This window comes from Pseudomonas marvdashtae (genome assembly GCF_014268655.2).
Lineage (GTDB): Bacteria > Pseudomonadota > Gammaproteobacteria > Pseudomonadales > Pseudomonadaceae > Aquipseudomonas > Aquipseudomonas marvdashtae.
Genome location: NZ_JABWQX020000002.1, coordinates 560906 through 618576, shown reverse-complemented (window position 1 = coordinate 618576; position 57671 = coordinate 560906). Strand labels below are relative to the sequence as shown.

51 protein-coding genes and 2 pseudogenes (2 of these 53 running past the window's edge) are annotated in these 57671 nt (G+C 61.0%); 20 read left to right on the top strand and 33 right to left on the bottom strand.

Translation table 11 applies throughout. From position 1 onward, the window contains the following. The 19 genes and pseudogenes from pyrG to rpsB all read right to left on the bottom strand — a co-directional run. Positions 1–515 carry the 5' end (the start) of a CTP synthase gene (gene pyrG / locus HU742_RS22610; RefSeq protein ID WP_186611207.1) on the bottom strand. Its footprint begins 1117 nt before the window's first position, so 515 of the gene's 1632 nt are visible here — the first part of the coding sequence; it begins with the start codon at positions 513–515; its stop codon lies off the left edge, out of view. Positions 516–789: 274 nt separating this feature from the next. Further along, positions 790–2116: pseudogene (gene tilS / locus HU742_RS22605) on the bottom strand (tRNA lysidine(34) synthetase TilS). A 69-nt stretch (positions 2117–2185) separates the two neighbouring features. Next, positions 2186–3133: an acetyl-CoA carboxylase carboxyltransferase subunit alpha gene (locus HU742_RS22600; protein WP_186635044.1), complete on the bottom strand. Its 948-nt coding sequence runs from the start codon at positions 3131–3133 to the stop codon at positions 2186–2188. Between the two features lie 150 nt (positions 3134–3283). Next, positions 3284–6805: a DNA polymerase III subunit alpha gene (gene dnaE, locus HU742_RS22595; RefSeq protein ID WP_186644178.1), complete on the bottom strand. Its 3522-nt coding sequence runs from the start codon at positions 6803–6805 to the stop codon at positions 3284–3286. Between the two features lie 103 nt (positions 6806–6908). After that, positions 6909–7547, bottom strand: coding sequence for a ribonuclease HII (rnhB, locus tag HU742_RS22590; RefSeq protein WP_186644177.1), 639 nt, complete (start codon positions 7545–7547; stop codon positions 6909–6911). Next, on the bottom strand, positions 7544–8674 hold the full coding sequence (gene lpxB, locus HU742_RS22585; protein WP_186635033.1) for a lipid-A-disaccharide synthase: 1131 nt from the start codon (positions 8672–8674) through the stop codon (positions 7544–7546). Before lpxB ends, rnhB begins: the two co-directional genes overlap by 4 nt. A gap of 2 nt (positions 8675–8676) precedes the next feature. Continuing rightward, positions 8677–9453, bottom strand: coding sequence for an acyl-ACP--UDP-N-acetylglucosamine O-acyltransferase (gene lpxA / locus HU742_RS22580; protein WP_186635030.1), 777 nt, complete (start codon positions 9451–9453; stop codon positions 8677–8679). Further along, positions 9450–9890 (bottom strand): 3-hydroxyacyl-ACP dehydratase FabZ, encoded by a 441-nt coding sequence (gene fabZ / locus HU742_RS22575; protein ID WP_003184897.1) that lies wholly within the window; start codon positions 9888–9890, stop codon positions 9450–9452. Before fabZ ends, lpxA begins: the two co-directional genes overlap by 4 nt. A gap of 105 nt (positions 9891–9995) precedes the next feature. Continuing rightward, the gene (gene lpxD / locus HU742_RS22570; RefSeq protein ID WP_186635027.1) at positions 9996–11051 is read right to left on the bottom strand and encodes a UDP-3-O-(3-hydroxymyristoyl)glucosamine N-acyltransferase; all 1056 of its coding nucleotides are present in this window, start codon (positions 11049–11051) and stop codon (positions 9996–9998) included. Between the two features lie 3 nt (positions 11052–11054). Beyond that, positions 11055–11558 carry an OmpH/Skp family outer membrane protein gene (locus HU742_RS22565; protein ID WP_003184901.1) on the bottom strand — a complete coding sequence of 168 codons (504 nt, stop codon included), beginning with the start codon at positions 11556–11558 and terminating at the stop codon, positions 11055–11057. Positions 11559–11603: 45 nt separating this feature from the next. Further along, a complete protein-coding gene (bamA, locus tag HU742_RS22560) occupies positions 11604–13979 on the bottom strand; it encodes an outer membrane protein assembly factor BamA (RefSeq protein WP_186635024.1) in 2376 nt (791 codons plus the stop codon). A 74-nt stretch (positions 13980–14053) separates the two neighbouring features. Beyond that, entirely contained in the window at positions 14054–15406 is a 1353-nt protein-coding gene (rseP, locus tag HU742_RS22555) for a sigma E protease regulator RseP (RefSeq protein WP_186644176.1), read from the bottom strand. 52 nt (positions 15407–15458) lie between these two features. After that, a complete protein-coding gene (gene ispC / locus HU742_RS22550; protein ID WP_186635018.1) occupies positions 15459–16649 on the bottom strand; it encodes a 1-deoxy-D-xylulose-5-phosphate reductoisomerase in 1191 nt (396 codons plus the stop codon). Beyond that, positions 16646–17452 carry a phosphatidate cytidylyltransferase gene (locus HU742_RS22545; protein ID WP_186644175.1) on the bottom strand — a complete coding sequence of 269 codons (807 nt, stop codon included), beginning with the start codon at positions 17450–17452 and terminating at the stop codon, positions 16646–16648. Before HU742_RS22545 ends, ispC begins: the two co-directional genes overlap by 4 nt. Beyond that, a complete protein-coding gene (uppS, locus tag HU742_RS22540) occupies positions 17452–18207 on the bottom strand; it encodes a polyprenyl diphosphate synthase (protein ID WP_186635011.1) in 756 nt (251 codons plus the stop codon). Before uppS ends, HU742_RS22545 begins: the two co-directional genes overlap by 1 nt. 13 nt (positions 18208–18220) lie before the next feature. Beyond that, positions 18221–18778: a ribosome recycling factor gene (gene frr, locus HU742_RS22535; protein WP_186635008.1), complete on the bottom strand. Its 558-nt coding sequence runs from the start codon at positions 18776–18778 to the stop codon at positions 18221–18223. Then, positions 18775–19518, bottom strand: a complete 744-nt coding sequence (gene pyrH, locus HU742_RS22530; protein ID WP_039591983.1) for a UMP kinase — start codon at positions 19516–19518, stop codon at positions 18775–18777. Before pyrH ends, frr begins: the two co-directional genes overlap by 4 nt. 210 nt (positions 19519–19728) lie before the next feature. Continuing rightward, on the bottom strand, positions 19729–20592 hold the full coding sequence (gene tsf / locus HU742_RS22525; RefSeq protein WP_024619613.1) for a translation elongation factor Ts: 864 nt from the start codon (positions 20590–20592) through the stop codon (positions 19729–19731). Between the two features lie 192 nt (positions 20593–20784). Next, positions 20785–21522, bottom strand: a complete 738-nt coding sequence (gene rpsB / locus HU742_RS22520) for a 30S ribosomal protein S2 (protein WP_186635005.1) — start codon at positions 21520–21522, stop codon at positions 20785–20787. Between the two features lie 375 nt (positions 21523–21897). Here rpsB and map point away from each other — a divergent pair, with 375 nt between their 5' ends. From map to dapC, 3 genes are read left to right on the top strand one after another with little or no spacing between them, the layout of a single operon-like run. Continuing rightward, positions 21898–22680, top strand: a complete 783-nt coding sequence (gene map, locus HU742_RS22515; protein ID WP_053118843.1) for a type I methionyl aminopeptidase — start codon at positions 21898–21900, stop codon at positions 22678–22680. Positions 22681–22728: 48 nt separating this feature from the next. Beyond that, positions 22729–25431 carry a [protein-PII] uridylyltransferase gene (locus tag HU742_RS22510; protein WP_186635002.1) on the top strand — a complete coding sequence of 901 codons (2703 nt, stop codon included), beginning with the start codon at positions 22729–22731 and terminating at the stop codon, positions 25429–25431. 39 nt (positions 25432–25470) lie between these two features. Continuing rightward, positions 25471–26670 carry a succinyldiaminopimelate transaminase gene (dapC, locus tag HU742_RS22505; protein ID WP_186644174.1) on the top strand — a complete coding sequence of 400 codons (1200 nt, stop codon included), beginning with the start codon at positions 25471–25473 and terminating at the stop codon, positions 26668–26670. 183 nt (positions 26671–26853) lie between these two features. Here dapC and HU742_RS22500 read toward each other — a convergent pair. Both HU742_RS22500 and HU742_RS22495 read right to left on the bottom strand, forming a co-directional pair. Next, positions 26854–27218: pseudogene (locus HU742_RS22500) on the bottom strand (DUF6124 family protein). A gap of 695 nt (positions 27219–27913) precedes the next feature. After that, on the bottom strand, positions 27914–29560 hold the full coding sequence (locus HU742_RS22495; RefSeq protein ID WP_186644172.1) for a Na+/H+ antiporter: 1647 nt from the start codon (positions 29558–29560) through the stop codon (positions 27914–27916). Between the two features lie 216 nt (positions 29561–29776). Between HU742_RS22495 and HU742_RS22490 the strand changes: the two genes are divergently transcribed. The 4 genes from HU742_RS22490 to HU742_RS22475 all read left to right on the top strand — a co-directional run bounded on the left by HU742_RS22490 (position 29777) and on the right by HU742_RS22475 (position 32883). Next, a complete protein-coding gene (locus HU742_RS22490; RefSeq protein WP_225923642.1) occupies positions 29777–30139 on the top strand; it encodes an ArsC family reductase in 363 nt (120 codons plus the stop codon). 32 nt (positions 30140–30171) lie between these two features. Beyond that, positions 30172–31206, top strand: coding sequence for a 2,3,4,5-tetrahydropyridine-2,6-dicarboxylate N-succinyltransferase (gene dapD, locus HU742_RS22485; protein ID WP_186634991.1), 1035 nt, complete (start codon positions 30172–30174; stop codon positions 31204–31206). A 70-nt stretch (positions 31207–31276) separates the two neighbouring features. Beyond that, positions 31277–32482 carry an aminotransferase class V-fold PLP-dependent enzyme gene (locus HU742_RS22480; protein WP_186634989.1) on the top strand — a complete coding sequence of 402 codons (1206 nt, stop codon included), beginning with the start codon at positions 31277–31279 and terminating at the stop codon, positions 32480–32482. After that, positions 32479–32883 carry a SufE family protein gene (locus HU742_RS22475; protein ID WP_186644170.1) on the top strand — a complete coding sequence of 135 codons (405 nt, stop codon included), beginning with the start codon at positions 32479–32481 and terminating at the stop codon, positions 32881–32883. The genes HU742_RS22480 and HU742_RS22475 overlap by 4 nt, the downstream gene beginning before the upstream one ends. Positions 32884–33009: 126 nt before the next feature. Here HU742_RS22475 and tcdA read toward each other — a convergent pair whose 3' ends face one another. Beyond that, complete coding sequence (tcdA, locus tag HU742_RS22470; protein ID WP_186634983.1) at positions 33010–33828, bottom strand: tRNA cyclic N6-threonylcarbamoyladenosine(37) synthase TcdA; 819 nt, start codon at positions 33826–33828, stop codon at positions 33010–33012. A gap of 190 nt (positions 33829–34018) precedes the next feature. Between tcdA and dapE the strand changes: the two genes are divergently transcribed. The 3 genes from dapE to HU742_RS22455 all read left to right on the top strand — a co-directional run bounded on the left by dapE (position 34019) and on the right by HU742_RS22455 (position 36441). Then, positions 34019–35170 (top strand): succinyl-diaminopimelate desuccinylase, encoded by a 1152-nt coding sequence (gene dapE / locus HU742_RS22465; RefSeq protein ID WP_186644168.1) that lies wholly within the window; start codon positions 34019–34021, stop codon positions 35168–35170. Next, positions 35170–35979 carry a putative RNA methyltransferase gene (locus tag HU742_RS22460; RefSeq protein WP_186634977.1) on the top strand — a complete coding sequence of 270 codons (810 nt, stop codon included), beginning with the start codon at positions 35170–35172 and terminating at the stop codon, positions 35977–35979. The genes dapE and HU742_RS22460 overlap by 1 nt, the downstream gene beginning before the upstream one ends. An 84-nt stretch (positions 35980–36063) precedes the next feature. Beyond that, positions 36064–36441, top strand: a complete 378-nt coding sequence (locus HU742_RS22455) for a hypothetical protein (RefSeq protein ID WP_186611179.1) — start codon at positions 36064–36066, stop codon at positions 36439–36441. Positions 36442–36546: 105 nt separating this feature from the next. On the opposite strand, the gene HU742_RS22450 is transcribed toward HU742_RS22455, so the two are convergent. Then, a complete protein-coding gene (locus HU742_RS22450) occupies positions 36547–36756 on the bottom strand; it encodes a cold shock domain-containing protein (protein WP_186644166.1) in 210 nt (69 codons plus the stop codon). Positions 36757–36993: 237 nt separating this feature from the next. On the opposite strand from HU742_RS22450, the gene plsB reads away from it, so the two are divergent. The 5 genes from plsB to HU742_RS22425 all read left to right on the top strand — a co-directional run bounded on the left by plsB (position 36994) and on the right by HU742_RS22425 (position 41813). Next, positions 36994–39492, top strand: coding sequence for a glycerol-3-phosphate 1-O-acyltransferase PlsB (plsB, locus tag HU742_RS22445; protein WP_186644164.1), 2499 nt, complete (start codon positions 36994–36996; stop codon positions 39490–39492). Between the two features lie 223 nt (positions 39493–39715). Further along, positions 39716–40051, top strand: coding sequence for a YbaY family lipoprotein (locus HU742_RS22440; RefSeq protein ID WP_186634958.1), 336 nt, complete (start codon positions 39716–39718; stop codon positions 40049–40051). Positions 40052–40244: 193 nt separating this feature from the next. After that, a complete protein-coding gene (locus HU742_RS22435; protein WP_186644159.1) occupies positions 40245–40595 on the top strand; it encodes a hypothetical protein in 351 nt (116 codons plus the stop codon). Positions 40596–40687: 92 nt separating this feature from the next. After that, positions 40688–41092 carry a YbaY family lipoprotein gene (locus HU742_RS22430; RefSeq protein ID WP_186634952.1) on the top strand — a complete coding sequence of 135 codons (405 nt, stop codon included), beginning with the start codon at positions 40688–40690 and terminating at the stop codon, positions 41090–41092. A 31-nt stretch (positions 41093–41123) separates the two neighbouring features. Beyond that, on the top strand, positions 41124–41813 hold the full coding sequence (locus HU742_RS22425; RefSeq protein WP_186634949.1) for a DUF4197 domain-containing protein: 690 nt from the start codon (positions 41124–41126) through the stop codon (positions 41811–41813). A gap of 67 nt (positions 41814–41880) precedes the next feature. Here HU742_RS22425 and HU742_RS22420 read toward each other — a convergent pair whose 3' ends face one another. Next, complete coding sequence (locus tag HU742_RS22420; protein WP_186634946.1) at positions 41881–44946, bottom strand: efflux RND transporter permease subunit; 3066 nt, start codon at positions 44944–44946, stop codon at positions 41881–41883. 6 nt (positions 44947–44952) lie between these two features. Continuing rightward, the gene (locus tag HU742_RS22415) at positions 44953–46053 is read right to left on the bottom strand and encodes an efflux RND transporter periplasmic adaptor subunit (protein WP_186644158.1); all 1101 of its coding nucleotides are present in this window, start codon (positions 46051–46053) and stop codon (positions 44953–44955) included. A gap of 94 nt (positions 46054–46147) precedes the next feature. Here HU742_RS22415 and HU742_RS22410 point away from each other — a divergent pair, with 94 nt between their 5' ends. Further along, the gene (locus tag HU742_RS22410) at positions 46148–46783 is read left to right on the top strand and encodes a TetR/AcrR family transcriptional regulator (RefSeq protein ID WP_186634940.1); all 636 of its coding nucleotides are present in this window, start codon (positions 46148–46150) and stop codon (positions 46781–46783) included. Between the two features lie 13 nt (positions 46784–46796). On the opposite strand, the gene HU742_RS22405 is transcribed toward HU742_RS22410, so the two are convergent. Further along, positions 46797–47579 (bottom strand): class I SAM-dependent methyltransferase, encoded by a 783-nt coding sequence (locus tag HU742_RS22405; RefSeq protein WP_189664418.1) that lies wholly within the window; start codon positions 47577–47579, stop codon positions 46797–46799. Between the two features lie 91 nt (positions 47580–47670). On the opposite strand from HU742_RS22405, the gene HU742_RS22400 reads away from it, so the two are divergent. Continuing rightward, a complete protein-coding gene (locus HU742_RS22400) occupies positions 47671–48291 on the top strand; it encodes an energy transducer TonB (protein ID WP_186644157.1) in 621 nt (206 codons plus the stop codon). A 3-nt stretch (positions 48292–48294) separates the two neighbouring features. Here HU742_RS22400 and HU742_RS22395 read toward each other — a convergent pair whose 3' ends face one another. The 7 genes from HU742_RS22395 to ppc all read right to left on the bottom strand — a co-directional run bounded on the left by HU742_RS22395 (position 48295) and on the right by ppc (position 55704). Next, a complete protein-coding gene (locus HU742_RS22395) occupies positions 48295–48972 on the bottom strand; it encodes an extensin-like domain-containing protein (protein WP_189664427.1) in 678 nt (225 codons plus the stop codon). 37 nt (positions 48973–49009) lie between these two features. Beyond that, positions 49010–49831 (bottom strand): isocitrate lyase/PEP mutase family protein, encoded by an 822-nt coding sequence (locus HU742_RS22390; RefSeq protein ID WP_186644156.1) that lies wholly within the window; start codon positions 49829–49831, stop codon positions 49010–49012. Positions 49832–49864: 33 nt separating this feature from the next. Next, complete coding sequence (locus HU742_RS22385) at positions 49865–50725, bottom strand: DUF72 domain-containing protein (protein WP_186634929.1); 861 nt, start codon at positions 50723–50725, stop codon at positions 49865–49867. Beyond that, positions 50725–51033 carry a hypothetical protein gene (locus tag HU742_RS22380; RefSeq protein WP_186634926.1) on the bottom strand — a complete coding sequence of 103 codons (309 nt, stop codon included), beginning with the start codon at positions 51031–51033 and terminating at the stop codon, positions 50725–50727. Before HU742_RS22380 ends, HU742_RS22385 begins: the two co-directional genes overlap by 1 nt. Positions 51034–51361: 328 nt before the next feature. Next, positions 51362–52039 (bottom strand): tRNA (adenosine(37)-N6)-threonylcarbamoyltransferase complex dimerization subunit type 1 TsaB, encoded by a 678-nt coding sequence (tsaB, locus tag HU742_RS22375; protein WP_186644154.1) that lies wholly within the window; start codon positions 52037–52039, stop codon positions 51362–51364. Between the two features lie 93 nt (positions 52040–52132). Next, positions 52133–52783: an adenylate kinase gene (adk, locus tag HU742_RS22370; RefSeq protein ID WP_186634920.1), complete on the bottom strand. Its 651-nt coding sequence runs from the start codon at positions 52781–52783 to the stop codon at positions 52133–52135. Between the two features lie 290 nt (positions 52784–53073). Then, on the bottom strand, positions 53074–55704 hold the full coding sequence (gene ppc, locus HU742_RS22365; RefSeq protein ID WP_186634917.1) for a phosphoenolpyruvate carboxylase: 2631 nt from the start codon (positions 55702–55704) through the stop codon (positions 53074–53076). A 193-nt stretch (positions 55705–55897) separates the two neighbouring features. Here ppc and HU742_RS22360 point away from each other — a divergent pair, with 193 nt between their 5' ends. From HU742_RS22360 to lptF, 3 genes are all read left to right on the top strand, one after another. After that, positions 55898–56242 (top strand): pilin assembly protein, encoded by a 345-nt coding sequence (locus tag HU742_RS22360; protein WP_186611161.1) that lies wholly within the window; start codon positions 55898–55900, stop codon positions 56240–56242. A 287-nt stretch (positions 56243–56529) separates the two neighbouring features. Continuing rightward, positions 56530–56943 carry a DUF4398 domain-containing protein gene (locus HU742_RS22355; protein ID WP_014336761.1) on the top strand — a complete coding sequence of 138 codons (414 nt, stop codon included), beginning with the start codon at positions 56530–56532 and terminating at the stop codon, positions 56941–56943. A gap of 49 nt (positions 56944–56992) precedes the next feature. Then, positions 56993–57671, top strand: the 5' portion of a protein-coding gene (gene lptF, locus HU742_RS22350) for a lipotoxin F family OmpA-related lipoprotein LptF (RefSeq protein WP_186644152.1). 113 nt of this gene lie beyond the right edge of the window; only the first 679 of its 792 coding nucleotides appear in the window; its start codon is at positions 56993–56995; its stop codon lies off the right edge, out of view.

The following is a 57671-nucleotide window of genomic DNA, read 5'->3' as shown; positions in this document are numbered from 1 at the left end:
TGCATCAGCATCGCGCGCTTGGCGCCGATTTCGAAACGCAGTTGGCGGATAGCCTCGAGGAACGGCTGGGACTCGATATCGCCCACGGTACCGCCGATCTCGACCATCGCCACGTCGGCGTCGCCGGCACCCTTGATGATGCGGCGCTTGATCTCGTCGGTGATGTGCGGGATGACCTGGATGGTCGCGCCCAGGTAATCACCACGGCGCTCTTTGCGCAGCACGTGCTCGTAGACACGGCCGGTGGTGAAGTTGTTGTTCTGGGTCATGGTCGTGCGGATGAACCGCTCGTAGTGGCCCAGGTCCAGGTCGGTCTCGGCGCCGTCGTGGGTGACGAACACTTCACCGTGCTGGAACGGGCTCATGGTGCCCGGGTCGACGTTGATGTACGGGTCCAGCTTGAGCATGGTGACCTTAAGTCCCCGCGCCTCCAGGATGGCCGCCAATGAAGCCGAGGCAATGCCTTTCCCCAATGAAGAAACAACACCGCCCGTGACGAATATGTAGCGCGTCATGAAAAACCCTAGAAGTCTGCGTTAAAGCGGTCCGAGCCGCCGGGGAAAGCGAAGGAAGGCCGAAGCCCCCGATCACCTGCATTAATCACAGTGCACCTTTCAAAAAAACCGCCGCGTCGGGACAGACCGGAGGTGAAATCACCGGTACGTTGCTCGCTACACATTTTTTGGAATCGCCCAGCAAAGACTGCTTGGTAATCGGCAACTCCTGCAATTCAGGCGAATCCACAGAAGTTGTATCAAGAAGGGAGCGTAGTCTACCGGAAAGCCCCTTTCAGCTCAAACCCAGATCTTGGCTTTCATGGCTGCCAGATCAACTGCCAACCGCGATCAGCACTGCCGTCGAGCCCCGCAAGGCTCGCCACCGCCAGCAATTGCTCGCCACGGTACAGCAGCGGCCATCGACCACGAGCGAACGCCGGCACGCCGCTTTCGTTGAACAAACGCTTGAGGTCACGGTGGCCGCGCCCCGGCAATTGCATGACTTCGCCGCCCTGGCGATAACGGATGCAGAGCGGACCGGCGGGAATCGCGCCGCGCAGCATCACCCGGCCATTGCCCGGCAGCGACAATGGCGAGTCGATCCGAGGCCATTGAATAGGACCCGCGACCGCTCGCAACCAGCGGTCGGATAACCAAAAGATTCGTCCGCCTGAACGGTGCAACTCGCCATCCGCCAATCGCCAGACCGGATGGGCATCTTCCTTTGCATCACGCAACGAATCCCAGCCGGCCCAATGATCGCTGTCGGGAAGCCTCGTCACCGAGGCCAACCAATGGCTCAAGACATTGCGCTGGCGGGCTGGTGACAATGCTTGCAATGGCGCCAGCTCAAGCGATCGCAATCCAAGCCAGTCGAACGCGCCAGGCGTCAGGACTCGCCCCAGATCGATCTGCGCCAGATCGTCCAGCAAACCTTGGGCCTCGCTCAGGTGCGCGGCACTGCGGGCCAGGGTCATCGAAGCCTGGGGCCATTGCTCGGTCAATGCCGGAAAAACTCGCTGGCGCAGGTAGTTGCGCGCGTAGCGATGATCATCGTTGGAAGGGTCTTCGACCCATTTCAGGCCCTGTTGCGCCGCATAGGTTTGCAGCTCGGCGCGGGACACATCGAGCAACGGCCGCAGCAAATGGCCCTGCCCCAAGGGACGTTGCCTCGGCATTGCCGACAAACCCCTCACCCCCGCTCCGCGCAGCAAGCGAAACAGCAGGGTTTCGGCCTGGTCGTCCCGGTGCTGGGCGGTGAGCAGCGCGTCGTTGTCATGCGTCGCCGCGATGAACGCTCCATAACGCGCATCCCGGGCAGCGCGCTCGACGCTGGCGCCGGGACGAACCCGGACACTGACCACCTGCAGCGGCACTCCCAGCGCCTCGCAAACCCGCTGACAATGGTCCGGCCAGGCATCAGCCACAGCCTGGAGGCCGTGATGCACATGGATAGCGCTTAGCGCAGGCAAGGTTTGGTTTTTTGCCAGGGAGACGAGCAGATGCAGCAGGACGGTGGAATCGAGACCACCGGAGAAGGCGATGCGCCAGTTGGCGGCGTCGCGCCAAGGGGCTAGCTCTGCGAGGAGACGGGTTGGCAGATCCACGCCGGGGTTCATAGGATTCAGCCTTGGGACGAGCCCATGTGGGAGCGAGACAGCTCGCCCCACATGGATGCAGCGCTCAGATCAGAGACCGTAGCTCATCAACCGCTCATAGCGACGGGTCAACAGTTCATCGTTGTCGAACTTCTTCAACATCGACAACTGCGAACTCAGCTCGGCGCGGACCAGTGCCGCGGCCGCCGCTGGGTCACGATGGGCGCCGCCCACCGGCTCGCCGATCACTTTGTCGACGATGCCCAGGCCTTTGAGACGCTCGGCGGTGATGCCCATGGCCTCAGCGGCATCCGGCGCTTTCTCGGCGGTTTTCCACAGGATCGAGGCGCAGCCTTCCGGCGAGATCACCGCGTAGGTGGAATATTGCAGCATGTTCAACTGGTCGCAGACGCCAATGGCCAACGCACCGCCGGAACCGCCTTCGCCAATCACGGTGGCGATGATCGGGGTTTTCAGGCGTGCCATGACACGCAGGTTCCAGGCGATCGCTTCGCTCTGGTTGCGCTCTTCGGCGTCGATACCCGGATAGGCGCCCGGCGTGTCGATGAAGGTCAGGATCGGCATCTTGAAGCGCTCGGCCATTTCCATCAGGCGGCAGGCCTTGCGGTAGCCTTCCGGACGCGGCATGCCAAAATTGCGGCGCACTTTCTCGCGTACTTCGCGGCCCTTCTGGTGACCGATGATCATGACCGGCTGGTCGTCCAGGCGAGCGACACCGCCGACAATCGCGGCGTCGTCGGAGAAATGACGGTCACCGTGGAGCTCATCGAACTCGGTGAAGATGTGTTCAATGTAGTCCAGGGTGTAGGGGCGACGCGGATGACGCGCCAGACGCGCGATCTGCCAGCTGGTCAGCTTGCCGAAGATGTCTTCGGTGAGCGTGCGGCTTTTGTCCTGCAGCCGAGAGATTTCATCGCCGATATTCAGCGAATTGTCGTTACCGACCAAGCGCAACTCTTCAATCTTGGCTTGAAGGTCGGCGATCGGCTGTTCGAAATCTAGAAAATTCGGGTTCATAGGCGTCCGTCTTGGGTCGACGTCCAAGAGAGCTTGGGCCGGCCGGTTGTCTATTCGCGCCCTACCTTAAGGGAGAGGCGCGTTCAGGTCGAGATTAAAAATTCGAGTCGAGGTCAGGGGCGCTCTGGGTTCAAGAGTGGCACCTGGCCGTCAACGGTATTGGAGGAAGACGTTGTCTTTGCCGAACTGGTCACGCAAGGCTTGAATCAACGCATCCGCCGGATCGATCCGCCAGCCCTCGCCGAACTGCAACACGGCCTTGGCGTCGGGGCGCACGTACTCCATGGTGATCGGGCACGCACCGCGATGGCGCTTGAACAACTCGCCCAACCAGCGTAGCTGATCGCCCTTCAAGTCCTGGGTCTGCAACTTCAGGCGCAGGCTTTCGGCGAGGTTGGTACGGGCATCTTCCATGCTCATCACCCGCTTGACCCGCAGCCGCAGGCCACCGGAAAAGTCGTCGTTGCTGACTTCGCCTTCCACCACCACCATCGCGTCGGTCTGCAACAGCGACTGCGCCGAATGAAACGCATCGGCGAACAACGAAGCCTCGATGCGCCCGGAGCGGTCGTCGAGGGTGATGAAGCCCATCTTGTCGCCCTTTTTGTTTTTCATCACCCGCAGGGCAATGATCATACCGGCGACGGTTTGTGTATCGCGAGCGGGCTTGAGGTCGATGATGCGCTGGCGGGCGAAGCGGCGGATCTCGCCTTCGTACTCGTCGATCGGGTGACCGGTCAGGTACAGGCCCAAGGTGTCTTTCTCACCCTTGAGGCGTTCCTTGAGGGTCAGTTCCTTGGCCTTGCGATGGTTGGCGTAGACATCGGCGTCTTCTTCGACGAACAGCCCGCCAAACAGGTCGGCGTGACCGCTGTCGTGGGTGCGCGCCGTTTGCTCGGCGGCCTTGATCGCCTCTTCCATCGCCGCAAGCAACACCGCGCGGTTGCGATCGATATTGGCCTGATAGGCCTTGGGCTCATCCTGGAAGTAAGGGCCCAGGCGGTCCAGCGCGCCACTGCGGATCAAACCGTCAAGGGTGCGCTTGTTGATACGCTTGAGGTCGACCCGCGCGCAGAAATCAAACAGGTCCTTGAACGGCCCGTCCTGGCGCGCCTCGGTGATTGCCTCCACCGGCCCCTCGCCCACGCCCTTGATCGCGCCGAGGCCGTAGATGATCCGGCCCTCGTCGTTCACCGTGAACTTGAACTCCGAAGCGTTCACGTCCGGCGCATCGAGGCGCAGCTTCATGGTCCGCACTTCTTCGATCAAGGTCACGACCTTGTCGGTGTTGTGCATATCCGCCGAGAGTACCGCCGCCATGAACGGCGCCGGGTAATGCGCCTTCAGCCAGGCGGTCTGGTACGACACCAGGCCGTAGGCGGCGGAGTGGGATTTGTTGAAGCCGTAGCCGGCGAATTTTTCCACCAGGTCGAAGATGTTGCCGGCCAGGTCAGGGTCAATGCCGTTGGTCGCGCAACCTTCGATGAAGCCGCCGCGCTGCTTGGCCATCTCCTCGGGTTTTTTCTTACCCATGGCCCGACGCAGCATGTCCGCGCCGCCGAGGGTGTAGCCGGCCATCACCTGGGCAATTTGCATCACCTGTTCCTGGTACAGGATGATGCCATAGGTCGGCGCCAGTACTGGCTTCAAGCCTTCGTACTGATAATCGATGTGCGGGTACGCCAGCTCGGCGCGACCGTGCTTACGGTTGATGAAGTCATCCACCATGCCCGATTGCAGGGGGCCCGGGCGGAACAGGGCCACGAGTGCAATGAGGTCTTCCAGGCAGTCGGGCTTGAGCTTCTTGATCAGCTCCTTCATGCCTCGGGATTCAAGCTGGAACACCGCGGTGGTTTCGGCTTTTTGCAGCAGGCTGTAGGTCGGCTTGTCATCCAGCGGGATGAAGGCAATGTCCAGCGGCGCTTCGCCAACCTTGGCGCGGTCGCGGTTGATGGTCTTGAGCGCCCAGTCGATGATGGTCAGGGTACGCAGGCCGAGGAAGTCGAACTTCACCAGGCCGGCCGCCTCGACGTCATCCTTGTCGAACTGGGTCACCAGGCCATCGCCTTCTTCATCGCAATAAATTGGCGAGAAGTCAGTCAGCTTGGTCGGCGCGATCACCACGCCACCGGCGTGCTTGCCGACGTTACGCACCACGCCTTCAAGCTTGCGGGCCATTTCCCAGATTTCCGCGGCCTCTTCATCGACCTTGATGAAGTCCCGCAGGATTTCTTCCTGCTCGTAGGCCTTTTCCAGGGTCATGCCGACTTCAAACGGGATCATTTTCGACAGGCGATCCGCCAGGCCGTAGGACTTGCCTTGCACCCGCGCCACGTCGCGCACCACAGCCTTGGCGGCCATGGAACCGAAGGTGATGATCTGGCTTACGGCGTTGCGGCCGTATTTCTCGGCCACGTAGTCGATTACCCGGTCACGACCATCCATGCAGAAGTCGACGTCGAAGTCGGGCATGGAAACCCGTTCCGGGTTGAGGAAACGTTCGAACAGCAGGTCGTATTCCAGCGGGTCGAGGTCGGTGATCTTCTGCACATAGGCCACCAGCGACCCGGCACCCGAACCCCGGCCTGGACCGACCGGCACACCGTTGCTCTTGGCCCACTGGATAAAGTCCATCACGATCAGGAAGTAACCGGGGAACCCCATCTGGATGATGATATCCAGCTCGAAATTCAACCGGTCGACGTAGACCTGGCGCTTGGCTTCGTAATCTTCGGTGGTGTCCTTGGGCAGCAGGACGCTCAGGCGTTCCTCAAGGCCGTCGAAGGACACTTTGCGAAAATATTCGTCGATGGTCATGCCATCGGGAATCGGGAAGTTGGGCAGGAAGTGCTTGCCCAGCTTCACTTCGATGTTGCAGCGCTTGGCGATCTCGACGGTGTTTTCCAACGCCTCGGGCAAGTCGCTGAACAGCTCGGCCATTTCCTCGGCGCTCTTGAGGTATTGCTGGTCGCTGTAATTCTTCGACCGACGCGGGTCGTCGAGGGCCCGGCCTTCACCGATGCAAACACGGGTTTCGTGGGCTTCGAAATCTTCCTGCTTGATGAACCGCACGTCGTTGGTCGCCACCACCGGCGCGCCGATCCTGTCGGCCAGGGCCACGGCGGCGTGCAGGTGTTCTTCGTCATTGGGGCGATTGGTGCGCTGAACCTCGATGTAGAAGCGGTCGGGAAACACCGCCATCCAGTCACGGGCCAGGGTCTCGGCTTCCTCGGGGTTGCCACTGAGCAGGGCCAGGCCGATTTCACCCTCCTTGGCCGCCGACAGCATGATCAGCCCTTCACTGGCCTCGGCCACCCACTCGCGCTCGATGATGATCGAGCCGTTGCGCTGGCCATCGATAAAGCCACGGGAGATCAGTTCGGTGAGGTTGCGATAACCCTGGGCGTTCATCACCAACAGGCTGATACGGCTCAGCGGCGCGTCCGGGTCCTTGTTCGACAGCCACAGGTCGGCGCCACAGATCGGCTTGATCCCGGCGCCCATGGCGGCCTTGTAGAACTTGACCAGCGAACACATGTTGTTCTGGTCGGTGACCGCCACGGCAGGCATGTTCATGCCCACCAGGGTCTTGACCAGTGGCTTGATCCGCACCAGACCGTCGACCAGGGAGTATTCAGTGTGCAGGCGTAGATGAACGAATGAAGCCGGCATAGTGATCCTGCGTTAAGTCATGAAAACAACCAGGCCCGGATTGTACCGGGCCTTGGGTAAAACATCAGCCAGCAACTCATGCTGTCCACCTGGGGAATGAACCTCAGATTTCGATCAAGCCATCACGGGCTTCATAAGCCAGCCGCACCGGGGCGAAGGAGCGTCGATGAATGGGTGTCGGTCCGAGGCGTGCCAGGGCTTCCAGATGAACCGGTGTCGCATAGCCCTTGTGGCTGCCAATCCCGTATCCCGGGTAGATCAATTCGAAAGCGGTCATTTCCCGGTCACGGCTGACTTTCGCCAGGATCGAAGCCGCGGCGATGGCCGGCACCTTGCCGTCGCCCTGGATGACCGCTTCGGCGCGCATCGACAGTTTCGGGCAGCGGTTGCCGTCGATCATCGCCAGCCTCGGGGTGATGTGCAGGCCTTGTACCGCACGCTGCATGGCAAGCATGGTGGCGTGCAGGATGTTCAGCTCGTCGATCTCTTCGACCTCGGCCCGGGCGATGCACCAGCTCAGCGCTTTTTCGCAGATTTCGTCGTAGAGCCTTTCACGACGGGCCTCGGTGAGTTTTTTCGAATCATCGAGGCCAATGATCGGCCGGTTCGGGTCGAGAATCACCGCAGCCGTCACCACGGCTCCGCACAACGGACCACGACCTACCTCGTCGACACCGGCCACCAGCTCTTCGACTTCGGCTACCAGGTTGAAGTCCAGGCCCATCTGCTTCACATGATTCATTGTTTTGCGCCAATCAAGGTCAATACCGCGTCCGCCGCCTGGTTGGAGGCGTCGCGGCGCAAGGTACGGTGAATTTCATCAAAGCCCCGCGTCTGCTCTTCACCACCATCAATCAACGGCAAAAGCGTATTGGCCAGCGCGTCGGCCGTTGCGTCGTCCTGAAGCAATTCAGGCACCAACAGGCGCTGGGCCAGCAGGTTCGGTAACGAGACGTAAGGGCTCTTGACCATGCGCTTGAGAATCCAGAATGTCAGCGGCGCCAGGCGATAGGCGACCACCATCGGGCGCTTGAATAACAATGCCTCAAGGGTAGCAGTGCCGGAAGCAATCAACACGGCATCGCAGGCCGCTAGCGCCTGATGGGATTGACCGTCGAGTAGCGTCACCGACAAATCGCGCCCGGCCAGCAGTGCTTCAAGCTGGACCCGCCGCTGAGGGCTGGCGCACGGCAAGACGAACCGGACGCCAGGACGCATCGCTTGCAGACGTTCGGCCGCATCGAAGAACAAGCCCCCCAGGCGACTCACCTCGCCGCCCCGGCTGCCGGGCATCAACGCCACCAACGGACCGTCGGGCAGGCCCAACGCCTGGCGCGCCGCCACGCGGTCGGCTTCCAGGGGAATGGTGTCGGCCAGGGTGTGACCGACAAACCGCACGGGCACGCCCTTTTCTTCGTAGAACCTGGCTTCGAACGGCAACAGCGTCAGCATCAGGTCGCAGCCTTCGCGTATCTTCAGCACCCGCTTCTGCCGCCAGGCCCAGACCGACGGGCTGACGTAATGCACAGTCTTGATGCCGGCCTGGCGCAGTTTGAGTTCGATGTTAAGCGTGAAATCCGGCGCGTCGATGCCGATGAACACATCCGGTTTTTCTTCGATCAGGGCCTGGATCAACTTCTTGCGCCGGGCCAGCAACTCACGCAGGCGACCGAGCACCTCCACCAGGCCCATCACCGACAGGCGCTCCATCGGGAAATAGGAGGTCAAGCCCTCGGCCTGCATCAACGGTCCGCCGACCCCGATGAACTCCACCGCGGGATGCTGCGCCTTGAGCGCGCGCATCAGACCGGCGCCCAGAATGTCACCGGAAGCCTCTCCCGCCACCAGTGCAACGCGCACGTTAGCCATGGTCAGCGAGTGATGCCGCGGGTCGAAGACTGGATGGAATCGCGGAAGATCGCGACTTCCGGGTACTGCGCCGAAGCCTCGGCCAGCTCGGCGAGCGCCTGCTCGACGGTAAGGCCCTGGCGATACACGACCTTGTAGGCCCGACGCAGCGCGGTAATTGCCTCTTCGCTGAAACCACGGCGGCGCATGCCTTCGAAGTTCATGCTGCGGGCTTCGGCCGGGTTACCGAACACGGTGACGTAGGCTGGAACGTCCTTGCCGATGGCCGTGCCCATGCCGGAAAAACTGTGGGCGCCGATATGGCAATACTGATGGACCAGGGTAAACCCGGACAGGATCGCCCAATCGTCCACATGCACGTGGCCGGCCAGCGCGGTGTTGTTGACCAGGATGCAATGGTTGCCGATAACGCTGTCATGACCGATGTGGGCATACGCCATGATCAGGTTGTGGTCGCCCAGGGTCGTTTCGGAACGGTCCTGAACGGTGCCACGGTGAATCGTCACGCCTTCGCGGATCACATTGTGATCGCCGATGACCAGACGCGTTTCTTCACCTTTGTACTTGAGATCGGGCGTGTCCTCGCCTACCGACGAAAACTGGTAGATGCGATTGTGCCGGCCGATCCGGGTCGGCCCCTTGAGAATTACGTGGGGGCCGATCACCGTGCCCTCGCCGATTTCCACACCTGCGCCGATGATCGACCAAGGGCCAACCTCGACATCGGCGGCCAGCACGGCCGTCGGATCGATGATTGCGCGAGGGTCAATCAAACTCATAGCTTGCGTTCCGCGCAGATGATTTCAGCGGAGCAGACCGGCTTGCCGTCGACCGAAGCCTGGCACTCGAATTTCCAGATCTGGCGCTTGCAGCTGATGAATTTGGCCTCGAGGATCAACTGATCGCCCGGGGTGACAGGCTGGCGGAAGCGCAGCTTGTCGGAGCCGACAAAATAATAAAGCGTGCCGTCGGCAGGCTTTACGTCGAGCATTTTGAAACCAAGGATCCCGGCAGCCTGGGCCATCGCCTCGATGATCAATACGCCCGGCATGATTGGGTGCGCGGGGAAGTGACCATTGAAGAACGGCTCGTTGATGCTGACATTCTTGTAGGCGCGAATGCGCTTGCCTTCAACATCCAGGTCCACGACCCGATCCACCAGCAGGAACGGGTAACGGTGAGGCAGGTATTCGCGAATCTCGTTGATGTCCATCATTTCGGGGGGAAGCCTATGTAAAGATTGGGAGCGCACGAGTGACGCGCACTCCGCTAGCAAATCAAGATGCCCTAACGGCTGTGCACACTTGATATGGAAATGGTATCAGCCATCTGATGAAGCATTGCCGCCAGGGGTCACGTCCCCTACACGCTTTTCCATCTGTTTCAGGCGCCGCGCGATGTCGTCGAGCTGGCGGATACGCGCCGCGCTCTTGCGCCATTCGGCTGCCGGCTGCATGGCCGTACCGGAAGAATAGGCACCCGGCTCGGTAATCGAGTGGGTAACCATGGTCATGCCGGTCAGGAAAACGTTGTCACAGATATCGATGTGTCCCACCAGCCCTACGCCACCGGCCAACATGCAATGCTTGCCGATCTTGGTGCTGCCGGAGATGCCCACGCAGGCAGCCATGGCGGTGTGGTCACCGACCTGGACGTTGTGGGCGATCTGGATCTGGTTGTCGAGCTTGACGCCATTGCCTATTACGGTATCGGCCAGGGCACCACGGTCAATCGCGGTATTGACGCCGATTTCCACGTCATCGCCAACGGTGACACCGCCGACTTGGGCGATCTTCTGCCAAATGCCTTTTTCGTTGGCGAAACCGAACCCTTCACCGCCCAGCACAGCGCCGGACTGGATCACCACCCGCTTGCCGATGCGCACATCGTGGTACAGGGTCACGCGTGGCGCCAGCCAGCCGCCTTCGCCTATCTCGCTGCGTGCGCCAATGACGCAATGGGCGCCCAGCGTGACGCCGGCACCGATTCGGGCCGCGCTTTCGATGACGACAAAAGGACCGATGCTGGCCGAGGGGTCAACCAGGGCATCCGCCGCGATCACCGCGCTGGGATGAATGCCAGCGGCCGACTTCGGCTTGGGATCGAACAGATGGGAAATGCGCGCATACGCCAGGTACGGATCGGGCACTATCAGCGCATCGCCGGCAAACCCTTCGGCATCGCCAGCCTTGAGCAACAGCGCGGCAGCCCGGCTGTCAGCCAGGTATTTGCGGTATTGAGGATTTGCCAGGAAGCTCAACTGAGCTGGGCCAGCCTCTTGCAAAGTGGCTAGCCCAGTAATTGCCTTCTCCGGGTCGCCACGCAGGGTGGCGCCGAGGAACTCGGCCAATTGGCCGAGCTTGATAGTCGCTGTCATGGATTACTTCAGCTGATTCATGCGCTCGATAACCTGGCGCGTGATGTCGTATTGAGGTTTGACATCGATCACTGCACCACGCTCGAACACCAGGTCAAAACCACCTTTCTTGATGACTTCTTCCACAGCGCTGTCGAGTTTCGGCTTGAGCTGCTTGAGCATTTCACGGTCAGCAACAGCTTTTGCTTCGTTCAGCTCCTTGGACTGGAACTGGAAGTCCCGGGCCTTCTGCTTGAATTCAAGCTCCAGGCGCTCGCGCTCGCCTTGGGCCATCTTGTCACCACCGGCGACCAGACGATCCTGGATACCCTTGGCACTGCTTTCCAGGCCCTTGAGCTTGGTCAGTTGCGGGCCAAATTTTTTCTCCGCATCCACGGCGTATTTCTTCGCCGCGTCGGATTCCAGCAGGGCCATCTGATAATTCAGTACGGCGATCTTCATGTCGGCAAAAGCCGGACCCGCGACCAGTACGGTCGCCAGGAGAACCAATTGAGTCAACTTACGCACGATGTACTCCTACAAAATCCATTGTCGTTATCTTGGGTCAGACGCTTAGAACGTCTGGCCGAGGGAGAATTGGAACACTTGAGTTTCAGCGTCATCCGGTTTCTTGATCGGCATTGCCAACGCGAAGCTCAATGGACCCAGCGCGGTGACCCAGGTCACGCCCACGCCGACTGAGCTGGCCAGGTTGCTCAGGCTGATGTCATTGCACTTGGTATTGGAGCTCGTACCGTTAGCGTTGGTGGTGTCGTCGCAACTGGAGTCGAACACGTTACCCACATCCCAGAATACCGAGGTACGCAGGGAGCGCTGATCCTTGACGAACGGCATCGGGAACAGGATTTCGGCGCCGCCCTGGATGAGCACGTTGCCACCGAACGGCAGTGGATCCTGGTCCGGGTCGGCAATGGTGCCTGGGTTGTTGCCTCGGCTCGGCGTACTGCGCGGGCCCAGGGTGCTGTCCTTGAAGCCACGTACCGAGTTGAAACCACCGGCATAGTAGTTCTCGTAGAACGGCAGGCCGTCAGTCGAACCGTAACCGTCGCCATAACCCAGCTCGGTGTGCAGGCGCATGGTGTAGTTGTCGGTCAACGGCTGGAACAGCTGGCCTCGATAGTCGATCTTGAAGAACGACAGGTCGCTGCCAGGCGTAGTCGTTTCCAGGACCAGGCTCTGGGAACGGCCGCGGGTCGCCAGTACACCTTTGTTCAGGGTCGATTCGGACCAGCCGACAGACGCCTTGAAGTTCAGGTACTTGTCGCCTTCCTTGTTGACGAAATCGAAGATCTCGTCAACGGTATAGCGGCCAGTGCTGATCTCGTCCTGCTGGGCGGTGAGGCCGAATGTAAGGCGCGAAGTCTCGCTGATTGGATAGCCCACGTTGACGCCGGCACCCAAGCTGTCTACTGCATAGCTGGATACATCGGAATCGAGTTCGTCATAGTCGGTGGTGCGATAAAAGGCGTTGTAGCCCAGGCTTACGCCGTCGGCAGTCCAGTAGGGGTCCACGAAGCCGAAGTTGTAGCGGGTCTGGTATTCGCTGCGGGTCAAGCCGATGCTGACCTTGTTACCGGTACCCAGGAAGTTGTTCTGGGTGATCGAACCACCGAGGATCAGGCCCGCACTCTGGGCGAAACCGACGCTGGCGGTGATCGAGCCGGAAGCCTGCTCTTCGACACTGTAGTTCACATCGACCTGGTCATCGACGCCCGGTACAGCCGGGGTCTCGACGTTGACTTCCTTGAAGAAGCCCAGGCGCTCCAGGCGGGTCTTGGACTGGTCGATCAGGTAGGTCGACGCCCAGCCACCTTCCATCTGGCGCATTTCACGGCGCAGCACTTCGTCCTCGGACTTGGTGTTGCCACGGAAGTTGATGCGGTTGACGTAGGCACGCTTGCCCGGATCCACGGCGAAGGTGATGTCGACGGTATGGTCTTCATCGTGCGGCTGCGGCACGCCGTTGACGTTGGCGAAGGTGTAGCCCTCGTTACCCAGGCGACGGGTGATCAGTTCAGAGGTGGTGGTCATCAGCTTGCGCGAGAACACCTGGCCCTTCTGCACCAGCAACAGCGACTTGACCTGGTCCTCGGGAACCTTCAGGTCACCACTGAGCTTGACGTCACGAACGGTGTATTTCTCGCCTTCGTTGACGTTGACGGTGATGTAGACGTGTTTCTTGTCCGGAGTGATGGACACCTGGGTCGAGGCGATGTCCATGTTGATGTAGCCACGGTCCAGGTAGTAGGAACGCAGGCGCTCCAGGTCACCGGAGAGTTTTTCACGGGCGTACTTGTCATCGTTCTTGAAGAACGACAACCAGTTGGTGGTCTTGAGTTCGAACAGGTCGATCAGGTCTTCATCGGGGAAGACAGTGTTGCCCACCACGTTGATGTGCTGGATGGCCGCAACGGTGCCTTCGTTGATGTTGACCTTCAGGCCGACGCGGTTGCGCGGCTGCGGCACCACTTCGGTGTCGACCGTGGCCGAATAGCGGCCCTGGGCAACGTACTGGCGTTGCAGCTCGTTGCGCACACCTTCGAGGGTGGCGCGCTGGAATATCTCGCCTTCGGCCAGGCCGGATTGCTTGAGGCCTTTCATCAGGTCTTCAGTGGAGATCGCCTTGTTGCCTTCGATCTCGATACTGGCGACCGACGGGCGCTCGACGACCGTGATGACCAGGACATTGCCGTCACGGCCCAGCTGGATATCTTGAAAGAAGCCGGTCTTGAACAGAGCGCGAGTGGATTCCACCAGGCGCCGATCATCCGCTTGCTCGCCGACGTTGAGCGGCAAGGCACCAAAGACGCTACCCGCGGAAACCCGCTGGAGGCCGTTGACGCGAATATCAGAGATAGTGAAGGACTCGGCGTGAACTTCGGCGATCATCAATACGGTGAGAACCGCAGTTAGCAGCAGACGTTTCATGAAGTCCTTTCTTATTCCAACTGGCAATAAACAAACTGCCGCAAAATGCGGCAGATTCGCAATTCAGCGAAGCGTTACAGACGACCCAGATCGTTGACCAAGGCAAGCAACATCACCCCGACCACCAAGCTGATACCGATCTGTATCCCCCAACCTTGCACCCGATCCGACAAGGGACGACCACGCGCCCACTCGATCAGATAAAACAGCAGATGCCCCCCATCCAGTACCGGAATGGGCAGCAAATTCAGAACCCCCAGGCTAATGCTCAGATAAGCAAGGAAATTCAGGAAATCAGCGACGCCCGACTGGGCAGAAGCGCCCGCCACTTTAGCAATGGTTATCGGTCCACTCAAGTTTTTTACCGAGAGCTCGCCGAACAACATTTTCTTGAGCGAGTCTAGGGTCAGGACACTCATGGTCCAAGTACGCCGCGCACCCTCTCCAATGGCCGCGACAGGACCGAAGCTGACCTCGCGGATCATTTCCGCTGGCCACTCGACAGCCTTGACGCCAGCCCCCAGATAACCGGTCGGCGCCTTGCTTTCGCCGCGGGCGGCCAAGTTCACCGGGACGTCGATTGAAGCACCGTCGCGTTCGACACGCAGCACAATCTTGGTATCAGGACGTACACGAACCGAGTCGACTACCTGCTGCCAGTCACTGACCGGCTGGCCATCGAAAGCCAGCAAGCGGTCACCGGCCTTCAAGCCAGCGGCCTGAGCCGGGCCTTTCGGATCAAGTTCAGCCACCACTGGTGGCAACGCCGGCCGCCATGGGCGAATCCCCAGGGAACGGATCGGGTCTGGTTCGTCGGCACCCTTGAGCCAATTATCGAGCATCAGCTCCCGGGGCAAATCCGCCGTCGATCCCTGCTCACGCACCAGCAGTTGCAACGAACCGCTTTCACCCAGGCGACGTACCAGTTGCAGGTTGACGGCAGCCCAGCCCGAGGTCGGTTCACCATCTATGGCAACGATTTCCTGGCCAGCGCTCAATCCGGCGCGAGCCGCCACGCTGCCCGCCTCGACCGCACCGATAACCGGCCGTACCTGCTCGCTGCCCAACATCGCCAGCGCCCAGAAAAACACCATGGCCAGCAGGAAGTTGGCGATCGGCCCGGCCGCAACGATGGCGATACGCTGACGAACGGTCTTGCGATTGAAGGACTGATCGAGCTGCTCGGCGGGCACTTCGCCCTCACGCTCATCGAGCATCTTGACGTAGCCGCCCAGCGGGATGGCCGCCACGACAAATTCGGTCCCCTGCTTGTCGTGCCAGCGCAGCAACGGCATGCCGAAACCGACGGAAAAACGCAGGACCTTGACGCCACAGCGACGCGCGACCCAGAAATGGCCGAATTCGTGAAAAGTGACCAGCACCCCCAGCGCAACCAGGGTGCCGACAATCATATAGAGCGCGCTCATCTGTTTTCTCCACAATCCTGTCCAGGACAACCCTGGCTAACGTACCGCCGCCTCAACGCCCGTGGCGCCTCAACCACTGACCCGCCAGCTCTCGAGCCCTGGCATCCACGGTGAATACCGCGTCGAGGTCATCGAGTGAAACCACGGCCTGAAGATTCAGGACCTCCTCGATGATACTCGCGATCTCGAGGTAACGGACACGCCCGTCGAGAAACGCCGCGACCGCCACTTCGTTGGCGGCGTTAAGCATGGCCGGTGCACTGTCGCCCGCCTCGGCTGCCTGTCGCGCCAAGCGAAGACACGGGAAGCGCTGCTCATCGGGCGCCTGGAAATCCAGGCGCGCAATGGCGAACAAGTCCAACGGCGCCACGCCCGAATCAATCCGCTCCGGCCAGGCCAGGGCATTGGCGATTGGCGTGCGCATGTCCGGGTTGCCCAACTGTGCCAGCACGGACCCATCGACGTAATCCACGAGGGAGTGAATCACGCTTTGCGGGTGAATCACCACCTCGACCTGGGACGGCCGGGCATCGAACAGCCAGCAGGCCTCGATCAGCTCCAGCCCCTTGTTCATCATGCTGGCCGAATCCACGGAAATCTTGCGCCCCATGGACCAGTTCGGGTGGGCACAGGCCTGCTCGGGCGTAACATGCACCAATTCTTCCAGCGGCGTCTGCCGGAACGGACCGCCAGAGGCTGTCAGAAGAATCCTGCGTACACCCACCACGCCCAGGCCGCGAGAGAAATCTCGCGGCATGCATTGAAAAATCGCATTGTGCTCGCTGTCGATGGGCAACAGCACGGAGCCACTTTTGCGCACCGCCTGCATGAACAGTGCGCCGGACATCACCAGCGCTTCCTTGTTGGCCAACAGGATCTTCTTGCCCGCCTCGACCGCAGCCAGCGTCGGACGCAAGCCCGCAGCGCCGACAATTGCCGCCATAACAGCATCGACCTCCGGATCGGAGGCTACCTGGCACAGGCCCTCCTCCCCCACCAGGACACGCGTCTGCAAACCGGCTGCGCGCAAATCGTCCTGCAGCCCCTGCGCCACGGCTGCCTCGGGCACCACGGCAAACCGCGGCGCGTGGCGTATGCACAGCGCCAGCAATTCACTCAGGCGCGTGAAACCGCTGAGGGCAAACACCTGGTAGCGCTCTGGATGCCGGCCGATGACATCCAGCGTACTGAGACCGATCGAACCAGTGGCACCCAGGACGGTAATCTGCTGGGGACGACTCACGATGCCGCCATCCACAACAGCACTGCAAAGATTGGGATCGCGGCGGTCAGGCTGTCGATACGATCGAGCACGCCACCGTGGCCCGGCAGCAGGTTACTGCTGTCCTTGATCCCGGATTGGCGCTTGAACATGCTTTCGGTCAGGTCGCCGACCACCGACACAAATACAATGATCGCTGCGCCGATCAGGCCCATCAGCAGCTGCGCGACCGTCCAGTCGCGCACGAAGCCGACCACAGCCGTGATCACCAGGCTCAAGGCCAGCCCACCATAGACACCTTCCCAGCTCTTGCCAGGACTGACCTTTGGCGCCAGCTTGCGCTTGCCAAAAGCACGACCGGAGAAATAAGCACCGACATCAGCCCCCCAGACCAGCACCATCACCGCCATGATCTGCCAGTTGCCCAGCGGCCCCTGCTTGATCCAGATCAGCCCCTGCCAGGCCGGCAGCAGGATCAAGAGACCAATCATCAGCTTGGTAGCGGCATTGGACCAGTGATGAGTGGTACGCGGATAGGTCAACACCAGGAAGGTCGCCGTCGCCCACCACAGCACTGCCGCCCCCAGCACCCACGGCGCGATGCCGGGCACCAGGTACATGACGAACAACATGGCGGCGACCGCCACCGCATAGGTCACGCGCGCCGACTGCCTGGCGAAACCTGCCAGGCGCGCCCATTCCCACGCACCCAAAGTCACGACCAGCCCGATGAACAGGGCAAAGCCCGCCCCTTCGAGCAGGAAAAAACCACCCAAGGCGATGGGCAACAGGATCAGGGCAGTGATGATTCGTTGTTTTAGCATTAAACCCGGGCTCCAGCTTCGATCTGCTCGCTCGTTTTACCGAAACGACGCTGACGGGAAGCGAAATCGGCCAGTGCGATGCGCATGGCTTCGTGTTTGAAGTCCGGCCAGAACAGGTCGGAGAAGTACAGCTCGGCGTAAGCCAGCTGCCAGAGCAGGAAATTGCTGATGCGGTGTTCGCCACCGGTGCGGATACACAAATCCGGCAACGGCAGGTCACCGGTCGCCAGGCAGGCCTGCAACAGCCCGGGGGTGATGTCTTCGGGCCGCAGGTGACCGGCCTGGACTTCACGCGCCAGTCGCTGGGCCGCCTGGGCGATGTCCCACTGGCCGCCATAATTGGCAGCAATTTGCAGCACAAACCGATCGGCGCCAGCCGTGGCAGCCTCAGCCTCACGCATTGCGGCTTGCAGCTCAGGATGGAAACGCGAGCGATCACCAATGATCCGCAGGCAGATCCTGTTCTCGTCCAATCGCTTGGCTTCGCGCCGCAGGGCCTTGAGGAACAGGTCCATCAAGGCACTGACTTCATCGGCGGGACGCTGCCAGTTCTCGCTGGAGAAGGCGAACAGAGTGAGCACCTCGACCCCAGCCTCGGCGCACACTTCGATAACAGCACGAACCGCATCGACCCCCGCCTTGTGCCCGGCAACGCCAGGCATAAAGCGTTTCTTGGCCCAGCGGTTATTGCCGTCCATGATGATCGCCACATGGCGCGGTACCGCGAACGGCACGGCCTGCTTGGTCTTTTCCATTAAAGCGAGACCCTTATACGGCCATCAGGTCTTTTTCTTTCTCGTCCGTGGCCTTGGTGATCTGGGCCTCGGATTCTTTTGTCAGCTTATCGATATCAGCGATGGCACGACGCTCTTCGTCTTCACTGATTTCCTTATCCTTGACCAGCTTCTTCAGTTCACCCAACGCGTCACGACGGATATTGCGCACGGCAACACGCGCGTCTTCCGCTGCGCTACGAGCCTGTTTGGTGAAGCCTTTGCGCGTTTCCTCGGTGAGGGCCGGCATCGGGATCAGCAGCAGCTCACCCAGGTTGGTTGGGTTGAGATTCAGACCGGCGCTCTGGATCGCCTTGTCTACAGCAGCGAGCATGTTGCGCTCGAAAGCCACGACCTGCAGGGTGCGCGAATCTTTCACGGTGACGTTGGCGACGCCGCTCAGCGGTGTGTCAGTGCCGTAGTAAGGCACCATGACGCTACCGAGGATGCTCGGGTGAGCCTTGCCGGTACGAATCTGGCCGAATGCGTGGCTCAGAGACTCCAAGGACTTCTTCATGCGCTCTTCAGCGTCTTTCTTGATTTCATTGATCATTGCTTGCCTTCCTCGATCAGTGTTCCTTCGGCGCCGCCATGTACGATATTGAGCAGGGCGCCAGGCTTGTTCATGTTGAAAACCCGCAGCGGCATCTTGTGGTCGCGGCACAGGCAGATGGCGGTCAGATCCATTACACCCAGCTTGCGATCCAGCACTTCATCGTAGGTCAGATGATCGAACTTCTCGGCATGCGGGTCTTTGAATGGGTCAGCGGTATACACGCCGTCCACTTTGGTTGCCTTGAGCACGACATCGGCGTCGATCTCGATCGCTCGCAGGCAAGCGGCCGAATCCGTGGTGAAAAACGGATTGCCGGTACCGGCGGCAAAAATCACCACTTCCTTGGAATTGAGGTGGCGCATGGCTTTGCGGCGATCATAGTGATCGGTCACGCCAACCATGGAAATGGCCGACATCACGATGGCCGAGATATTGGCACGCTCCAGCGCGTCGCGCATAGCCAAGGCGTTCATCACAGTGGCCAGCATGCCCATGTGATCGCCCGTGACCCGATCCATGCCCGCCGCGCTCAACGCCGCGCCACGGAACAGGTTGCCGCCGCCGATGACCAGGCCGACCTGAACGCCGATCCCGACCAACTGCCCGACTTCCAGCGCCATGCGATCCAGCACCTTCGGATCGATCCCGAACTCTTCCGAGCCCATCAGGGCCTCGCCGCTAAGCTTGAGTAGAATGCGTTTATAGCGAGCCTGATAACCACTGCCCTGCTGAGCCATTGCGAATCTCTCCTGCGGCGTATTTTCGAAAATTCTTTGAGGCTGTTTGCAGCCTGCCTTCACTCTAGCTTGGCGCTGAAACCGCGCCATCGGAACACGGCTTTGTAAGCCAGTTCCGGCGGGAAACCAATATAAATCGGCATCCCCATCCGAAAAGAGGCTGCGCGCGTGAGCGGGCAGCCTCTTCTGGGCGACAGTCGTGAAACCGTCTTATTGCTTGCTGGCAGCCAACTGAGCAGCGACTTCTTCAGCGAAGTTGTCTACTGGCTTCTCGATGCCTTCGCCGACTTTGAAGTAGGTGAAGGAAACGATTTCAGCGCCGCCCTTCTTGGCCAGTTCGCCGACCTTGATTTCAGGGTTCTTGACGAACGCCTGCTCAACCAGGCTGGCTTCAGCCAGGAACTTGGTGATGCGACCGGCAACCATTTTCTCAACGATTTCGGCTGGCTTGCCTTTGATCTTGTCTTCGTTGAGCTGCATGAACACGGCTTTCTCGCGTTCGATGGCGTCAGCGGAAACTTCCGACGGCAGCAGGAACTCAGGGTTGCTGGCAGCGACGTGCATCGCGATGTCCTTGGCCAGCTCGACGTTGCCGCCTTTGAGGGCCACGACTACGCCGATCTTGTTGCCGTGCAGGTAAGAACCGACAACATCGCCTTCAACGCGAACCAGGCGACGAATGTTGACGTTCTCGCCTACTTTGGCAACCAGGGCTTCACGAGCCGATTCCTGAGCGGCGATCAGCGGAGCTGCGTCGGTCAGTTTGTCGGCAAATGCTTTTTCGACGCTGGCGGCAACGAATGCCTTGAAGTCGTCTTGCAGGGCCAGGAAGTCGGTCTGCGAGTTGACTTCAATGATAACGGCGGCCTTGCCGTCGTCCTTGATGCCGATCGCGCCTTCAGCGGCAATGTTGCCGGCTTTCTTGGCAGCCTTGATGGCGCCCGAAGCACGCATGTCATCAATGGCTTTTTCGATGTCGCCGCCAGCCTTGGTCAAGGCTTTCTTGCAGTCCATCATGCCTTCGCCGGTACGCTCGCGCAGTTCTTTGACCAACGCTGCAGTAATCTCTGCCATTTCAAAATCCTCTTGGATAGGTTTTCAACCATTCCACCCGACCGAACGGGCGATCAATTCTTCCTGAAACACCCTTTGTTAGCCGCTGCACGTTACAGATGCTGTAGCTGCGCTGCCTACAAATGGTTTTCGAGGTGGCAAAAAGGGGGCCAAGCCCCCTTTTTGCTTACTGAGTCAACGCCAGGGCGTCAATTACTCAGCTGCTGCTGCCGGAGCTTCTTCAGCGAAGACTTCGGTGCCGCCATTTACATTGTTGCGACCACGGATGACAGCGTCAGCCATCGCACCCATGTACAGCTGGATGGCGCGAATGGCGTCATCGTTGCCTGGGATGATGTAGTCAACGCCTTCCGGGCTGCTGTTGGTATCGACAACGCCGATGACCGGGATACCCAGCTTGTTGGCTTCGGTGATCGCGATGCGCTCGTGGTCAACGTCGATCACGAACAGTGCGTCAGGCAGACCGCCCATGTCCTTGATACCGCCCAGGGAGCGGTCCAGCTTCTCAAGATCGCGAGTGCGCATCAGCGCTTCTTTCTTGGTCAGCTTGGCGAAAGTACCGTCTTCGGACTGGACTTCAAGGTCACGCAGACGCTTGATGGAAGCGCGAATGGTCTTGAAGTTGGTCAGCATGCCGCCCAACCAGCGGTGATCGACGTACGGCGAACCGCAACGTGCTGCTTCTTCAGCAACGATCTTGCCAGCGGAACGCTTGGTGCCGACGAACAGAATCTTGTTTTTGCCCTGGGCCAGGCGCTCTACGAAGGTCAGTGCTTCGTTGAACATCGGCAGGGTTTTTTCAAGGTTGATGATGTGGATCTTGTTGCGCGCGCCGAAAATGTACTTACCCATTTTCGGGTTCCAGTAACGGGTCTGGTGACCGAAGTGCACACCGGCCTTCAGCATATCGCGCATGTTGACTTGGGACATGATAGTTCCTTGATAAGTCGGGTTTGGCCTCCACGTATCCCAATGACCAACCAGCGGCTGAATAAGCCGAAGGCACCCAGGCCATCGTGTCGACACGTGTGTGGATTTAAGCTCACGGGGTCATCCCCGGAAAGCGGCGCATTTTATACCACAGTAAGGATGAAAACGAAACCCGGATTCTGAAAACCCGGCGAAGCGCCCTCATGCAGCCCATTCATTGACTGTGGCGACGGCCCCTTTATAGAGAGAAGCGATGCACGCGGGCGCGGATTTGCGCCGAGCGTCTGTTAGAATCGCCTCTTTCAGGGCCGCACCGACCATCATCCGCCGCCCATTTCGTTTTGAACAGCGCCGTCGGGCGCAGAGAGAGCCTGTATGACCGTTACCCTCAAGACTCCCGAGGACATCGCAAAAATGCGTGTCGCCGGCAAGCTCGCCGCCGAAGTGCTGGAAATGATCGCCGACTACGTCAAGCCGGGCGTGACCACCGAAGAGCTGGACCGCATCTGCCACGACTATATCGTCAACGAGCAGAAAGCCATCCCGGCGCCGCTCAACTACAAAGGCTTCCCCAAGTCGATCTGCACCTCGATCAACCACGTGGTCTGCCACGGCATCCCCAACGAAAAACCGTTGAAGGATGGCGACACCCTGAACATCGACGTCACCGTCATCAAGGATGGCTACCACGGCGATACCAGCCGCATGTTCCATGTCGGCAACGTTCCGGAGTGGGCCCAGCGTCTGTCGAAGGTCACCCAGGAATGCATGTACATGGCCATTGAACTGGTGAAACCGGGCTGTCGCCTTGGCGACATCGGCGAAGTGATCCAGAAGCACGCGCAGAAGAACGGTTTCTCGGTGGTGCGCGAATTCTGCGGCCACGGCATTGGCAAGGTGTTCCACGAAGAACCGCAGATCCTGCACTACGGCCGCGCCGGCACCGGCATGGAACTGCAGGCGGGCATGACCTTCACCATCGAGCCGATGATCAACCAGGGTCGCGCCGACACCAAGGTATTGGGCGACGGCTGGACTGCCATCACCAAGGACCGCAAGCTGTCGGCCCAGTGGGAACACACGTTGCTGGTGACCGAGACCGGCTACGAGATCTTTACCCTGCGCAGCGATGACACCATTGCTCGCGTTTCCGCCTGATCCGCGCCCAGCCTATAGCTATAGATAGATAGAAAGGAAAGCCATTCGATGCCGCAGGTGGATCCCGAACTCTTCGACCGCGGCCAGTTCCAGGCTGAACTGGCCCTGAAGGCAAGCCCCATATCGGCGTTCAAGAAAGCGATCCGCCAGGCCCGCGAAGTGCTCGACCAGCGCTTTCGCAGCGGCAGGGATATTCGCCGGCTGATCGAGGATCGCGCCTGGTTCGTCGATAACATCCTGCAAAAGGCCTGGGAACAGTTCAACTGGAGCGAGGATGCCGACATTGCCCTGGTCGCGGTGGGCGGCTACGGGCGTGGCGAACTGCACCCCTACTCGGATATCGACTTGCTGATCCTGCTGGACAGCGCCGACCATGAAATCTTCCGCGACTCCATCGAGCGTTTCCTGACGCTGCTATGGGACATCGGCCTGGAGGTCGGCCAAAGCGTGCGTTCGGTGCAGGAATGCGCCGACGAGGCTCGCGCCGACCTCACGGTGATCACCAACCTGATGGAAAGTCGCACCATCGCCGGCCCCGAGCGGCTGCGCCAGCGCATGCTCGATGTCACCAGCACGGCGCACATGTGGCCGAGCAAGGATTTCTTCCTGGCCAAGCACGCCGAGCAGAAGGCCCGCCACCACAAGTACAACGACACCGAATACAACCTGGAACCCAACGTCAAGGGCTCACCGGGCGGGCTGCGGGACATCCAGACGATCCTGTGGGTCGCCCGCCGCCAGTACGGCACGCTGAACCTGCGGGCCCTGGCCGGGGAAGGCTTCCTGGTGGAAAGCGAAAACGCCTTGCTCGCGTCGTCCCAGGAGTTCCTGTGGAAGGTCCGGTATGCGCTGCACATGCTCGCCGGACGCTCCGAGGACCGCCTGCTGTTCGATCATCAGCGATCCATCGCTGGCCTGCTGGGTTTCGAGGGGCAGGATGCCAAGCAGTCCATCGAAAACTTCATGCAACAGTACTACCGCGTGGTGATGAGCATCGCCCAACTCAGCGAGCTGATCATCCAGCACTTCGAGGAAGTCATCCTCGCGCCCGAAGACGAAGAGCCACCGCAGCCGATCAACTCACGTTTCCAGTTGCACGACGGCTACATCGAAGCGCGCAACCCCAATGTGTTCCGCCGCACGCCCTTTGCCATGCTCGAAATCTTCGTGCTCATGGCCCAGCAGCCGGAAATCAAGGGTGTGCGCGCCGACACCATCCGCCTGCTGCGGGAAAACCGTCACCTGATCGACGACGACTTCCGCCACGATATTCGCAACACCAGCCTGTTCATCGAGCTGTTCAAGTGCAAGATCGGCGTGCACCGCAACCTGCGGCGGATGAACCGCTACGGGATCCTCGGGCGTTACCTGCCAGAATTCGGCTTCATTGTCGGACAGATGCAGCACGACCTGTTCCACATCTATACGGTCGACGCCCACACGCTGAACCTGATCAAGCACCTGCGCAAGCTGCAGTACACCCAGGTGTCGGAGAAATTCCCGCTGGCCAGCAAGCTCATGGCCAAGTTGCCCAAGCCCGAGCTGATCTACATGGCAGGGCTGTATCACGACATCGGTAAAGGTCGCCAAGGCGACCATTCCGAAATCGGCGCGGTGGATGCCGAAGCCTTCTGCCAGCGGCATCAGCTGCCGGTATGGGACAGCCGGTTGATCGTCTGGCTGGTACAGAACCACTTGGTGATGTCGACCACCGCCCAGCGCAAGGATTTGTCCGACCCGCAGGTGATCCATGACTTCGCCCAGATCGTCGGCGATGAAACCCGCCTGGATTACCTCTACGTGCTGACCGTGGCCGACATCAACGCCACCAACCCGAGCCTGTGGAATTCCTGGCGCGCCAGCCTGTTGCGCCAGCTCTACACCGAGACCAAGCGTGCCTTGCGCCGCGGCCTGGAAAACCCGGTGGACCGCGAAGAGCAGATCCGTCGCACCCAAAGCGCGGCGCTGGACATCCTGGTGCGCGGCGGCACCGACCCGGACGACGTCGAGCAGCTCTGGTCGCAACTGGGCGATGATTATTTCCTGCGCCATACCGCCGGCGATGTGGCCTGGCACAGCGACGCGATTCTCCAGCAACCGGCCGATGGCGGGCCGCTGGTGCTGATCAAGGAAACCACCCAGCGCGAGTTCGAGGGCGGCACGCAGATATTCATCTATGCCCCGGACCAGCACGACTTCTTCGCCGTGACCGTGGCCGCAATGGACCAGCTCAACCTCAACATTCATGACGCCCGGGTCATCACGTCCAGCAGCCAGTTCACCCTCGACACCTACATCGTGCTCGACACCGACGGCGACTCGATCGGCGATAACCCGGCGCGGGTCAAGCAGATTCGCGACGGACTTACCGAAGCCCTGCGCAACCCGGCGGACTACCCGACCATCATCCAGCGCCGGGTGCCACGCCAGCTCAAGCACTTCGCCTTCGCGCCTCTGGTGACGATCCACAACGATGCCCAGCGCCAGGTCACGGTACTGGAACTCAGTGCTCCGGACCGGCCGGGCCTGTTGGCGCGGGTTGGCCATATCTTCCTGGAGTTCGACCTGTCACTGCAGAACGCCAAGATCGCAACGCTCGGCGAGCGGGTGGAAGACGTTTTCTTTATCACCGACGCTCACAACCAGCCGCTGTCCGATCCGCAGTTATGCAGCCGCTTGCAGGAAGCGATCGTCCGGCACTTGAGCGTCAACCAGGAACCCGACATCAACCTGACGCGCATCAGCATCTGATTGCGTCATGATTCAGCCGTTTTGAGAGATTGCGCAACGATGAACAACGCCCTGAACCAGCTCCAGCCCTACCCGTTCGAAAAATTGCGCGCCCTGCTCGGCCGCGTCACGCCCAACCCGGACAAGCGCCCGATCGCGTTGTCCATCGGCGAGCCCAAGCATCGTTCGCCGAGCTTCGTGGCTGAGGCCCTGGCCAGCAATCTGGAAAAGATGGCCGTGTACCCGACCACCCTCGGCATCCCGGAACTGCGTGAATCCATCACCGGCTGGTGCGAGCGCCGCTTCAACGTGCCGAACGGCTGGCTCGACCCGGCGCGCCACGTACTGCCGGTCAACGGCACCCGCGAGGCGCTGTTCGCCTTCACCCAGACCGTGGTCAACCGGGCCGACGATGCCCTGGTGGTGAGTCCGAACCCCTTCTATCAAATCTATGAAGGCGCGGCGTTCCTGGCCGGGGCCAAGCCGCACTACCTGCCGTGCCTGGACGAGAACGGCTTCAATCCGGATTTCGACGCCGTATCGCCGGACATCTGGAAACGCTGCCAGATCCTGTTCCTGTGCTCCCCGGGCAACCCGACCGGCGCGTTGATCCCGGTGGATGTGCTGAAGAAACTCATCGCCCTGGCTGACGAATACGACTTCGTCATCGCCTCGGACGAGTGCTACAGCGAACTCTACTTCGACGAACAAACCCCGCCGCCGGGGCTGCTCACGGCTTGCGTTGAACTCGGGCGCAAGGACTTCAAGCGCTGCGTGGTGTTCCACAGCCTGTCCAAACGCTCCAACCTGCCCGGCCTGCGCTCAGGCTTCGTGGCCGGCGATGCGGACATCCTCAAGGGCTTCCTGCTGTACCGCACCTACCACGGCTGCGCCATGCCGGTTCAAACCCAACTGGCGAGCATCGCCGCGTGGAACGACGAAGTGCACGTACGGGCCAACCGCGTGCTGTACCGGGAGAAGTTCGACGCGGTGCTGGAAATCCTCAGCCCGGTGCTGGACGTGCAACGCCCCGACGGCAGCTTCTACCTGTGGCCGAACGTAGCGGGCGACGACGCAGCGTTCTGCCGTGACCTGTTCGAACAGGAACACGTGACCGTCGTGCCGGGTTCGTACCTGTCCCGCGATGTCGACGGCGTCAACCCAGGCGCCGGCCGCGTGCGCATGGCCCTGGTCGCGCCATTGGCCGAATGCGTGGAAGCGGCGGAACGGATCCGCGCGTTCATCCAGCGTCGGGGTTAATCACCCCATTGATCGTTCCCACGCTCTGCGTGGGAATTCATCCCGTGACGCTCTGCGTCACATCCCCGAAGCGGAACGCGGAGCGTCCCTGGCGGCATTCCCACGCAGAGCGTGGGAACGATCAAACACCACAAATCCCCTGTGGGAGCGAACTTGCTCGCGATGAGGCCGGCACTTATTGCATCAAGTCCGAAGCTCTACCCGATCCAGGCACTTGTTCGCCAACAACATCCCCAACTCAATCATCTGGGCCACTCCCAATGCTACATGCCGTCGCGAGCCGTCCTGATCGAAGGCAAGGTCGTTGAGCATCGCATTGGCCGAAGCCAGGGTTTCGCTGAGGTTGGCCAGCAACACTTCGGTGTCGATACCGTCAGCCACAGTGAATAACTGTACCGAGGGTTTGGGGTCTGACTTGCTGTCGTCATCAGGCTTGAGATATTGATCCAACACACGATCGGCTGCCTCTTGCAGCTTTTCGGGGGCATAGTCACCGTAGGGGAAGTGGAGGCTGGCTTTGGTGCGTTTTGAGTCTCTTTCTTGTCCATCAAAATTGCTCCCTAGAGCTGAAGTATGTAAAGCCCCGCGCTTGGATAGCGCAGAAGCCCGTGCTCCTAGAGGTGTTGTTCGGATTATCACGTCCGGTCGCTGAATTGGCAGCGACACCCAGAGGCTAGAGCCCTCGCTTCCGACGGACAACCTTAAAAACTTGTCGGAAACTTCGGTACGTCTGACAGACGACAATCTGTCTGCTCAGACAAGAAAAGAAATAAAACGCGCCTCCCTAAGGCAAACCATTGATTTCATAGGTTTAGCACCTCAACAGATCACTTGCAGCCCTGTTTCAAGAATCAAGCTGGCTTGAATTCGCTAATACCAGCAGCCATGATCGCCCCCGTCACCAGCGAAAGCTGGCAGGAGTCTGGGTCCCTCTCCGGGTTGACCCAGCCACGCAGACGGGGCAAAGCAACCTCAGCTGCGTGTCGATTGAAACCGCCTTCGGGTGGCTTTGCTTTCTATGAGAACAAGGCACACCGGGCTTTGTTGCGCCTGAAATGCCGAAGATCCGCAAAGTGGTGGTGATCTATCCTGTGGCGAGGGGATTTATCCCCGCTGGGCTGCGAAGCAGCCCTCAAAGCTAACAACGCGCTGTGTCAGACAGCTTGAATTGACTGCTTTGGGACTGCTGCGCAGTCCAACGGGGATAAATCCCCTCGCCACACTTAGCTTTGCGCCATGGCTGCTATTTCCCCAACCCCAAATTCGCCTCCGCCAAATCCAACTCCCCCAGCACCTCACGCAATACATCATCGCCAATCTGGTGTTCACGACTGAGGCGATACAACTCCAGTCGCTGCGCCCGATAGGCTTTCAAGCGCAGCCGGCGTTCCAGCAGGTCCATTTCGAATGCCAGTGCCTGGGCTTCGGCGGAGTCGTTGAAGACGTCGAGCTGGTGACGATATTCGGACATCAGCCGTGCCTTGACCTCAGTCGCCAGTGCCGCCTGGGCCGCATCCGGTGTGCTGGTCGCTTCGGTCGGCTCCTCCACTTCCAGCGCATGGATCGCCGCTTCAGCGGTTTTGCGCCAGGCCTCGCGAACTTCGTTGCGACGCTTGTCATCGGGACTTTTCTCGATACCTCGCAGCAGCAATGGCAAGGCGATGCAGGCCGCAATCAGCGACAACAGAATCACCCCGGCGGCAATGAAGATCAGCAAGTCGCGCTCCGGGAATTCAACACCGGCGCTTAACAACAACGGCACCGACAACACACCCGCCAACGTCACCGCCCCGCGCACCCCGCCAAATGTCAGCAGCCAGCAAGAACGCGTGGTCGGCACCAGGGTCAACTCGCCCTTGCCGCGCCAGCGCCGCAGTTGCCCGGACAAGCGCCAGATGCTTTGCACCCAGACAAACCGCAACACCAGCAACACCAAAAAAATCGCCACCACCTCCAGGCAGCGGTAGAACAGCGTTGGCCACAGCGTCGTCTCGTGGCTGGTCACCGCCTTGATGATGTCCGGCAGTTGCAAGCCCAGCAGCAGGAAAATCAAGCCATTGAAGGCAAATTCCAGCAGCGACCAAACGCTGCGATTGAGCAGCCGCGTGCCGGTCTGGCGCGGCAGCAGGTCGAGCCAGCTCTGCATCATCCCCGCCGCCACCGCCGAGAGAATGCCCGACGCGCCCAAGCGTTCAGCCAGCACATAGGCGGCAAACGGCAGCAGCAACATGAACACCACATGGGTGGCCGGATCGTCCCAGCCTCGGGCAATCATCCACGCCCGCAAGCGCCCCACGAGCCAGCTCAAAGCCACGCCGACCAACAGGCCGCCGACCGCCACCAGGACAAAGGCCAGGCTCGCACCCGCCAGGGAAAACACGCCGGTGATCGCCGCCGCCAGGGCGAACTTGAAGGTCACCAGGCCCGACGCGTCGTTCATTAGCGCCTCGCCTTGGAGCATGTGCATCAACGGCGCGGGCAGACGGTCCCGGGCAATCGCCGAGACCGCCACGGCGTCGGTCGGCGACAGCACCGCGGCCAGGGCAAAGGCCACTGGCAACGGGATACTCGGCAACAGCCAATGAATGAAATAGCCGGCGCCCACCACCGTGAACAACACCAGCCCCACCGCCAGCGTCAGGATCGGCCCACGCAGGCGCCAGAGCTCGCGCTTGGGCATGCGCCAACCGTCGGAGAACAGCAGCGGCGGAAGAAAGAGAAAGAGGAACAACTCAGGATCGAGGGCCACGTGCAAGCCCAGGGACGGCCAGGCCAGCAAGGCGCCGGCGGCGATCTGCACCAGAGGCAACGGCAACGGGATCAACCGTCCGATCAGGCGAGACACGCCTACCAGCATCAACAGGATCAGGACGGTATAAGCGCTTTGCATGACGGTTTTCCACTTGCGGCGACACACATCCGGCAACAGCTTGCCGATGAAGTGCCATATTAACCGCCTAACATTAGCTTGGCCGTTACACCTATGTCGCAGGCCGCCCTGTGGAATGAGCCGATGGGAGCATGCCGATCTGGGCCGCCGCGAACCGTCCGGTCATGGCATAATCCTTCACCTTTTATTTCCAGCACCTGCAAAGGGGGCAGTTCCTTGACCGATTCAAGCAAAACGTTGCACCTTTTCGGCATCAAAGCGTGCGACACGATGAAAAAGGCCCGCACCTGGCTCGATGAGCACGCGGTGCGTTATGACTTTCATGATTACAAGATTGCCGGCATCGACCGTGAGCACCTGACCCAATGGTGCAACGAGCATGGCTGGCAAGTGGTGTTGAACCGTGCCGGTACGACCTTTCGCAAACTCGACGACGAACGCAAAGCCGATCTCGACCAGACGAAAGCCATCAAACTGATGCTCGCCCAACCCTCGATGATCAAGCGTCCAGTGCTTGATCTCGGTGACCGAACCCTGATTGGCTTCAAGCCAGATATTTATGCGGCAGAGATAAAGTAAGCCTGCCCAGTCCATTTTGTAGAGGTAATTTCATGTCCACAACCCTGTTCAGCCTGGCCTTTGGTGTCGGCACCCAAAACCGCGAAGGCGCCTGGCTGGAAGTATTCTACGCACAGCCGCTGCTCAACCCGTCGGCAGACGTCGTTGCGGCTATCGCGCCGATTCTTGGCTACAGCGCAGGCAACCAGGCCATCACGTTTACCACGGCCCAGGCCTCGCAACTGGCTGATGCACTCCGGGGCGTCGATGCCGCGCAAGCCAAGCTGCTGACCCGCCTGGCTGAAAGCCACAAGCCGCTGGTCGCCACCCTGCTGGCCGAAGATGCCCAACTGAGTTCCACCCCTGAGGCTTACCTCAAGCTGCACCTGCTGTCCCATCGCCTGGTCAAGCCCCACGGCCTGAACCTCGCCGGCATCTTCCCGCTGCTGCCGAACGTGGCCTGGACCAGCCAGGGCGCTATCGACCTGGCCGAACTGGCTGAGCACCAGCTCGAAGCCCGCCTGCGCGGCGAGTTGCTGGAAGTGTTCTCGGTGGACAAGTTCCCGAAAATGACCGACTACGTGGTCCCGGCCGGCGTGCGTATCGCCGACGCCGCGCGTCTGCGCCTGGGCGCCTATGTGGGTGAAGGCACCACGGTGATGCACGAAGGTTTCGTCAACTTCAACGCCGGCACCGAAGGCCCGGGCATGATCGAAGGCCGCGTCTCGGCGGGCGTATTCGTCGGCAAGGGTTCTGACCTGGGCGGCGGTTGCTCGACCATGGGCACCCTGTCGGGTGGCGGCAACATCGTTATCAAGGTCGGCGAAGGTTGCCTGATCGGCGCCAACGCCGGCATCGGCATCCCGCTGGGCGACCGCAACACCGTGGAGTCGGGCCTGTACGTGACCGCCGGCACCAAGGTCGCGCTGCTGGACGAAAACAACCAACTGGTGAAAGTGGTCAAGGCCCGCGACCTGGCCGGCCAGCCCGACCTGTTGTTCCGCCGCAATTCCGAGACCGGCGCGGTGGAATGCAAGACCCACAAATCCGCCATCGAGCTGAACGAAGCACTGCACGCACACAACTAAGCCGCGTGCCAATGGAGCGGCCGGGCGCGTATCATCGACGCCCGGCCCGCCCAAACGAGTCCTGATCACCATGTTCCTGCCCTCACCCTGGCGTGCCGACTTCCCGGCCATCGCCGCCCTGCAACGGCAAGGCCAGACCTACCTGGACAACGCCGCCACCACACAGAAACCCCAAGCCTTGCTGGACGCCCTGGCGCATTACTATGCCAATGGCGCGGCCAACGTGCACCGCGCGCAACACTTGCCGGGCGCCCTCGCCACCCAGGCGTTCGAGGACAGTCGCCTCAAGGTTTCCCAGTGGCTCAATGCCGTGGACTGCGGCCAGGTCATCTTCACGCATGGCGCGACTTCGGCGCTGAACCTGCTGGCCTACGGGCTGGAACACCTGTTCAATCCAGGCGATGAAATTGTCGTCAGCGCCCTGGAACATCACGCCAACCTGCTGCCCTGGCAACAACTGGCCGAGCGCCGCTCGTTGTCGCTGGTGGTGCTGCCGCTGGATGCCGATGGGGTAATTGACAAGAGCGCTGCCGCCGAGCTGATCGGCCCGCGCACCCGCCTGCTCGCGGTGAGTCAGTTGTCGAATGTCCTGGGAACCTGGCAACCATTGCAGGCATTGCTGGCGATGGCCAAGGCCCAGGGAGCGCTGACGGTAGTCGACGGTGCCCAGGGCATCGTCCATGGCCGTCATGACGTGGATGCGCTGGGCTGCGACTTCTATGTGTTTTCCAGCCACAAGCTTTATGGTCCCGAAGGCTTGGGCGTGCTGTTCGGTCGCACCGAAGCGCTGGGCCAATTGCGCCATTGGCAGTTCGGAGGCGAAATGGTCCAGCAAGCCGATTATCACAACGCCACGTTCCGCCCGGCACCGCTGGGTTTTGAAGCGGGTACACCGCCCATAGCCAGCGTGATCGGCTTGGGGGCGACGCTCGATTACCTGTCCGATATCGACGGGCAAGCGGTCATCGATCATGAACGAGCGCTGCATGACTATTTGCTTCACGGCCTGCGAGCTCGCAACGGCGTTCGTCTTGTGGGCGAGCCGCAGCTGGCCCTGGTCAGCTTTGTTGTCGACGGCATCCACAACGCTGATTTGGCGCACCTGCTGACCGAGCAAGGCATTGCCGTGCGCGCCGGGCATCACTGCGCCATGCCATTGTTCAAACACCTGAAGCTGTCCGGGGCGATCCGGGTTTCGCTGGCGCTGTACAACGACTCCGCCGACATTGAACGGTTCTTCGACGCGCTGGATCAGGCCCTGGAGATGCTGCGATGAAACTGCCTGCCGACGCCGCCGCGGCGCTGCAGATTTTCCAGGACGCGTCAGGCTGGGAACAACGTGCGCGGCTGTTGATGCAGTGGGGCGAGCGCCTGGCGCCATTGAGCGACGAGGACAGATGCGATGCGAACCTCGTCAGTGGTTGTGAAAGCCAGGTATGGCTGCTGGGCCGGCTGAATGACGGGCATTGGCAGTTTTGCGCGAGCAGCGATGCGCGGTTGATCCGGGGGTTGGTGGCGTTGCTGCTGGCGCGCGTCAACGGGCTGACCGCTGAAGAGTTGCGGCAGGTGGATTTGCCGGGTTGGTTCAATCAGCTGGGGTTGTCGCGCCAGCTATCGCCGTCGCGTAGCAATGGGTTGAATGCGGTGCTAAAGCGGATGCGCGAACTGACGCAATAACCTGTGGCGAGGGAGCTTGCTCCCGCCTGAGCGCGAAGCGCTCACATTAATGGGTCTGCTGCGCAGCCCAGCGGGAGCAAGCTCCCTCGCCACAGGTTCATCACTCCCTTAGGGAACAACGTTGCATTACTGTCCGGGCTTAGGCCTATCCGCCGGCCGCCGCACGCCCGCCACGATCTTATCCACAGCCTTGGTCGCCGCGACCATGCCGAACGTCGCTGTCACCATCATCACCGCACCAAACCCACCGGCGCAGTCGAGCTTGACGCCGTCGCCGACGAAACTCTTCTGCAAGCAAATGCTGCCGTCCGGCTTCGGGTAGCGCAGTTGTTCCGTGGAGAACACGCACGGCACGCTGTAATGGCGGGTGACGGTGCGGGAAAAACCGTAGTCGCGGCGCAAGGTGGAGCGCACCTTGGAGGCCAGCGGATCATTGAACGTGCGGTTCAGGTCGCAGACCTGGATCAACGTCGGGTCGATCTGCCCGCCCGCGCCGCCAGTGGTGATGATCTGGATCTTGCGGCGCTTGCACCAGGCGATCAGCGCGGCCTTGGCGTTGACGCTGTCGATGCAGTCGATCACGCAATCGATGTTCGGCGTGATGTACTCGGCCATGGTCTCGCGCGTAACGAAGTCCGCCACCGCGTGCACCGTGCAATCGGGGTTGATCCCGCGCAGCCGCTCGGCCATCACCTCGACCTTGGGCTTGCCGACGGTGCTGTCCAGAGCGTGCAACTGACGGTTGGCGTTGCTGACGCAGACATCGTCCAGGTCGAACAGCGAAATCTCGCCCACGCCACAACGGGCAATGGCTTCCGCCGCCCAGGACCCGACACCGCCGACGCCGACAATCGCCACATGGGCCGCCCGCAGGCGCTCCAGGCCTTCAATGCCATACAAACGGGCGATGCCGGCGAACCGTGGATCTTCTGTACTCATGACCATTACCCCAAAAACCGGCGCGCATTATAGGGCTTTGCCTGAGCAATTTGAGCAAAACCTCCATGGTTTTTGTGGCCAAACCGACCGGCACCTGAGCCCACCGTTATCGTTTTGCTATAAGATAACCGCCATTTCGCGCGAGCCAGCCCGCGCTCATACAAGCCTTGCGTTCACACTATATCCCGGAGCTTTCATGACGGCCCACGCCGACCTCTCGCCGACCCTGCAACTTGCCTGCGACCTGATCCGCCGTCCGTCCGTGACGCCGGTGGATGCCGATTGCCAGAAAATCATGATGCAGCGCCTGGGCGACGCGGGTTTCAAGCTCGAGCCGATGCGCATCGAGGATGTGGATAACTTCTGGGCCAGCCATGGCAAGCATGACGGTCCGGTGCTGTGCTTCGCCGGGCATACCGACGTGGTGCCGACCGGTCCGGTACAGGCATGGCAGCTCGACCCGTTCGATGCCGTCATCGACGAACAAGGCATGCTCTGCGGCCGCGGCGCGGCGGACATGAAAGGCAGCCTGGCCGCGATGGTCGTGGCGGCCGAACGGTTCGTCGCCGACTACCCGGACCACAAGGGTACGGTGACTTTCCTGATCACCAGCGATGAAGAAGGCCCGGCCCACCATGGCACCAAAGCCGTGGTCGAGCGCCTCAAGGCCCGTCAGGAACGACTGGACTGGTGCATCGTCGGCGAGCCGTCAAGCACCACCTTGGTGGGCGATGTGGTCAAGAACGGCCGGCGCGGTTCCCTCGGCGCGAAGCTGACCGTGCGCGGCAAGCAAGGCCATGTGGCCTACCCGCACTTGGCGAAAAACCCGATCCACCTGGCCGCACCCGCCTTGGCCGAATTAGCCGCCGAGCACTGGGACCATGGCAACGGCTTCTTCCCGCCGACCAGTTTCCAGATATCCAACCTCAACTCCGGCACCGGCGCGACCAACGTGATCCCGGGTGACCTGGAGGCAGTCTTCAATTTCCGCTTCTCCACCGAATCCACCGTCGAAGGCCTGCAACAGCGCGTCGCCGATATCCTCGACAAGCATCAACTGGACTGGCACATCGACTGGGCCTTGTCCGGCCTGCCGTTCCTCACCGAACCGGGTGCGCTGCTCGATGCGGTGTCGTCGAGCATCAAGGACGTCACCGGTCGCGAGACCCAGGCGTCCACCAGTGGCGGCACGTCCGACGGTCGCTTCATCGCCACCATGGGCACGCAAGTGGTAGAACTGGGGCCGGTCAACGCGACCATCCACCAGGTCAACGAACGCGTATTGGCGGCCGATCTCGACGTGTTGACCGAGATCTACTACAAGACGCTGATCAAGTTGCTCGCCTGATGCTCGCCTGCCCGATCTGCAGCGAACCGCTGAACGCCGTGGACAACGGCGTGGTGTGCCCGGCCGGGCATCGGTTTGACCGTGCGCGCCAGGGTTACCTGAACCTGCTGCCGGTGCAGCACAAGAACAGCCGCGACCCCGGCGACAACCTGGCCATGGTCGAAGCACGCCGCGACTTCCTCAACGCCGGGCACTACGCCCCGGTCGCCCGGCGCCTGGCCGAGCTGGCAGCCGAACGCGCGCCCGGACGCTGGCTCGACATCGGTTGCGGTGAAGGCTACTACACCGCGCAGATCGCCGACGCCCTGCCCAACGCCGATGGCTATGCCCTGGACATCTCTCGCGAAGCCGTCAAACGGGCCTGCAAGCGCAACCCGCAACTGACTTGGTTGATCGCCAGCATGGCCCGGGTGCCGCTGGCGGACGGCTGCTGCCAGTTCCTCGCCAGCGTCTTCAGCCCATTGGACTGGCAAGAAGCCAAACGCTTGCTCAGCCCCGGCGGCGGCCTGATGAAAGTCGGCCCCACCGCCGGCCACCTGATGGAATTGCGCGAGCGCCTCTACGACGAAGTGCGCGAATACACCGATGACAAGCACCTGGCCCTGGTGCCGACGGGCATGGTGCTCAATCACAGCGAAACCCTCGAATTCAAGCTGACGCTCGACAGTGGCCAGGACCGCGCCAACCTGCTGGCGATGACGCCCCACGGCTGGCGCGCCAGTGCCGAACGCCGCGCCAGCGTGATCGAGCAGGCCGATCCGTTCGAGGTCACGGTGTCGATGCGCTACGATTATTTCGTTCTTCAATAACCTTTTATTCCGGACCTCGGGCAAACCGTCCGGGGGCCAGTTAAATCCGCGAATGGATTTTTCAAGACCGCAGCGAGGACATCCATGCGCCAACCCGATATCGAGATTTACCTCAAAGACGCCGACGTCGACCACAAGGCCATCGCAGGCTGGCTCGGCCAGGCCCTTGGCCCGTGCAGCGACTGGGTACAGAAAGGCCAGACCTACAAGTGCAAGGCCGGCAACGTCCCGGTGACCTGGCTGCCCAAGGCCGTGGGCAAATGGAACAGCCTGTACCTGGAAAGCGACCAGACCCCGTGGGAAGACGACATCGCCTGCGCCCGCGCCGCCTTCGCCGCGCTGAACGTGGAAGTGCGCTGCGCGCCGGGATCGTGGGTGGAAGAGGAAGGCGAGGAATCGGCGGATCGCTGGATCCGGATCAGTGCCGATGGTGAAGAAGAGATCACCTGGAAGACGGCCTGATCGCCCCGGTGGGCATATGCCCACCTATCGATGCCGCATCAAAAAATCCCCTGCGGAGCGAGTATCTTCGCTCCGCAGGGGATTTTTCATGGCTACCGAGGCGAGTTACAACCCCACCACATCCTCAGCCTGCAAGCCCTTCTGCCCTACCACCACTGCGTATTCGACCTGCTGGCCTTCAGTCAGCGAACGGTGGCCGTCGCCCCGGATCGCGCGGTAATGCACGAACACGTCCTTCCCGTCTTCACGCTGGATGAAGCCATAGCCTTTGGCGTCGTTGAACCACTTCACATTGCCGGTTTCCCGTGCTGCCATGATGCTCACTCCATTTCTTATTGTTAGGTCGGCTTTTCCTGCCCAGCTGCAAAAGGCAAAGCCGTACGAACTCCAGTCACCGTCCGGCCGTCCATGAACGAGGCCAGGGCAGTAACGGCCGAGTATATGACACCCGGAAAAACTCTCAACTGACTTTACTTCGGCGCTTTTTTGCCGATTTTCGGTGAATCCGGCACACTAGCGCCGCTTGTTCTTATCCACTCATGCAGAAGCCGTATGACCCGTTCCCCGTTCCGCCGTCTTGTGTTTGGCACCTTGCGCCGACTGTTGTACCTCTGGGTTCGCTCCGAGACGATCAACCAGTCGTCCTTCACCCTCAACCTCGACCGCAGTCGTCCGGTATTTTACGTTCTGCAAGACCCGTCGCTCACCGACCTGGCGGTGCTCGACACCGAGTGCACCAAGGCCGGCCTGCCGCGCCCCGTCCTGCCCGTATCGGTGGGCGACCTGTTGGAACCAGCGGCATTCTTTTACCTCACACCGGCGCCGGACTGGCTTGGGCGCCAGGACAAACGCGGCGCGCCCCCCACCCTGACGCGGCTGGTCGATGTGCTGACCCACAACGCCGCCGAAGACGCGCAGATCATCCCGGTCAGCGTGTTCTGGGGGCAGTCGCCCGACAGCGAATCGAGCCCGTGGAAACTCTTGTTCGCCGACAGTTGGGCCGTCACCGGACGCCTGCGCCGCCTGTTGAGCATCATGATCCTTGGGCGCAAGACCCGCGTGCAGTTCTCTGCGCCGATCCATTTGCGCGAGCTGATCGAACACGACAAGGGCCACGAGCGCACCGTGCGCATGGCCCAGCGAATCCTGCGGGTGCACTTTCGCAACTTGAAAGCAGCGGTCATCGGCCCGGACATCTCCCACCGGCGCAACCTGGTCAAGGGACTGCTGAACCAGCCGCTGGTCAAGCAGGCCATTCTCGACGAGGCCGAGCGAGAAAAGATTCCTGCAGAAAAAGCCAAGGCCCAGGCCCTGCGCTACGGCAACGAGATCGCCTCGGACTACACCTACACCGCGATCCGGTTCCTTGAAGTGGTGCTGAGCTGGTTCTGGAACAAGATCTACGACGGCATCAAGGTCAACCACATCGAGGGCGTGCAGAACGTCGCCCAGGGCCACGAAGTCATCTACGTGCCGTGCCACCGCAGCCATATCGATTACTTGCTGCTGTCGTACCTGCTGTTTCGCAACGGCCTGACCCCACCGCACATCGCCGCCGGCATAAACCTCAACATGCCGGTGATCGGCGGTCTGCTGCGCCGTGGCGGGGCGTTCTTCATGCGCCGTACCTTCAAGGGCAACCCGCTCTACACCGCCGTGTTCAATGAATACCTGCACACGTTGTTCACCAAGGGCTTCCCGGTGGAGTATTTCGTCGAGGGCGGGCGCTCGCGCACCGGACGCATGCTGCAACCCAAGACCGGCATGCTCGCCATTACCCTGCGCAGCTTCTTGCGATCGTCACGCATGCCGATCGTGTTCGTGCCGGTTTACATCGGTTATGAGCGGGTACTGGAAGGCCGGACCTACCTCGGCGAATTGCGCGGGGCGAGCAAGAAGAAGGAGTCGATCTTTGACATCTTCAAAGTCATCGGCGCCCTCAAGCAACGCTTTGGCCAAGTCGCAGTGAATTTCGGCGAGCCGATCAAACTGGCGGAGTTCCTCGACAGCGAGCAGCCGGATTGGCGCCAGCAGGAGCTGGGCCCGCAGTTCAAGCCGGCCTGGCTCAACGCGACCACCCACCGCCTCGGCGAACGCGTGGCCCGGCACTTGAACGAGGCTGCCGCTATCAACCCGGTCAACCTGGTTGCCCTGGCGTTACTGTCCACCAGCCGCCTGGCCCTGGACGACCAGGCCTTGGCCCGCGTGCTCGACTTGTACCTGGCGTTGCTGCGCAAAGTGCCATATTCGCCTCATACCACCCTGCCCGAAGGTGACGGCCGAGCGCTGATCGATCATGTCAAGGGCATGGACCTGCTGTCGGAACAGAGCGATGCCTTGGGCAAGATTCTGTATCTGGATGAGCAGAATGCGGTCCTGATGACCTACTACCGCAATAATGTCTTGCACATCTTTGCCTTGCCGGCATTGCTGGCGAGTTTCTTCCAGAGCAGCTCGCGCATGAATCGCGAGCAGCTCCTGCGCTACACCCGAGCCTTGTACCCCTACTTGCAATCGGAGTTGTTCATCCGCTGGTCGCTGGAAGAGCTGGACGCCGTGGTCGATCAATGGCTCGAAGCCTTCGTCGAACAAGGCCTGCTGCGTTTCGAAAAAGACCTTTACCTGCGACCGGCGCCGAGTTCGCGGCATTTCGTGCTGCTGACCCTGCTGTCAAAAAGCATCGCCCAGACCCTGCAGCGCTTCTACATGACCGTCTCGCTGCTGCTCAACAGTGGCCAGAACAGCATCAGCGCCGAAGAGTTGGAAGATCTTTGCACGGTCATGGCCCAGCGCCTGTCGATCCTGCACGGGCTGAACGCGCCGGAGTTCTTCGACAAGACGCTATTCCGGCACTTCATCCAGACCATGCTCGACCTCGACGTGCTGCGCCGTGATGAAGCGGGCAAGCTGAGCTACCACGAGCTGCTCGGCGAACTGGCCGAAGGCGCGGCCAAGCGGGTACTGCCGGCGGAGATTCGCTTGTCGATTCGGCAGGTGGCGCTGCATCGGGGTGAAGACGCGGCGGAACGCGATACTGACGCCCAAGCATAAGGAATCGGTTTAATGCCGCCACAGCGGCGGCATTAAACCGCATTCTTTTCATGAAACATGAATAACCCATCATTAAAATAGCCGAAGCGCTAAAACATTCACTGACACAACCCGTTCATGCCAAGCATCAATTAAAGATTTTTCCTACTTTTCCTCCTCACGAAAACCCTTATATTCCAACTCACGCCATTGACGGCGCCCATTTCAATATAAGGACATTATTATGAATAACCTCTACATCATTTCCGGCATTGCCCATTATCTGGAAAAAATCAGTCTGGCTCCCGACTCGACCCTGCATGCTTTCCTGGAAGACATCAGTTTCGCCGACGCACCGGCTGAAATCATTGCCACTTGCATCGTTGAAAATGCCGAGACCGCCGGCCTGGACTTCGAACTGCACATGCCCGTATCGGCTATTATCGAAGGCCGTACTTATGCGATCAGGGTGCGTATCGAAACCGCGGGTGAGTTACGGTTCATCAATAAAACCTCCCACCCCGTCGACCCGCGCGCCAATTACCTGAAGCCGATCGAGGTACTGGTGGCTTCAGTTTAAAGTCCTACTAACAAGCAGTACTGCTTGTTTTGGCTTGACAGACACCACGATCGATCCAGTAACGCCTCGAAGTTCGCTCCGACGTTGCGCAGCGACAAAGTTGATACCAAGCAGGGAAAAGCCCTACAGAATATTTAATGACAGGGCCTCAACATGGCCCCCGTCAATTCGACGCATAGAAAAGGAATTCAACATGAGCCTATACACCATCAAAGTAACCCTGCACTCGCCAGACGGCTTTCAACTTCCTGAAAGTGGCGGCACCCACATCAGCTTCACCACGCCGAACACCTCTGGTGGCAGCGGCTCCAACCAAATACCGACCAAGATGCCTTGGATCGTAAGCTTTACCGTTGACAGCGACGTTGTCAGCGAAGGGGAAGAGTTTTCGGTGGGCGCGCAGATCACAGGCCCCCGCCCTCTGTTTCTTGATACCCCACATACGTTTACCTGGAACGGCGGCGATCAGGAAGTCGACTTCAACTTGATCCTTGCGCCAGTATCGACTGAGGAAGACACCGAGCCATTCGCGTTCGGCTCCTAAACCGCTACGTTCGGGTGGATTAATAACTCAAAATCCTCCAGATTCTCCTTGACGCCGGCATGTTGCTGGCGCCAAGGAGAATGGTATTCACCATGAAAAAATTTGCCCTGCTTGCCTCCATGGCTTTACTGACTGCTTGCCAATCGGCAGCACCACCCACCGCCTCCCTCGAATCCCTTGATGGCGAAGTATTCTATTTGCAACGCATCGCCTTGCCGCCTACCGCTACCTTGACCGTTAGCCTGCAGGACATTTCCCTGGCCGATGCTCCTGCGGTGGTGATCGATGAACAGCGCGGCCCGGTCAAAGGGCAGGTCCCATTACCTTTCAAGCTCAGTTATGATCCCGCCCAGGTCAAGCCCGGTCATCGTTATGCCGTGAGCGCCCGCATCGAGGTTGACGGCCAATTGATGTTCATCACCACTGAACAGAACGCCGTGCAGCTCGATGGCAAAGATCCGCAGCCGTTGAAGATCCGCGTCAACGCCGCACGCTGATTTTTTTCCAAATCTGTTCAAGGAAGCTGTCATGCTCCGCTCTCCCCTTCGCTTCACCAGTCTATGCGCCGGCCTGTTGATCTGCGCCAACGTCATGGCCCTGTCCCTGAGCGATCTCTCCCAGAAAGACGCCACGGGCGGTCTCAAGGATGCACTGACCCAAGGCGCCCAGATCGCCGTCAAACAATTGGGCACTCCGGGTGGGTTCAGCAACAACCCGGACGTGAAGATCGAATTGCCCGGCAAGCTCGGTAAAGTCGCCAGCAAGATGAAGGCCTTCGGCATGGGCGACCAGGTCGATCAACTGGAAACCAGCATGAACCAGGCTGCCGAAGCCGCCGTGGTACAGGCCCAGCCGATCCTGGTCGACGCGGTAAAGAACATGAGCGTGACCGATGCCAAGGGTATCTTGAGCGGTGGGAACGATTCGGCCACCCAATACCTGAACAAAAGCAGCCGTGAGCAGATCCGCGCCAAGTTCCTGCCCATCGTCAAGCAAGCTACGGACAAGGTCGGCCTGGCTCAAAAATACAACGCCTTTGCCGGTCAGGCTGCAACGCTCGGGGTGCTGGATGCCAAAAGCGCCAACGTGGAAAACTACGTGACTGAGCAAGCGCTGGACGGTTTGTTCGAAATGATCGGCAAGCAGGAAGCCACCATCCGCCAGAACCCGGCGGCTGCCGCGACCAGTTTGGCGAAGAAGGTTTTCGGTACGCTCTGAGTCAAGGATCATTCCCACGCAGAGCGTGGGAATGATCATCACCACAGGTTCGGTGTGCCCCTGTTGATCAGGTTTTCTTGACCCTGAACCACGCTGCATACAACGCCGGCAGGAACAGCAGTGTCAACGCTGTCGCCACGATCAAGCCACCCATGATTGCGACCGCCATCGGCCCGAAGAACAGGCTGCGCGACAATGGGATCATCGCCAACACCGCCGCTAGCGCGGTGAGCACAATCGGGCGGAAACGTCGCACGGTCGCTTCGATGATTGCCTGCCAGGGCGCCAGCCCGGCCTTGATGTCCTGTTCGATCTGGTCCACCAGGATCACCGAGTTGCGCATGATCATGCCAGACAGCGCGATGGTCCCCAGCATGGCCACGAAACCGAACGGCTGGCGGAACACCAGCAGGAACAGCGTGACGCCAATCAGCCCCAACGGAGCGGTGAGAAACACCATGGCCGTGCGTGAAAAGCTGCGCAGTTGTAGCATCAGCAAGGTCAGCACCACCACGATGAACAGCGGCACACCGGCGTTAACCGACTTCTGGCCACGAGTCGAGTCCTCTACGGTGCCGCCCACTTCAAGCAAATAACCGTCCGGCAGTTGCGCGCGAATCGGCTCCAGGGTTGGGAAAATCTGCTGCACCAGGGTCGCCGGTTGTTCCTTGCCATAGATGTCAGCCCGTACGGTCACACTCGGCAAGCGGTTGCGGTGCCAGATCACACCCTCTTCAAAGCCGTATTCCAATGTCGCGACCTGCGACAGGGCAACGCTTTTGCCGTTGTCGGTCGGCACTGCCAGGCTCGGCAGCAACGACAGCTCCGTGCGCTCATGCACTGTACCGCGCAGCAGGATCTCGATCAGTTCGTTGTCTTCCCGGTACTGGCTGACGCTGGAGCCGGTGAGGGAACTGCGCAGGAAACTCGCCAAGTGGGCCGTACTGACACCCAGGGCCCGGGCGCGGTCTTGGTCGACGTTCAGGTACACCACCTTGCTCGGCTCTTCCCAGTCCAGATGCACGTTGACCACGTAGGGGTTTTCGCGAACTTTTGTCGCCACTTTCCGTGCCAGGGCCCGCACTTCTTCGATGTGTTCGCCTGTGACGCGAAATTGCACGGGATAACCGACGGGAGGGCCGTTTTCCAGGCGCGTTACCCGCGAGCGCAGGGTCGGGAATTGCTCGTTCAGAGTCGAAATCAACCAACTGCGCAGCGGTTCGCGGTCTTCAATGGTCTTGGCCAGCACCACGAACTGGGCGAAGCTGGAGGCCGGCAGCTGTTGATCCAGCGGCAGGTAGAAACGCGGTGAACCGGTGCCGACATAAGCCACGTAATTGTCGATGCCGGCATGGTCCTTGAGCAGCGCTTCCAGGCGCTTGACCTGCTCGGCGGTGTTGCTCAGGGAGGCGCCTTCCTGCAGCTTCAAGTCGACCATCAGCTCCAGCCGCCCCGAAGCCGGAAAGAACTGCTGCGGCACGAACCGGAACAACACCACCGAGCCGACGAACAACAGCACGGTCAGCAGGATGACGGTTTTGCGCCGACGCACGCACCACTCGACCACCCTCCGGACACGTTGATAGAACGGCGTGCCGTAAGGGTCGGTCTGGCCGTCAGTCGTGCCATGTTTGGCCGCGTGAATTTTCGCCAGGTCCGGCAGGAATTTTTCCCCCAGGTACGGCACGAACACCACGGCAGCCACCCAGGAGGCGACCAACGCCAGGGTCACGACCTGGAAAATCGAACGGGTGTATTCACCGGTGCCCGATTGCGCGGTGGCGATCGGCAGGAAGCCGGCCGCTGTGATCAACGTACCGGTGAGCATTGGAAACGCCGTGCTGGTCCAGGCATAGCTGGCCGCCTTGATCCGGTCGAAACCTTGCTCCATCTTGATCGCCATCATCTCCACTGCAATGATCGCGTCATCCACCAGCAGCCCCAGGGCCAATACCAGCGCGCCGAGCGAAATCTTGTGCAGGCCGATCCCCAGGTAATACATCGCCGCGAACGTCATCGCCAGCACCAGCGGAATCGCCAGGGCCACTACCATCCCGGTGCGCAGCCCCAGGGAGAAGAAGCTCACTAGCAACACAATCGTCAGTGCTTCCACCAGCACCTGGACGAACTCACCGACCCCGGTCTTCACCGCCGCAGGCTGGTCCGACACCTTGCGCAATTGCATGCCGGCCGGCAGGGTGTTCTGGAGACGGGCGAAGTCGACCTCAAGGGCCTTGCCCAGAACCAGGATATCCCCTCCTTGCTTCATCGCCACGGCCAGGCCAATGGCGTCTTCGCCCATGAAGCGCATGCGTGGCGCCGGCGGGTCGTTGAAACCGCGGCGCACATCGGCGAGGTCGCTGATACGGAACGTACGATCGCCGACCCGGATCGGGAAATTGCGGATTTCTTCCACCGTCTGAAAATTCCCCGAAACCCGAAGCTGCAATCGCTCGCTGCCCGTTTCGAAGAAACCTGCGGTGGAGACCGTGTTTTGCTCTTCAAGGGCCTGCTGGACCGCCGCCAAGGGCAGACCGAGGGTTGCCAGCTTCACGTTTGACAATTCGATCCAGATCTTCTCTTCCTGCAAGCCGATCAGCTCGACTTTGCCTACGTCCTTGACTCGTTGCAGCTGCAGCTGGATACGATCGGCGTAGTCCTTGAGCACGGCATAGTCGAAGCCGTCGCCGGTCAGCGCGTAGATATTGCCGAAGGTGGTCCCGAATTCATCGTTGAAGAACGGCCCCTGGACATCCGGCGGCAGGGTGTGGCGGATATCGCCGATCTTCTTGCGCAACTGGTACCACAGCTCGGGAATCTGCGCCGAATGCAGGGAATCGCGCGCCGCGAAAGTCACTTGGGATTCGCCCGGGCGGGAGAACGAGACGATCTTTTCGTAATCGCCGGTTTCCATCAGCTTCTTTTCGATGCGCTCGGTGACTTGGCGCGACACTTCCTCGGCCGTCGCCCCCGGCCATACTGTGCGAATGACCATGGCCTTGAAGGTAAATGGCGGGTCTTCGCTCTGGCCGAGCTTGGTGTAGGAAAGTGCGCCGACGATTGCCAGCAACAGCATCAGGAACAGTACGATCTGGCGGTTACGCAACGCCCATTCGGAAAGATTGAAGCCCATCGGGGATTACTCCTTGGCCGCCAGGTTGACCACGCGGTTGGAGCGATCCACCGGCCGGACCGGCTGGCCGTCGAGGAGCACATGCACGCCTGCGGCCACCACCCAGTCATTCGCGCTCAGGCCTTCGAGCACCGGCACGGTCTCTTCGCCGAAGGCACCGACGCGGACCGGGACTTTCTTGAGCGTGTTGTCAGGGTTGACCACCCAGACGTAGGTGGCGCCATTCTCGGCAGTGAGGGCGGAAAGCGGTATTGACAGCGGGGCCTTTTCCGCAGTCTGGATAAATACCCGCGCGCTCTGTCCCAGTTCCGCCGGGACGCTGCCCGCGGTAAAGGCGACGCGAGCAGCGAAGGTGCGCGATTTCGGATCGGCCGCCGGGGAGAGTTCGCGGATGCGTCCGCTGAAGCGTTGATCGGGCTGGCTCCACAGCTCCACCGAAACCGGCTGGCCGATCTTGAAGCGGCCGAAACCCTGCTCCGGCAGGCTGATCAGCACCTCACGCTCGCCGTCGGTAGCGAGCGTGAACACCGTTTGTCCGGCGGACACCACCTGCCCAACTTCCACGGAACGGCGGGCTACTACGCCGTCCTGGGGCGCACGCAGCACCGAATAACTGGCCTGATTGCTGGCGACGTCGAACTGCGCCTTGATCTGCTTGAGCCGCGCGGCACCGGAGCGATAGAGGTTCTCGGCATTATCGTATTGGGAACGGCTGACCATCTGCCGTTCCATCAAGGTCTTGTAGCGGTCACGCTCGGCTTTGACCAGGCTCAGGTTGGCCTCGGCGGCGGCGACCTGGGCGCGGCTCGCTTCCAGTTGCAGGCGCACATCCTCGGGATCGAGTTCCGCCAAGGCTTGGTTGGCCTTGACCCGCTGGCCCTCTTCGACCGATCGTCGGCTCACCTTGCCACCAATACGAAAGGCCAGGTCCGGCTCGAACCGCGCACGCACTTCGCCGGGATAACTGTCCGTGGCCTGGCTCGAAGGCTCTGGCTTGACCACCATGGCGGGGCGGATGGCGACGGACACCGGCTCATCCTGGCCACACGCGGACAATAAAAAAGCCAGGCTGATTGGCACGGCGAGGGGCAGGACATAGCGGAACATGGTGGATGACCTTTCGCTAATGGTGCTTGGAATAATTATACTGGCGGGTATGTTATTAATAGCAAACTCACCAGTCCAGTATTAAAAGCGAATAATGTCGAACAATCCGTCTCCCCCCAACGGCCCCGGTCGTCCCAAGGATCTGGCCAAGCGCCAGGCCATTCTCGACGCGGCGAAACGCCTGTTCCTGAGCCTGGGTTACGCCAGCACCAGCATGGACGCCGTGGCGACCGAGGCCGGCGTGTCGAAGTTGACGGTGTATAGCCACTTCAACGACAAGGAAACCCTGTTTTCCTCCGCGGTGATTGCCAAGTGCGAGGAACAGGTGCCGCCGCTGTTCTTCGAATGGGCTGATGGCGTGCCGATTGAGCACGTGCTGCTGAACATCGCGCGTGGCTTCAATCAATTGATCAACAGCGACGAGTCGGTGAACCTGCATCGGTTGATGCTGGCGCTGGGCAGCCAGGATCCGAAACTCTCGAGCATCTTCTACGAGGCCGGGCCGCAACGAATGCTGTCAGGGATGGAACGGCTGCTGGTCAAGGTCAACCAGAGCGGCGCCTTGAGCATCGACAAACCCAGAAATGCCGCCGAGCACTTTTTCTGCCTGATCAAGGGCGCCGCGAATTTCCGATTGCTGTACGGCTGCGACGGGCCGCAGGACGCTGAAGCGGCCGAGGCCCATGTGCAGGAAGTGGTGGGGTTGTTCATGCGGGCATATCGGCCTTAGCCACCGGGGAGCCTCAAGCCTTGAGCGCCTTCTTCGGGTAAATGTCGTAGCGACTGGACTTGCCTTCGAGCCCATGGCTCGGCTTCGGTCCTTCGATATAAGGCGCCTTGCGTGGCCGTTTGACCACCACCCTGTGGGTCGCCAGTGCCAACGCAGCGGCCAGCAGCGCAGGGGCGTCGTTGTCATCGCCCACCAGCGGCCGGAACAGACGCATCTCCTTCTTCACCAGGGCGGTTTTCTCTCGATGGGGAAACATCGGGTCCAGGTAGATCACCTGGGGCGGCTCGCCTTGCCAGTTGCGCATCACCTCGATGGAGTTGCCCTTGAGCAAGCGCATCCGCGCCACGATGGGCGCCACATCGAAATCTTCCGCGCCCCGCGCCAAGCCATCCTCCAGCAAAGCCCCAATCAGCGGCTGGCGCTCGATCAGGTTCACTTCGCAACCCAGGCTCGCCAGCACGAACGCGTCCTTGCCCAATCCGGCCGTGGCGTCGAGCACCCGTGGACGCACACCCTGGGCGACACCGACCGCCTTGGCGATCATCTGGCCACTGCCGCCGCCGTACAAACGACGATGGGCGGCGCCACCCTCGACGAAGTCCACACGCACCGGCCCTGGCGCCTCCGGCCCCAGTTGCTGCAATTGCAGCCCCTGCTCGCCGACCTGCAAGGCAAACTCACCAGCGTCCATTTGCAAAGGCAGGCCGAGCCGCTCGGCCCACTGCTCGGCCTGCGGTTGGAAGGCAGTGGCCAGGGCCTCGACGTGGATGCGGCAGGCTGTGGATTGCTCGATCATGAAAACACGCTCAAAAAATTAAGGATCGGCAAAAACGGCCGATAACAACGGTGAACGGCATTTTGCCAGAGCTGAGCGTCGACCGAGAAAAATGTCAGACATTCAATCCACATCGATAGGCGTTATCTCCCCTTACGGCGATTACAGCCTGCGTAACACTCAAGCGCTGAGCGGCGTCAGTCACCTGTGGCAGGATTTTTTTGCCCGGGCCCTGGCCGATCAACTGGGTGATGACGCACCGGCGCCTGGCAGCTACCAGCCAGTGCCCCTCGATGAAGCGGTTGAACCGACCCTTGGCGCCGAGCTGCTGGAGCACATCATCAGCCAGCGCACCTGCGACGTGACCGAAACCCAGGTCAAGCCGCCTGAACCGCTGTTCCTGCCGATCGCCGAATTCGAACTCGACCTGCTCGACAAGCCCTTCCCGCCCTTCCCAGCGGAAGAAATCGTCGCCCAGCAAAAACAACAGAACTTCGAAAGCAGCTGGGTTCGCCCACTCGTCCTTACCGCCGGCCAACCGCTGCCGGAGCCCGGCCCGGCGCCGCAGCCGCGTCCATTGCACCTGCCAATCGCCGAGTTCGAACTCGACCTGCTGGACAAGCCATTCGCTCCGTTCCCGGAAGAAGAACTGGTGGCGCAACAGAAACAACTCGACTTCGATACCCGCTGGGCACGCCCGATCGTGCTGCAGAACCTGCGTATCGCTGCCTGATTCTTACCGACAGATCCACCACGGCCCCACATCCAAGTGGAAATGGTTGCGGTGTGCGGCGTTGTAGTCCGGACTCAAGACCACACTGAACATGTCGCAGGCGCCGTCGCGCACCTGACGCAGGAATTGCGCATCAGTGCTCTCCTTCGGCCAATCCCGGAGCACGCTGACCGTCCGCCCGTCGGCCAGGCGAAACCCGGCAATGTCCAGCGCGCTGGCAGTGGCGTGTTGGCTACGCGCACCCGTTTCACGGCCGTACATGTTGCGGCAGGCAAAGCTGCCCAGGTGATCGACCCGCGTGACTTTCTGCCCATACACCGTCGCCGCCGCTGGCTGCAGCGCATGTCGCTCGAACAGCGCGAAGGCCACCGCCAGCGGGCAACTGGCGAGAAAACTGCTGCTCAGCGCCACCTCACCGCCCTGCACCCTCAACACGTTGGTCAACGGACACGAAGTATTCGCGCCGCTGTCCGCCTGGCGAGCCGTCCGAAGCCCCGACGTCGCGAGCGCCTGGTCACACAGTTGCGGATCGTTGCGCAGGGCCATGAGCTTGTAGCGGGTCAGCAGATTCGGCGGCGCTTTCACGTCCAGCGGCGCCCAGGGATTCCATTGCGGCGGCACGGCGAGCCAGCCGCGCCATACCGCCAACACCGCGACGCCAGCGATCAGCGTCAATACCATCAGTGCTTTCAAAAACCGCACGACAACGCCTCGGGCATCAGCCCTTGAATAATCGATTGGCCTGGCTGAAAGGCATCGAGCGACGCGTGAAGGTGAAGGTCCCCTGCTGCTGGATTTCCTCGGCAGCGCGGAAGAACTCGCCATATGCCGCCAGCGCGAGGGCCGATCCGACACTGATGCGCTTGACACCCAGTTCGCTCAATTGCGCCACCGTCAGGTCCAGTGCGCCGGACATCAGTACGTTAACGGGCTTGGGCGCCACGGCATGGACCACCGCCAGCACTTGCTCGGTGCTGCTCAGCCCCGGCGCGTACAGCACGTCGGCGCCGGCGTCGGCGAAGGCCTTCAGGCGCCGGATCGTGTCGTCCAGGTCCGGCCTGCCATGCAGGAAATTTTCCGCCCGCGCGGTCAGCAGGAAAGGGAACGGCAGACTGCGCACCGCCTCGGCGGCCGCCTTGACCCGAGCCACTGCGTGCTCGAAAGCATAGATCGGGTCGTCTTCGCGGCCCGTGGCGTCTTCGATGGAGCCACCCACAGCCCCAGCTTCCGCCGCGCGGAGCAAACTGCGGGCACAGTCTTCGGGCGCATCGGCAAAACCGTTCTCCAGGTCGACGGCCACTGGCAGGTCCGTGGCCGCAACAATCGCTCGCACATTTGCCAGCGTGTCATCCAGGCCCAGGGCGCCGTCAGGTCGTGCCAGGGAAAAAGCGTGACCGGCACTGGTCGTCGCCAATGCTTCAAAGCCAAGGCTGGCGAGCATCTTTGCCGAACCGGCATCCCATGGATTGGGAATGACAAACGCCCCTTCGCGTTCGTGCAAGGCCTTGAACGCCTGGGCTCGTCGGGTTTGCGCATCCATTAAAGTCGCTCCTGGGCTGTGGAAGAGTTCGCCTCAGAGCAATCCCAGTTGCTCAGCGGCGGGTTCTCTATATAGCTCAGGCAGGGCCGGCAAGCCAGGCAAACGATCCATCAAGCGATTGTGAAAATGCATCGCGAGTTTCGCCGCCAGCAAGTTGTCGGCGGTGTGCAGGAACATATACGGCGTGCGCCCCTCTTCGATCCACACGGCGATTTTCTCTACCCATGGCGTCAGGAATGGCTCGTTGGCCTCGACTACGGGATGACCGACGAAGCGCACCTGCGGACATTGAGTGAACGCCGCCGGCCGCGTTGGCACCCGTGGTTTCTTATATTGCGCGTGAATCACTTCAGGGGCGCTCGACGCGCAGCTGAAGAGGCCCCGGGGATCGAGGCAGATGCGTTCGACGCCGCGATCGAGCAGCAAGCGATTGAGCTGTCGTTCGGCATCGCCTTTGGCAAAAAACTCATCGTGACGCACCTCGACGGCCAGCGGCCGTGGGAACGCGTCGATGAAGGCTGCCAGCTCCGGCAATCGATTGGGCGCGAACGCCTTGGACAATTGCAGCCAGAACGGCGAAACCCGCTCGCCCAACGGGCTCAGCAACTGGACAAAGGTTTCGGTGGCGGTCAGGTGTTCGCGCAGGTCGCCGCCGTGGCTGATGTCACCGGGGATCTTGGCGGTGAAGCGAAAGTGCTCGGGCATGATTTCGGCCCAGCGCTGAACGGTGGTCGCGGCCGGGCTCGCGTAGAAGGTCGTGTTGCCTTCCACGGCGTTGAATACTTGAGAGTAGAGACTAAGGAAATCGGAGCTTTTGGCGTCCTGCGGGTAAAGATAATCGCGCCAGGCGTTTTCACTCCATGACGGGCAGCCCAGATAGTAAGGCAACCGCATCAGATGTAGAGGTCGAGCCCCAGCACTTCCATATCCCAGTCGACGAAACCGGCGGTGCTCAGGTAACTGGCCAGCGCGGTGGCGACGCTGCGGCTCATTGCGCGGTGATACAGCATGTCCTGCTGACGGGCGGGAAGATTGCCCAGGCGTTGCGCAGAGGCTTTGGCGGCACGGGCGGCCAGTTGCTCTTCGGACGGAAACTCCAGTTCACCCTCGATGTCATCGAAGTTTTCAGGCTCAGAGGCTTTACCCGCACGAGGCCGACGCTTGATGGGGTAGGACTGGGATGAAACGCCGTCTATACGCATAACAGAATGCTCGGTATCAATGATGGCAATTTAGCGGCACATTCGCGTCCGCGCAAATGCGCAAGTGATAACTAGAACACATAAAGGTAAAAAGGTTTAAAAACCGGGGGAAAAAGTGACGACTGGCAATTTTGGGTGTGACTTTTGGCCGGGGAAATGAGTTTGTGCTGGGCAATGGCTTTTGTGGCGAGGGGATTTATCCCCGCTAGAGTGCGCAGCGCTCGCCAGCTCAGCGGCTGACACAACAATGTAGGGGGCGCTGCGCGCCCAGCGGGGATAAATCCCCTCGCCACAACTGTGCCCGCTGGAAGTGTGCTCGAAGCTTGAGTTATCGCTCGGACTTGGGCGTTGCGACTTTGTCCCGCAAGTAAACGGGTTGCGCATCGTCAGCCGGGATGGCTTCGCCGCGTTCCCAAGCGAAGCGTGCCAGGGTCAGCAGGTCTTCGGCATGGGGCAACATCAAGGCGTCCTGGCCGATGAGGCTGACGCCGATCCGCTCGCCATAGCCCCAACCAGTCCCGGCACCGAACCAGTCGCCGCTGGTATCTGCCGGTAACGCCGCCGCTTCGGGGGGCAACACCGCTTCAGCACCGACCAGGCGCATCTCACCGGCGGTTTCGCGATAGCAGCCCCAATACACCTCGTCCATGCGCGCATCGATGGCCGCTGCCACCTGACGTGCGCCGTGCTCACGCATGGCCCGCTGGGCCAGCACCGCCAGGTTCGACACCGGCAAGACTGGGCGTTCCAAGGCAAAGGCCAGGCCCTGCACGACGCCAATGGCGATGCGCACGCCGGTAAACGCCCCGGGGCCACGACCAAAGGCGATCGCATCCACCGCTCGCAAGTTGATTCCCGCATCGCTGAGCAATTGCTGGATCATCGGCAGCAATTTTTGCGCGTGCAGGCGCGGGATCACCTCGTAATGGCTCGTGACCTTGCCGTCATGCAGCAAGGCAACGGAGCAAGCTTCAGTCGCGGTGTCCAGGGCCAGCAAGGTGCTCATCAATGTGTCCGTAAATCAGGTGGGAAAAAGTGCGCCAGTATAAACAACTCCGGCCCGCAAGCGGGCCGGAGTTGATGCAGCTGATCAGACTTTTCAGCTCAAGGCTGCAAGCACTTTGGCAGTGATTTCTTCAACCGAGCCGACGCCCGGGATGTGGCTGTACTTCGGCTTGCCACCGTTATTGGCGGACAGATTCTGGTAGAACTCCACCAGCGGCTTGGTCTGGGAATGGTAGACCGACAGGCGATGACGCACGGTTTCTTCGGTGTCGTCCTTGCGCTGCACCAGTTCCTCACCGGTCAGGTCGTCCTTGCCTTCAGCTTTCGGAGGATTGTAGACCGTGTGGTAGACACGCCCGGACGGCTCATGAACGCGTCGACCGGCAATGCGCTGGACGATTTCTTCGTCCTCGACGGCAATTTCGACGACCGCATCCAGCTCGACACCAGCGCTTACCAGCGCTTCAGCCTGGGGAATGGTCCGCGGGAAGCCATCGAACAGGAAGCCGTTGGCGCAGTCGGCTTGAGCAATGCGGTCCTTGACCAGGGCGATGATCAGGTCATCCGATACCAGGCCGCCGGCATCCATGATGCTCTTGGCCTGAACACCCAGCGGAGTTCCAGCCTTGACCGCGGCGCGAAGCATGTCGCCAGTGGAGATTTGCGGGATACCGAATTTTTCGGTGATGAACTTTGCCTGAGTACCTTTACCGGCCCCGGGAGCTCCCAGCAGAATGACGCGCATCGATGTGCTCCTCAATTTTTTTATGTAAAACGCTCGGATTCGCCTCGTGGGGCCAATCTTCGAAAACAGGATCGTGACCGCCCAAACGGCCAAAGGCTGATCAAGATACACAGCAGGCCCGACCCACACAAGCCGCCGAAAGTCGGAGTAACCCGCGCCGCACGCGACCTTCGTAGGGGGTGATGAGAGTCGCAACCGGACAACAAACTGTCGCCTGGTCGACCTCCCTGCCCCTGCAAACAGCTACGCCCGGACATGCCGGGCGCGCTGTTTTTTGACCTTCCGGGAGATTAGCCGGTGTTGCGCAAACCGGCGGCAATCCCTGCCACAGACACCAGCAATGCCTGTTCCACGGGGCTGCCCTGGGCCACGTCCTGTTGCCGCGAACGGGCTAGCAGCTCGGCCTGCAACAGGTGCAGCGGGTCGAGGTAGGTATTGCGCAGGCGGATGAATTCCAGCGTGTCTGGGCTATGTGCCAGCAGCTGCGACTGACCAGTCAGGCCGAGGACCACCGAACAGGCCTGCGACAATAGGTCGCGTAAATGCTCACCCAGCGGCAACAGCGCCGGCTCCACCAAGCGCTCATCGTAGGAAAGCGCGATGTCGGCGTCGGCCTTGGCCAGCACCATCTCCAGCATATCGATGCGAGTCCGGAAGAACGGCCATTGCTCGCGCATCTGCGCGAGCAGTTGGCCCTCGCCCCGCTCCAGCGCCTTGCCCAGCGCCGTTTCCCAGCCGAGCCAGGCCGGCAACATCAGGCGGGTCTGGGTCCAGCCGAAGATCCACGGAATGGCCCGCAGGCTTTCGATACCGCCGGCGCGACGCTTGGCCGGACGGCTACCCAACGGCAGGCGGCCGAGCTCCTGCTCCGGCGTGGACTGACGGAAATACTCGACGAACTGCGGATTCTCACGCACCACGGCGCGGTACGCATTGACACCGTCAGCGGCCAATTCGTCCATCAGGTGCCGCCATTCGGGCGTGGGCGGCGGCGGTGGCAATAGGGTCGCTTCGAGCACCGCGGCGAGGTATAGATTGAGGTTTTGTTCGGCGATGTCCGGTAGGCCAAATTTGAAACGAATCATTTCGCCTTGTTCAGTGGTGCGGAAACGACCGGCCACCGAGCCCGGCGGCTGGGACAGGATCGCCGCATGCGCCGGGCCGCCACCACGGCCGACCGTGCCACCGCGACCATGGAACAGCAGCAGTTCGACTTGCTGCTCGCGGCAGATGTCCACCAGCCGCTCCTGGGCCCGATATTGCGCCCAGGCCGCCGCCGTGGTCCCGGCGTCCTTGGCCGAGTCGGAGTAACCGATCATGACTTCCTGCGGTCCTTGCAGGCGCGAGCGATAGCCCGGCAGCAACAACAGGCGCTCGATCACTGGCCCGGCATTGTCCAGGTCGGCGAGGGTTTCAAACAGCGGCACCACCCGCATCGGCCTCAGCACACCGGCTTCCTTGAGTAGCAGTTGCACCGCCAGTACATCGGAAGCCGCGCCGGCCATCGAGATCACGTAGGAACCCAGGGACGCCGCTGGCGCCGCCGCGACTTCACGACACGTCGCCAGGACTTCGGCAGTGTCGGCCGATGGCTTGAAGTGCGGCGGCAGCAAGGGACGACGGTTATTCAGCTCATCGAGCAGGAAGCCGATGCGCTGCTCCTCGTCCCATTCCTCGTAGCGCCCCAGTCCCAGGTAATCGGTGATTTCGGTCATGGCCGCCGTATGGCGCGTCGAGTCCTGGCGCACATCGAGACGCACCAGGAACAGCCCGAAGGTCACCGCCCGACGCAGGCAATCGAGCAGCGGTCCGTCGGCGATCACGCCCATGCCGCAGTCGTGCAACGACTGATAGCACAGCTCGAGCGGATCGAGCAGTTCACGATTGTTCTGCAATACCTCGGCGCTGGCCGGCGTCGTGGCTTTCAAGGAGGCCTGGGCCCAATTGCGCGTCGCCCGCAGGCGTTCGCGCAATTGCTTGAGCACCGCGCGATAGGGTTCGGCGCTGTCGCCGGCCTGGGCACGCAAGGCCTCGCTGGCGTTCTGCATGGACAAGTCGGCGGCCAGTTGATCAACGTCGCGCAGATACAGGTCCGCGGCCATCCAACGCGCCAGCAACAGCACTTCGCGAGTGACCGCCGCGGTGACGTTCGGGTTGCCATCCCGGTCGCCGCCCATCCACGAAGCAAAGCGTATCGGTGCGGCTTCCAGTGGCAGGCGCAGCCCGGTGGCGGCATGCAAGGCCTGGTCAGCCTTGCGCAGGTAATTGGGGATGGCGTGCCACAGCGAATGCTCGATCACCGCGAAACCCCACTTGGCCTCGTCCACCGGCGTGGGCCGGGTCCGGCGGATTTCTTCGGTGTGCCAGGCTTCGGCGATCAACCGCTGCAAGCGCGCGTGGATCTGCGCGCGCTCGGCGCTGGTGAGGTCGCGGTGATCCTGGGCTGCCAGCTGCGCAGCGATGGCGTCGTATTTCTGGATCAGGGTGCGTCGGGCCACTTCCGTCGGGTGGGCGGTGAGCACCAGTTCGATATCCAGCCGCGCCAACTGCCGGGCCAGGGATTCGGCGCCATGGCCTTCGGCTCGCAGGCGCGCCAGTAATTCGGGCAGCACCCTTGCTTCGAACGGAGCCGGTTTCGATTCTTCGCGCCGATGGATCAGTTGGTACTGCTCGGCGATGTTGGCCAGGTTGAGAAACTGGTTGAACGCACGCGCCACCGGCAGCAGCTCATCCTCGCTCAATTGGTTGAGACTGGCGCTCAGCTCGGCGTCCATGGAGCCGCGACGGTCAGCCTTCGCGCCCTTGCGGATCTGCTCGATCTTGTCGAGAAAGGTGTCCCCGTACTGCTCGCGAATGGTGTTGCCCAGCAGCTCGCCAAGCAGGTGGACATCCTCACGCAAGCGGGCATCGATATCGGTCATCGGCAGTTCTCCAGCAAAAAGGTCCGGACAGCTTTGTAGAGCACAGCTCCTGGGAAGAGAGTGCCGATGCCGGTCGTTTATGACAAGCGACGAAGGGACTTTAAACCTTGTCGGACAAAGCTAGTCTCATGAATAAGCCACACAACGGCTTGTCACTATCGCGCCTGCCACGAGCAGGCCCACTGAGGCCATCATGAAAATCCGTGAACTCGCCCAGCATTGGGAAGAAAACGCCAAGGGTCACCTGACCCAGACCGGCTACTCGATTCATTTGGATGTGGAGGCGGCCGCGCGACTGGCGGCAATCTGCGACATGTACCCCAAGCGCCAGCCCGAGGAGCTGCTCGGCGAGCTGATCGGCGCCGCGCTGGAGGAGCTCGAAGCGAGCTTTCCCTACATCAAGGGTTCGCATGTCGTCGCCACCGACGAGGAAGGCGATCCGCTGTACGAAGATGTCGGTCCAACCCCGCGTTTTCTCGCGCTTTCCCGTCGTCACTTGCAGCAACTTTCTTCGCAGAACGACAAGTCCAGGCACTGACCTCCCCCCATCCGTTATTGCGCGATTCCCGGCACTGCACTTGATCTCAAGGTGCCGGGAATACCGCCGCGCGCCTTGAAAGTTCAGCTTTTTCGCGGCTGACCGATCAGTCAGCATTTCTTTTGGCGATTGGCCATCCTTGCCTGAACTTTTGAAAAACGCCTCGGGTCACACCGAGTAACCATACTGGAACGGCCGTTTAAATAAACGCGCCCTGGCGCCAGCGCCAAAACAGACGTCACGGCTTCGGTCCCAGCATGGATAAGTGTTTTTTCAGGAGTTTTCCAATGGAGTTGAAGCCTATGAATACCTGCACTGCCAAACCCTCATCCACTGGCCTGCGCGGCCTGAAGTTGGCTGCCCTGGCTATCGGTAGCAGCTTCATCCTGGCCGGTTGTGCCGGCAATCCACCTTCTGAGCAGTACGCAGTCACGCAATCGGCGGTCAACAGCGCCGTCAGCGCCGGCGGTACCGAGTTCGCTGCAGTGGAAATGAAATCGGCCCAGGACAAGCTCAAGCAGGCCGAGATCGCCATGCACGACGAGAATTACGAAGAGGCCAAGCGTCTGGCCGAACAGGCCGAGTGGGACGCCCGCGTCGCCGAGCGCAAGGCCCAGGCCGCCAAAGCCGAACAAGCACTCAAGGATTCCCAGAAAGGGGTTCAGGAACTGCGTCAGGAAGGCATGAACAAGGTCCAGTAAGCCTGTTCACGCCACGACGTACTTCTCAACGATAAAAGGACGACAGACTATGACGCACAAACATTTCATGATGCCCGCCCTGCTCGCTGCCTGCGTAGCCCTGGCCGCTTGCTCCCACGACCCGAACGCGAACCTGGAACAGGCCCGCACCAACTACAACGGCCTGCAGGCCGATCCAGCCGCCACTAAAGTCGCCGCCCTGGAAACCAAGGACGCGGCCGATTTCCTGGCCAAGGCCGACAAGGCCTACCTGGACAAGGAAGACGAAGCCAAGGTTGACCAACTGGCCTACCTGACCAACCAGCGTGTCGAGGTGGCCAAACAGACCATCGCCCTGCGCAACGCCGAAGCCGAGCTGAAAAACGCCGGTGACGAACGCGCCCGCGCACTGCTCGAAGCCCGTAACGCGCAGATCAAGCAGCTGCAGGACAGCCTCAACGCCAAGCAGACCGAGCGCGGTACGCTGGTGACCTTCGGCGACGTGCTGTTTGCCACCAACAAGTCCGACCTGCGTACCAGCGGCATGACCAACGTGAGCAAACTGGCGCAGTTCCTCCAGGAAAACCCGGATCGCAAAGTGATCATCGAAGGGTATACCGACAGCACCGGCTCCGACTCGTACAACCAGTCGCTGTCCGAGCGTCGCGCCAGCTCCGTGCGTACCGCCCTGGTGAAAATGGGCGTCGACCCAGCCCGCATCGTGACCCAGGGTTACGGCAAGGAATTCC

Excerpts from the sequence above, each read along its gene's own strand:
- HU742_RS22480 (WP_186634989.1), top strand. The coding sequence starts at position 31,277 with ATGTTCCTGCCCTCACCCTGGCGTGCCGACTTCCCGGCCATCGCCGCC.
- rnhB (WP_186644177.1), bottom strand. The coding sequence starts at position 7,547 with ATGAATCATGTGAAGCAGATGGGCCTGGACTTCAACCTGGTAGCCGAA.
- HU742_RS22380 (WP_186634926.1), bottom strand. The coding sequence starts at position 51,033 with ATGCGTATAGACGGCGTTTCATCCCAGTCCTACCCCATCAAGCGTCGG.
- bamA (WP_186635024.1), bottom strand. The coding sequence starts at position 13,979 with ATGAAACGTCTGCTGCTAACTGCGGTTCTCACCGTATTGATGATCGCC.
- fabZ (WP_003184897.1), bottom strand. The coding sequence starts at position 9,890 with ATGATGGACATCAACGAGATTCGCGAATACCTGCCTCACCGTTACCCG.
- frr (WP_186635008.1), bottom strand. The coding sequence starts at position 18,778 with ATGATCAATGAAATCAAGAAAGACGCTGAAGAGCGCATGAAGAAGTCC.
- HU742_RS22475 (WP_186644170.1), top strand. The coding sequence starts at position 32,479 with ATGAAACTGCCTGCCGACGCCGCCGCGGCGCTGCAGATTTTCCAGGAC.
- HU742_RS22360 (WP_186611161.1), top strand. The coding sequence starts at position 55,898 with ATGAAAATCCGTGAACTCGCCCAGCATTGGGAAGAAAACGCCAAGGGT.
- HU742_RS22460 (WP_186634977.1), top strand. The coding sequence starts at position 35,170 with ATGCTCGCCTGCCCGATCTGCAGCGAACCGCTGAACGCCGTGGACAAC.
- dnaE (WP_186644178.1), bottom strand. The coding sequence starts at position 6,805 with ATGCCGGCTTCATTCGTTCATCTACGCCTGCACACTGAATACTCCCTG.
- HU742_RS22450 (WP_186644166.1), bottom strand. The coding sequence starts at position 36,756 with ATGGCAGCACGGGAAACCGGCAATGTGAAGTGGTTCAACGACGCCAAA.
- HU742_RS22390 (WP_186644156.1), bottom strand. The coding sequence starts at position 49,831 with ATGGATGCGCAAACCCGACGAGCCCAGGCGTTCAAGGCCTTGCACGAA.
- rseP (WP_186644176.1), bottom strand. The coding sequence starts at position 15,406 with ATGAGCGCGCTCTATATGATTGTCGGCACCCTGGTTGCGCTGGGGGTG.
- lpxB (WP_186635033.1), bottom strand. The coding sequence starts at position 8,674 with ATGGCTAACGTGCGCGTTGCACTGGTGGCGGGAGAGGCTTCCGGTGAC.
- HU742_RS22400 (WP_186644157.1), top strand. The coding sequence starts at position 47,671 with ATGTCAGACATTCAATCCACATCGATAGGCGTTATCTCCCCTTACGGC.
- HU742_RS22455 (WP_186611179.1), top strand. The coding sequence starts at position 36,064 with ATGCGCCAACCCGATATCGAGATTTACCTCAAAGACGCCGACGTCGAC.
- HU742_RS22545 (WP_186644175.1), bottom strand. The coding sequence starts at position 17,452 with ATGCTAAAACAACGAATCATCACTGCCCTGATCCTGTTGCCCATCGCC.
- HU742_RS22510 (WP_186635002.1), top strand. The coding sequence starts at position 22,729 with ATGCCGCAGGTGGATCCCGAACTCTTCGACCGCGGCCAGTTCCAGGCT.
- HU742_RS22415 (WP_186644158.1), bottom strand. The coding sequence starts at position 46,053 with ATGTTCCGCTATGTCCTGCCCCTCGCCGTGCCAATCAGCCTGGCTTTT.
- dapD (WP_186634991.1), top strand. The coding sequence starts at position 30,172 with ATGTCCACAACCCTGTTCAGCCTGGCCTTTGGTGTCGGCACCCAAAAC.
- tsf (WP_024619613.1), bottom strand. The coding sequence starts at position 20,592 with ATGGCAGAGATTACTGCAGCGTTGGTCAAAGAACTGCGCGAGCGTACC.
- HU742_RS22420 (WP_186634946.1), bottom strand. The coding sequence starts at position 44,946 with ATGGGCTTCAATCTTTCCGAATGGGCGTTGCGTAACCGCCAGATCGTA.
- HU742_RS22385 (WP_186634929.1), bottom strand. The coding sequence starts at position 50,725 with ATGCGGTTGCCTTACTATCTGGGCTGCCCGTCATGGAGTGAAAACGCC.
- HU742_RS22355 (WP_014336761.1), top strand. The coding sequence starts at position 56,530 with ATGGAGTTGAAGCCTATGAATACCTGCACTGCCAAACCCTCATCCACT.
- rpsB (WP_186635005.1), bottom strand. The coding sequence starts at position 21,522 with ATGTCCCAAGTCAACATGCGCGATATGCTGAAGGCCGGTGTGCACTTC.
- lpxA (WP_186635030.1), bottom strand. The coding sequence starts at position 9,453 with ATGAGTTTGATTGACCCTCGCGCAATCATCGATCCGACGGCCGTGCTG.
- HU742_RS22405 (WP_189664418.1), bottom strand. The coding sequence starts at position 47,579 with ATGATCGAGCAATCCACAGCCTGCCGCATCCACGTCGAGGCCCTGGCC.
- uppS (WP_186635011.1), bottom strand. The coding sequence starts at position 18,207 with ATGGAAAAGACCAAGCAGGCCGTGCCGTTCGCGGTACCGCGCCATGTG.
- lpxD (WP_186635027.1), bottom strand. The coding sequence starts at position 11,051 with ATGACAGCGACTATCAAGCTCGGCCAATTGGCCGAGTTCCTCGGCGCC.
- HU742_RS22495 (WP_186644172.1), bottom strand. The coding sequence starts at position 29,560 with ATGCAAAGCGCTTATACCGTCCTGATCCTGTTGATGCTGGTAGGCGTG.
- HU742_RS22600 (WP_186635044.1), bottom strand. The coding sequence starts at position 3,133 with ATGAACCCGAATTTTCTAGATTTCGAACAGCCGATCGCCGACCTTCAA.
- HU742_RS22425 (WP_186634949.1), top strand. The coding sequence starts at position 41,124 with ATGCTCCGCTCTCCCCTTCGCTTCACCAGTCTATGCGCCGGCCTGTTG.
- ppc (WP_186634917.1), bottom strand. The coding sequence starts at position 55,704 with ATGACCGATATCGATGCCCGCTTGCGTGAGGATGTCCACCTGCTTGGC.
- tcdA (WP_186634983.1), bottom strand. The coding sequence starts at position 33,828 with ATGGTCATGAGTACAGAAGATCCACGGTTCGCCGGCATCGCCCGTTTG.
- HU742_RS22435 (WP_186644159.1), top strand. The coding sequence starts at position 40,245 with ATGAGCCTATACACCATCAAAGTAACCCTGCACTCGCCAGACGGCTTT.
- dapC (WP_186644174.1), top strand. The coding sequence starts at position 25,471 with ATGAACAACGCCCTGAACCAGCTCCAGCCCTACCCGTTCGAAAAATTG.
- HU742_RS22410 (WP_186634940.1), top strand. The coding sequence starts at position 46,148 with ATGTCGAACAATCCGTCTCCCCCCAACGGCCCCGGTCGTCCCAAGGAT.
- dapE (WP_186644168.1), top strand. The coding sequence starts at position 34,019 with ATGACGGCCCACGCCGACCTCTCGCCGACCCTGCAACTTGCCTGCGAC.
- map (WP_053118843.1), top strand. The coding sequence starts at position 21,898 with ATGACCGTTACCCTCAAGACTCCCGAGGACATCGCAAAAATGCGTGTC.
- HU742_RS22430 (WP_186634952.1), top strand. The coding sequence starts at position 40,688 with ATGAAAAAATTTGCCCTGCTTGCCTCCATGGCTTTACTGACTGCTTGC.
- adk (WP_186634920.1), bottom strand. The coding sequence starts at position 52,783 with ATGCGCGTCATTCTGCTGGGAGCTCCCGGGGCCGGTAAAGGTACTCAG.
- HU742_RS22395 (WP_189664427.1), bottom strand. The coding sequence starts at position 48,972 with ATGGTATTGACGCTGATCGCTGGCGTCGCGGTGTTGGCGGTATGGCGC.
- tsaB (WP_186644154.1), bottom strand. The coding sequence starts at position 52,039 with ATGAGCACCTTGCTGGCCCTGGACACCGCGACTGAAGCTTGCTCCGTT.
- pyrH (WP_039591983.1), bottom strand. The coding sequence starts at position 19,518 with ATGGCTCAGCAGGGCAGTGGTTATCAGGCTCGCTATAAACGCATTCTA.
- plsB (WP_186644164.1), top strand. The coding sequence starts at position 36,994 with ATGACCCGTTCCCCGTTCCGCCGTCTTGTGTTTGGCACCTTGCGCCGA.
- HU742_RS22440 (WP_186634958.1), top strand. The coding sequence starts at position 39,716 with ATGAATAACCTCTACATCATTTCCGGCATTGCCCATTATCTGGAAAAA.